Raw genomic sequence first — 57,671 nt, 5'->3', positions numbered from 1 at the left:
TGAGTTTTTTCAATTTACTTTCGTAAATATCCATGGCAATGACTTGACCTTTGTTTTCCATTAGGGATGCCAAGTGTAATGTTTTTCCGCCTGCACCAGCACAAACATCTACGACTTTCATGCCTGGTTTTACGTCTAAATAATCGGCAACTAATTGTGAAGAGGCATCTTGCACTTCAAACCAACCATTTTTAAAAGCTTCAGTAACAAAAACGTTGGCACGTTCTTTTAATTTTAATGCAGAAGGATGATTTGGTAAAACCTCAGTTTCAATATTTTCAGATTCTAACTTGAGCTGTAAATCTTTTTTAGTCGTTTTTAACGTATTGACCCTAAGAACAACATCAGCTTGCTCGTTTTGCTTGGCGATTTCTTTTGTCCATTCAGCTTCGCCTAATTCAGCCACACCTAATTCATCTATCCAATCTGGAATAGATTCGCGGAATTTTCTGATTTTAGATAACTCGTCAAAACGCCCTTTTATTTTTCGGGTTGGAGTCTCTGTAAAGTATTTCCAATCTGGTAATTTAATACCTTTTAGTGTTGCCCAAACCGCAAATAGTCTCCATAAATTATCTCTGTCGTATGGTGCTTTTACATCCGCAATTTCAGCATAAAGTCTTTGGTAACGTACTATGGTGTATACCGTTTCAGCAACAAAACCTCTGTCTCGGCTTCCCCAACGTTTATCGCGTTTTAATAATTGTTGTATGACTTTGTCTGCGTATTCACCTTCATTAAAGATAAGGTGTAAGCCGTCAATTACGGCAAAGCATAAATTTCTATGTAATCTCATTGTTTTAGTATTCAGTATGCAGTGTCAGTTTTTTAGTTGTGTACGTAAAAAACGAACGTGCAAAGGTAAGCATTTGTTTATTTGTTAGAATGAATAACTGTTATTTTGTTAAGCTTTTCTATTTTTAGGGAAAATTGAAGGGTATGAGATTATTTATCGTTTGCATTTTATTTATTGGGTTTTATTCTTGTAAAATAGAAGAACCAATAAAAGTTAGGAATATTTCTAAGGTTCAAATTGAATCTTTACTACAAGACTCATTATTGAATGTTAGGGCAATAGAAATTTCAAATAACAGGATATGGTTTGCTGGTTCGGATGGCTATACAGGTAATTGGAATTTGTTAGAACTAGACTCTCTAGTGAATGGCTCTAATGTTTTTAAACGATATGAAGAGCTAACTCATAATTATGATGGAAACATTTTTAGAAATATGAATAGCGACACAACTGGTTATGAATTAAGAGGTATTAAAAAAAATGATGATGCACTTTTTACTATCACAGCTGGAAGTCCTGCTATTTTAACTAAATATAATTCTAATAATAGAGAAATAGTCTACCAAGAAAATCATCCAAAAGCCTTCTACGATTCTATGGAATTCTGGAACGACCAAGAAGGCATTGCCATTGGAGACCCAACAGAAGACTGTATGAGTATCATCATTACAAGAGACGGAGGTGAAACATGGACAAAATTATCTTGCAACGATTTACCAAAAGCCAAAGAAGGCGAAGCGGCTTTTGCAGCGAGCGATACTAATATTGCTATAGTTGGAGATCATACTTGGGTGGCGACAGGAGGAAAAGCTAGTCGAGTAATGTACTCACCAGATAGAGGAAAGACTTGGGAAGTTTATGAAACACCAATTATTCAAGGTGTAGAAACCACTGGTATATATTCTATAGATTTTTACGACGACAATATTGGATTCGCGATTGGAGGTGATTATACCAAGCCTAACGATGCATTAAGCAATAAGATTAGAACCAGCGACGGTGGAAAAACGTGGCAAGTTGTCGCTAACGGAAAAGGACCAGGTTATAGAAGTTGTGTACAATATATTCCTAATAGTCGCGGAAAAGAATTAGTCGCTGTTGGATTTAAAGGTATTGATTACAGTAATAATTCAGGTGATACTTGGAAACATTTGAGTGATGAAGGCTTTTACACCATTCGGTTTTTAAATGATTCTGTGGCTTATGCAGCAGGAAAAGGTAGCATTAGTAAATTGACTTTTAGTGAATAAAAAAAGGAAACCGTTATGGCTTCCTTTTTTGATGTTTTGTTATCGATTGCGTTTGGATCCGCCGTGACGTTTTTTGTACTCTTCAAACAACTTTTGTTTAAAGGAACGCTCAGCCTGATATAGCTTAATGATTTTTTTAGCCGGAAGAACGTCTAGCAGTTCACTAAGCATTTTTGAATGTAATTCTACTTTTTGTTTTTCAATCTTTTCCATATTCAACAACAGTGATTTAGCTTCACTTTCTGATAATTCATCAGGATTTATGGATTTACGTCTAATTGTAGATTGTTCTTTTAACTTATCTTCTGCATCTTCATTAGCATTATAGATTGGCCAAAATTTTTGAGCTTCAGCTTCAGTTAAATTCATTTGTTCTGTAATATGAGCTATTTTTAAAGCTTTAATCTTGTCTTTATCTATCCGTTGTGCAAATGCATTTGCAGAAACAAATAAAGCTAGCAGTATTAATTGTAATGTTTTACTCATGGCAATTTTATTTACAATATTGAATTCGTATTTTTTCTTTGAAAAGGTCATAATTATTATTCTAGAATGAGATCTTCTGGGTCTATATGTTCTAAATATTGATTTAGGGTTTCATCTGATATATTAACGTCAATAAAGTCTGATTCTGAAATATCATTAGAATTAAACAATGTTGCAAAATCATCATTGCTATATTCGTTTTGATATAAAAACGTTTCAATACTTGAGGTTTCTATTGTGTCGAGAGTAATAGTATCCGTATTAAACACTAAACTAAATAATAGTACAATACTCGCTGCTATACCAGTGAGATAATATAGTGTGCGTTTTGGTTTTAATTGAATTACAGGTGGTTCTTGTTTATCTTGAAGTTGGTCTAAAACTTTACCTTCTATGGTATCAAAATAATTTTCAGGAACAGAATAACCTGACTTTTCTGAGGCTTCAATAGCTTCTTTTTCATTTAAGCGTTCAAAAAAATCAGCTTCAAACGACTCAAAATAATGTTTTGGCGTCTTAAAACCTGAGGTTGTAATGTTATGTAACTTATTTTTTTTCATGTTGTCTTTCCTACTATTTCGGAAATCTTTTAATCTGTTTTCTATCAATAAGACTTCAAATTGTCTACATGGTTTAATCTGAGGTTAAAAAGGCTTCAATTTTTTTAGCTGCAATATGATAAGAAGCTTTTAAAGCTCCTTCACTTGTGTCTAATATTTCAGCCATATCTTTATATTTTAAATCATCAAAATAGCGCATATTAAATACCAGTTGCTGTTTTTCTGGTAAGGTTACGATTGCTTTTTGTAATTTTAGTTGAATGTCATCACCTTCAAAATATACATCTGCACGCAAATTGTTAATTGCTCTTGTTTGATGCTCTTCATTGCTAATCTGTAAGCGCTTCGCATTTTTATTTATTAATGTGATTGCTTCGTTTGTAGCAATACGATATAACCAAGAAAATAATTGACTTTCGCCTTTAAATTTATCAATGCTACGATACACTTTTATGAATGTATTCTGAAGCGCATCATCTGCATCATCATGATTAATTACAATTTTACGAATATGCCAATACAAGCGTTCTTTATAGAGTTGTAATAATTCTCTATATGCGGCTTCTTTGGTTAAAGGGTTTTTTAAACGCGTTATAAACTCCGATTCGTTTATCAAGTCAATTTCTTTGTTAGTAAGACCCTGTAAAATACTAAAAGTTTAATTGGCTCTTTTTTTTATTAATTATGTGGTATTTAGTTGTTGTTGGTAATCAGTGTTTTACGACAAATAAAATCGACAAAGAGTAAAAATAAACGACAAAATACATATTTTTCTTGTCGGATACTATTATTTATTATATGTTTGTCACAGCTTAACCTATTTGGTAGTTATCAGTTCCCCAAACCTGATAATTAAAAAAAGAAAGGATGTCTTTAAATATACATCCTTTTTTTGTTTTTAAAACGTCGTAATTATTTGATTTTAAATAGATATCTAACCTTTACTCAAAACTCTGCATTTCAACGAGCTTTTTATAAACTCCATTTTTAGACATAAGTTCTAAATGGGTGCCTTGTTCTGCGATTTCTCCTTTTTGCATTACTACAATTTGGTCTGCATTTTGGATGGTAGATAATCGGTGAGCAATAACAACCGATGTTCTGTTCTTCATCATATTTTCAAGCGCATCTTGTACTAATCGTTCACTTTCAGTATCTAAAGCCGAAGTGGCTTCGTCTAAAATCATAATTGGTGGATTTTTAAGCACAGCTCTTGCGATACTTAAACGTTGTTGCTGACCACCAGATAATTTACCACCTGAATCTCCAATATTAGTATCAATACCATGAGGTAAGTCTTTAACAAACTCCCAAGCGTTGGCAATTTTTAAAGCTTCAATGATTTCGTCGTCAGTAGCATTTTCTTTTCCTAAGAGAAGGTTGTTTTTAATGCTATCATTAAATAGAATAGAATCTTGAGTTACTAATCCCATTAGGCTTCTAAGAGAGTATTTTGTAATGTCTTTTATGTTTTCACCATCAATAGAAATACTTCCTTCATTTACATCGTAAAACCTTGTCACGAGATTAGCAATTGTACTTTTCCCACTTCCAGATTGCCCAACTAAAGCTACGCTTTTTCCTTTTGGAACTTGAAGTGTGAAGTTTTTAAGGACTAAGTCATCGTCGTATTTAAAAGAAATATTGTCTAGTTTTATTTCTGAATTGAAATCTGTTTTTGAAATTGCATCTACGTTATCTTCAAGAGGTGATGGTGTTTCTAAAATTTCGAGAACACGATCTGCTGCTGCATTTCCAGCTTTTACTTTGTAACTAGCTTTACTGATGGCTTTGGCTGGAGTTAAAATTTGGTACGCTAAAGCCATATAGGTTATAAATGCACCTCCAGAAAGACTGTTCTCTATTAAAACCATACTGCCTCCGTACCATAAAAGCGCAGCAATAGTTGCGATACCTAAAAACTCACTTGCAGGTGACGCCAAATTTTGACGGTTCATTAATACATTAGAGAAATTGTAAAACCGATTTGTAGATTCTTGAAACTTGGTATTAAATCGTTTTTCGGAATTAAACCCTTTAATCACTTTCAAACCACTTAGAGTTTCTTCTAAAGTTGAAAGAAACACACCTTGCTCTGTTTGAACACGATTCGATTTTTTCTTTAGACTTTTTCCGATTCTAGAAATAATCAAACCAGCTATTGGAATAAATAGAAACACAAATATTGTAAGTTTCATTGAAATTGTAAACATTGTTACAATAGCAAAAACAATGGTTAAGGGTTCTTTTACAATGAGTTCTAGTATGGCTAATAAAGAGTTTTTCACCTCATTTACATCACCAGAAATTCGAGCAATAATATCTCCTTTTTTCTTTTCTGAATAATAAGAGATAGGTAAGGTCATTACTTTATCGTAAATTGAGTTCCTGAGATCTTTTAAAACGCCATTTCTTAAAAAAGTAATGAAAAAGAGCGCTAAATAATTAAAAATATTTTTAAGTAAAAATAAACTTATGATTAAGATAATCATATAAAGTAAGGTTTGTTGAGGACCATCACTTTCGTTTGTTGTTGTTACAAAATAATTTAAATAATCTTCGCCATAAGATTTTAAATCTCTTATACCATTATATACAGGTTTTGTGTTTAATTTTTCGGTTTCACCAAACAATACATTAATCATAGGCATTAATGATACCATTGCTAATGTACTAAATAAGGCATATAGAACATTAAAAAAAACGTTGAGGTAACCATATCGTTTATACGGAACAATAAACCGAGATAACTTCTTTATATAATCCATTAATTACAAATTCAAATCCTTGAGGATAGCATCAATTCTATCTCCCAATAACTGCTCCGTTTTTGCAAATTCTGACGTATTGTCAAGGTCAGCATTTACACTTATATAGAATTTTATTTTTGGTTCTGTACCGCTTGGTCGTAGTGCTATCTTACTACCATTTTCAGTATAATAAATTAAGACATTAGATTTTGGAATATCAATAGTGGTTTCCTCCTGGGTTTGTAGATTTTTAGAAATAGACAATTGATAATCTTCAATTAACACTACTTTTTCGCCGTTGATTTCTTTTAGTGGATTTTCTCTAGCATCAACCATCATTTGCTTAATTTCTTGTGCTCCTTCAATTCCTTTTTTTGTTAAAGCAACTAAATGCTCTTTAAAGAAACCGTGTTCAATATACATGTCGATTAATTCTTGGTATAAGGTTTTACCATTAGCTTTTGCCTGAGCGGCAATTTCACAAGCTAAAAGGGTAGACGTGACAGCATCTTTATCGCGTACAAAATCACCAACCATATAACCAAAACTTTCTTCACCACCTCCAATAAAATCCATTGTTGGGAAGTCTTTAATCATTTTCGCAATCCACTTAAACCCAGTAAGACCTATTTTGCATTCTACATCATAAGCATTTGCTAAAACAGACATCATTGGAGTAGAAACAATAGTAGAACCTACAAATTGATTACCATTAATTTTTCCTTCTTTTTTCCATTGTTTTAATAGAAAATTAGTCATTAATAACATGGCTTGGTTACCATTAAGAATTACTAATTCATTTTCTAAGTTTCTTACAACTACACCTAAACGATCACAGTCTGGGTCTGTACCAATAACAATATCACCATTGACTTTTTCGGCCAATTCCATGGCCATTTTTAATGCTGCAGGCTCCTCTGGATTTGGAGAAACAACCGTTGGAAAATCTCCATTAGGCACACGTTGCTCTTCAACAATATTAACATTTGTATAGCCAGCACGTTTCAAGGTTTCTGGTATCGCTGTAATGGATGTTCCGTGTAGAGAGGTAAACACAATGTTTAAATCTTGTCTCGCAGCTTCCGATGTATCAAAACTTCCATTTTTTACGGAAGCATCAATGAATACATCATCAACGTCTTTTCCTATATATTGAATTAAATCGGAGTTAGCTTCAAACTTAATTTCAGAATAATCTAAGCGATTAATTTCGGCTATTACAGCGGAATCTTGTGGTGGAACTAATTGACCTCCATCTTGCCAATACACTTTATATCCATTGTATTCTGGCGGATTATGAGATGCTGTTAAAACAATACCACAATGACAATTTAAATGCTTTAAGGCGAAAGATAATTCTGGTGTTGGTCTTAGTTCTTCAAATAAATAAACTTTAATGCCATTGGCAGAAAATACATCTGCTACTAGCTTTCCAAAGGTCTGGCTATTATGTCTGCAATCATATGCAATTGCAACTTTTATGTCTTCATTAGGAAAGGATTGTTTTAAATAGTTACTTAAGCCCTGTGTATTTTTTCCTAGCGTATATTTATTGATTCGGTTGGTGCCAAGTCCCATAATACCTCGCATTCCACCAGTTCCAAATTCTAGATCCTTATAAAAACTCTCTTCTAATTCTTTAGGGTTAGACGCAATCATGTGCTTTATTTCCTTTTGAGAATCTTCATCAAATGTTGGTGTCAACCACGAGTTTACGCGTTCTAAAATTTCAGGTTTAATATGTGTCATGGATAAAATGGATTTATTAACAAAAATAAACAATTCAATAGATTGAGTGTGTCTTGTGGTGCAATAAAATTAGCCTAATTAAGACAAGTTCAAGTTTTCTTTTATGAAATAGCGTTGTTGCTTACGATTAGTTCGCAGAACAAGTTCGCCTAAAAAGCCTGCGATAAATAATTGCGAACCAATAATCATAGTCGTTAAGGCAATGTAGAATTGCGGACGTTCTGTTATGAGTCGACCTGTAGGGTTTAGAAACAATTTATCGATACCTAAATAAGTCGCAAAACAGAATCCAATAAAAAACATAATAACACCAAGTGCACCAAATAAATGCATTGGTCTTTTTCCAAAGTGAGAAATAAACCAAATGGTAATCAAATCTAAAAATCCGTTTATAAAACGATTCATTCCAAATTTTGTGTGGCCATATTTACGTGCTTGGTGTTGTACAACTTTTTCACCAATAGAAGTAAAACCTGCATTTTTTGCCAATACAGGAATATAACGATGCATTTCACCGTAGACATCAATATGTTTCACAACAATGTTGCTGTACGCTTTTAAACCACAATTAAAATCATTTAAAATAACACCTGAAGTTCGTCTTGCTGCCCAATTAAATAATTTTGAAGGTAAATTTTTAGAAAAATAAGAATCGTAACGTTTCTTTTTCCAGCCAGAAACAAGATCATACTTATCAGCTTTTATCATTTTGAAGAGCTCTGGAATTTCTTCAGGATTATCTTGTAAATCCGCATCCATGGTGATAACAACATCACCTTCAGCTTTAGCAAAGCCAGCATGTAAAGCTTGTGATTTTCCAAAATTTTTAAGGAACTTAATGCCTTTTACATTTGGGTTAATTTCTGCTAGTTCAGTGATAATTTGCCATGACTTATCAGTACTACCATCATCTATAAAAAGAATTTCGTAAGAAAATTGATTAGGTAGCATCACAGAAACTATCCAATCGTGTAATTCTTTTAAAGATTCCTCTTCGTTAAGTAGTGGAATTACTACTGATATATCCATAGGGTTTAGGTCTAATTTCTACATTTCAAATGTAAAGAAATTATTTAAGCTTCGTGCGGATCTTTCTTTTTTGTAACAGCGGCAACAATAAGACCTATAACACTAAAACCTAAAAGTTGATAAGCAGTAGTTTTTATAGTATTTCCTATAGAGAAAAAACTCTCTTCTTTTTGAATTTGCGCCATAGCCTCATCTATAGATTGTTGTGGTGCACCAAACCTTTCCATCATCGCTAATTGATTGTCTATTATTTTTTCTTGCAATATTGTGGCAGCTTCGGCATCTACAATATTAAAAATAACGAAACCTATAACAGCAGGTATTGAGATACCTATAGCAATTGTTATAAAAAAAGCAGTAAAAGCATCTTTGAAACTAATAAAACCTCCTAAGAGTTTTTTTGCTTTTATTGAAGATACAATTCCAAAAATAATAACGAGTAGCATTTGGCCAATACCAAACCACCATTGCGTAAATAAATCAAGGTAGACAGCATAGCCGATTATAGTAAAAGATGACAGTATAAGTGCTAAATATAAGCCGTTATTAACAGCTGAAGACTTCAAAGATTTGTCCATAATATGGTTAGGTTTTTGGTTAATTAACTAGTTAGTAGTCAAAGTTACATAAATGTTACATATATTTACTAAATAAAATTTATCAAAAAGATTGTAGATTTATAAAAATTGGTTAAATTTGCACCTCGAAAAATCGAATATATTTAAAGCATTTAGTGATGAAAGCAGGAATACATCCAGAAAATTATAGAGTAGTAGCGTTTAAAGACATGTCTAACGAAGAGGTGTTTTTAACAAAATCTACAGCAGATACAAATGAAACTATCGATGTAGATGGTACTGAATATCCATTAGTGAAATTGGAGATTTCTAGAACATCTCACCCATTCTATACAGGTAAATCTAAATTAGTAGATACAGCTGGTCGTATTGATAAGTTTAAAAATAAATATGCTAAGTTTAAAAAATAAGCTTTGTATACAAGTATATAAATAGCCTTTCTGATATCAGAGAGGCTTTTTTATTTTAAGCATTTATGCTATTTTTGATATAACAATTAAGATGCATTTGAGAAGAGTAGCTTTCTAAGATACGCTTTAACTTTAAAACCGCACAATGAACTACATATTATTTGATGGTCCTTATCGCAAAAACCTGTTGCCATTTACCTTTACAAGGCCAGTAGCAGATTTAAGAGTAGGTATTTTAACCATACGCCAAAAATGGGAATCTTATATAGAGTATACCACAACAACGGTTACTGAAGATTATTTAGCAGACAAGTTTCCTATGGTAGAAATGGAGAACAACATTATGATTAATGCGTCTTTTCTACCAAATCTCGAAGTTGTAGCAGTTGTAAAAAACTTAAAGCATAATCAAGCGTTGTTTCAAGGTGAAGATGTCATCGCCTTTTTCGTTAAAGAAGGAGAAGAGGTTAACGACTTTTCAACCTTTGAAGCTATAGAGTTTGAAGGTGAGCTATTAAAAATTGAACACACTTGGGATATTTTTGCCTTAAATGGTGAAGCCATAATTGAAGATTTTAATCTAATTACTAAGGATCGACAGTCTCAACCTATTCCCGCAACCATAAACACGATTAATCCAGAAAATATTTTTATCGAAAAAGGGGCAACTTTAAATTTTGCAACACTTAATGCAAGTTCTGGACCAATTTATATAGGAAAAGATGCCGAGGTCATGGAAGGTTCTATCGTTAGAGGCCCTTTTGCCTTATGTCATAATGCGACTTTAAAAATGGCGAGTAAAATTTATGGACCTACAACCGTTGGACCACATAGTAAAGTTGGAGGTGAGGTTAATAACTCAGTGATTTTTGGATATTCAAATAAAGGTCATGATGGCTTTTTAGGAAATTCTGTTTTAGGGGAATGGTGTAATTTAGGTGCAGATACTAACACAAGTAATTTAAAAAACAATTATGCCGAAGTTAGACTTTGGGATTACCAAACCGAAGGCTTTGCGAGAACCGGATTACAATTCTGCGGATTAATGATGGGAGATCATAGTAAATGTGGCATCAATACAATGTTTAATACTGGTACTGTAATTGGAGTAAGTGCTAATATTTTTGGAAGTGGTTTTCCTAGAAATTTTGTGCCAAGTTTTTCTTGGGGAGGAAGTAAAGGCTTTGTAACATATAAAACTGTGAAGGCTTTTGAAGTTGCCGAAGTTGTAATGGGAAGACGTAAAGAAGAATTTACAGAAATTGACAAAGCGATTTTAAATCATGTTTTTGAAGAAACAAAACAGTATAGAAAAGATTAATACCACTACTATTTTTAATGTGTCTTACGTTTTGATGCGTTTTACTGTTTTTAGTTTTTAAGTTCTGATTTTTTAACAGATTTCAGTTCCAGTAAATTGGTTGCGTTAATTCCTAATCCGCTTACGTTTTTTCGAGTAAACCGAACAACTTCGTCATAAAACATAGGCACTATTGGAGCAGAAGCCATAATAAGAGAATCCATTTTTGTGTAAAGCTCTATCCGACGTTCGGAGTCTGTTTCTAAATAGGCAGCTTCATACATTTCATCAAATTCAGCACTCTTAAAATGGGTGTAATTAGGACCATTTGGAGCAAAGTTTTTACTGTAGTATAGTGATAAATAATTTTCTGCATCAGGATAATCGGCTATCCAACTGGCTCTAAAAAAATCTACTTGTCCATTGGCTTTGGCATCTTTTAAGCTTGATGGTGGGATAACATCTACATTAACTAACAAGCCTGTTTTTTGAAGTTCGCGTTGAATAAATTCACAAAAGCTTAAATAATTACTTGTTGTAGTTAAGGTGATTTCCGGATCATTAATTCCTGTTTCAGCTTTAAATTCAGAAACTAATTGTTTTGCTAATTCAGGATCGTAGGTAAAACCAATTGTATCATCATAACCAGGTAGACCTTTAGGAATAAATCCACCACTAGCAGGAATACCTATACCATTTCTCAAATACATCATCATTTTATCACGATCAAATCCTACATTAATTGCTTTTCTCAATTTTAAAGACTGAATGGTATTAACTTTAGTTTCCATGTAAAACGCTAAATATTCAGTATTAAGATATGGACCTCGAATCATACTCACATCGTCTATATAGTTAGTTTTTAACTGGCCAACTGTGGTTAAAATTTCATCTTTATAAGAGGCGTCTAATCCAGATACAAAATCGATATTCCCTTGGGCAAACTGAAGAAATTCACTTTGTTTGTCTGGTAAAAACGTAATAGCAACAGCTTCGAGGTAAGGTAATTGTTGGTTTGTTGCATCTGTTTCGAAATAATGGTTGTTTCGTCTAAAAACCAATTTTAAATTTTCTTCCCATCGTTTAAATTTAAAAGGACCTGTCCCAATAGGATGCGATCTAAAATCATTACCATAATGTTCAACAATTTCTTTCGGAACAACGGAACAATATTTCATGGTAAGTAACCCTAAAAATGCTGGAAATGGTTGCTTTAATTTAATTTGAAACGTTGAGTCATTTACGGCTGAAAATTTAGTCACCTTATTTAAAACCCAACTTCCTGGTGAGGCTATCGTTTCGTCTTTTAATCTATTGAAACTGTATTCAAAATCTGAAGCTGTAACCCTTCTTGTAGAATCTTGGTCAAACAATTCGTGTTTATGAAAAAACACATCGTTTCTAAGGGTAAAATTATAAGTTGTTGCGCTATCTGTAATTGTCCAATTTTTAGCAATAGCCGGCTTTACATTCAATTGATCATCCATCTGAACCAAGCCATTAAATAATTGGTGTGTTGCCCAAATATCCGCCAAATCCTTTGAGAATGCAGGATCTAGAGAACCTATATTTTTGTGTTCGTTATATCTAAAAACAAGATGATCTGGATGTTCGTTTTCATTTGAAGTACAAGAACATACCGTGAAAATGACGACTGTAATAAGTAATCTATTGAATAAGAATGGTGTGAGTTTTAGCATATAACTTATATGTTGTAAATTTGCCAACTTGGTAAAAGTACAAGAATGAATCCAACAAAAAAAGTCGCATTTTATACATTAGGTTGTAAACTTAATTTTTCTGAAACCTCTACAATTGCTAGAAGTTTTAAGGATGAAGGTTTTGATCGTGTAGATTTTAAAGAAACGGCTGATATATATGTGATTAACACCTGTTCGGTAACCGAGAATGCAGACAAGCGTTTTAAAACTATTGTTAAGCATGCTCAAAAAAGTAACCCAGATGCTTTTGTTGCTGCTATTGGTTGTTACGCGCAATTAAAACCAGAAGAATTAGCCGATGTGAACGGAGTAGATTTGGTTTTGGGTGCAACGGAGAAATTTAAAATTACAGATTACTTAAATGACCTAACTAAAAACGATTTTGGTGAAGTGCATTCGTGTGAAATAGAAGATGCCGATTTCTACGTAGGAAGTTATTCTATTGGTGATAGAACTAGAGCATTTTTAAAAGTTCAAGACGGTTGCGATTATAAATGTACGTATTGTACAATTCCGTTAGCAAGAGGTATTTCTCGTAGTGATACAATGGTGAATGTATTACAGAATGCCAAAGAAATTTCAGAAAAAGGGATTAAGGAGATTGTGTTAACTGGGGTAAATATTGGAGACTACGGAAAAGGGGAGTTCGGGAATAAAAAGCACGAACATACCTTTTTAGATTTGGTTAAAGAATTAGATAAGGTTGAAGGCATAGAACGCCTAAGAATTTCTTCAATTGAACCAAATTTATTGAAAAACGAAACGATAGATTTAGTGTCTAACTCTAGAGCTTTTGTTCCTCATTTTCATATACCATTACAAAGTGGAAGTAATGACGTCTTAAAAAAGATGAAGCGTCGCTACATGAAGGAACTGTATGTAGATAGAGTGTCTAAGATAAAAGAAGTGATGCCACATGCTTGTATTGGTGTGGATGTTATTGTTGGTTTTCCTGGTGAAACAGACGATGCTTTTCTTGAAACGTATAACTTTTTGAACGCATTAGATATTTCGTATTTACACGTGTTTCAATATTCAGAACGCGACAATACGGAAGCTGCAGAAATGCCAAATGTGGTCTCTAAAGCAAAACGTGCAAAGCGCAGTAAAATGTTAAGAGGCTTATCAGCTAAAAAACGACGTGCTTTTTATGAAAAACAATTAAACACAGAACGAACTGTATTGTTTGAAAGCGAAAACAAAGAAGGTTACATTCATGGCTTTACAGAAAATTATGTAAAAGTAAAAGCACCTTGGAATCCAGAATTAGTAAATACACTCGAAAACGTGAAATTAACTAAAATTGATGACGATGGTTTGGTTCGTTTTGAATTTCTAAAGGAATTAGCCTTAAAATAGCTTAATTTTTATATTTAATCACACGAATTTTTCTACAAATACCGTATTTCGTTTTATATTTGGTCTTATTAAATTCGTCCACATTGAATAAGATTTTAGCAGTTTGTTTTCTCATTTGTATAATTGGTATGACAACATCGTGTTCAGATGAAAGTGAACACGACATTGTTGGTGTATGGTTGTTAACTACAAGAACTGTTGATATCCCTTTTGATGTTAACCAAGATGGTGAATCTAACACAAATCTCACTAAGGAAATAGACTGTAATAAAGAGGAGACATTAACCTTTAAAAATAATGGTTCTGTTTTTTCTGGAAACGAGTTTTCTAACCCATTACAATACTACAAAGAAGACACTACCAGTGTGTACAGAATTAATTCAGATTGTAATACAGAGGGAATTATAAGTTTTGCGTCAGAATATAACATTACAGATGAGGATACTATTAAAATTTCAGATAGAGTTTATGTGTTGCAACAAAATACCTTAACAACGGTTTATAAAAATGCTGTAGATATTTATAATGAAGATTTTACAGAAGTACTAGAAACTAAAGATTTAACACTTGTTTATACCAAACAATAAACTTAAAAATTAGACATAAAAAAATCCGAAACATATTACGTTTCGGATTTTTTTATATTGTCTAACATCTAGAGTTATATACGAATACCTACAGGAAGCATACGCTTATATTTTCTGTTTCGTCTTACAAATTTTGCGATTTCAGGACTTGTTGGTACCACACTAATGTTTCGTTCTTTAATATTTGCAAAGACTAAATCAATAAAATCTTGTTCAAATTCATCAGACCTTATCGTGTCAGGAATAACCATTTTGGTTAAGAATATCTTTCGTTCTTGCAAAGAATACTCAATAATAGCCATGTCGTTTTCAACCTTTAATTCAAATTGACGCAGGAAGTCATTGTCAGTCAGTTCAGCAGTTTCTGTCATAATTTCTTTATATTAAATTCAGCGGTTGGCGGTGTAGATACTATATTTTATATAGTTTTGCTGTGCAAAGGTAAGTAAAATCAACGAAAGTTTTGCCTTGTCGAGGTTAAAAACCTAGAATTGTAGTTAATTAAGACGTTCAAAATAAAAGTTTTAAGACCAATGAGTGACCAATTGATACATGTTTATTTGATGCCAGGAATGGCTGCAAATCCATCCATATTTGAACATATAAAATTGCCAGAAGATCACTTTCAAATTCATTGGTTAGAGTGGCAGATACCTAATAAAACCGAAACATTAGAGCAATATGCTAAACGGATGTGTCAATGTATTACACACAATAATATAGTTTTGCTCGGTGTATCTTTTGGTGGTATTTTGGTTCAGGAAATGAGCAAGTTTTTAAGCCTCAAGAAATTAATAGTTGTTTCTAGTGTTAAATCGCATCACGAGCTGCCAAAACGATTAAAATTGTTGAAAATCACCAAAGCTTATAAGATTTTGCCAACGTCTCTATTAGGAAATATAGATTTATTAGCTAAATATGCTTTTGGTGAAACTATAAAAAAGCGAGTGGATCTCTATAAGAAGTACCTTTCTGTGAGTGATAAAACCTATTTAGATTGGTCTATAAAACAGGTAGTGTGTTGGGAGCAAGAGAATCCGCATCCTAATGCAATTTATATTCATGGTGATAATGATATGATTTTTACACATTCTTGTGGTGGAGACTGTATTGTAATTAAAGGCGGAACACATATTATGATTATTAATAAATATAAATGGTTTAACGAAAATTTACCAAAACTAATTTTGGATTGAGTTTGAATCCTGTTGTAAGATTGATTACATTTATAAAAAAGAAAACTAATAAAAAGTGCGTACTCTAAAGCATTGTTAATCTGAGCGATGATTGATAATAGTTAAGTCACGACATTCAAATAAATATAAAGACATGAAAATTATAAAAAATAGCTTAGCATTATTAGGTGTAGTCTGTATTTCAGGCTTGTTTATTTTCTCTATGCAAAAGTCACCTGATGAAACAGCAGTACAAGATAATTTAATAGGAACAGAAGATCCTATTGTAAATAATTATAATGTTTACGCATTAGAAATGCCTGAGAATTTAAACTTTGCAGGTGAAGCCGTTCCTATTGAAGATCCTGATATTTACGAGCGTATGGATAGAGAGTTATTGGTTAATACCTATTGGCAATCTAACGGTTTATTAATGTTTAAACGTGCTCAAAAATTTTTCCCAATTATAGAGCCAATTTTGAAGAAAAATGGAGTCCCAGATGATTTTAAATATTTGGCAGTCATTGAAAGTGGATTAATTCAAACTGCAAAATCACCAGCAGGTGCAAGTGGAATCTGGCAAATAATGCCTGCAACAGGTCGCGAAAATGGATTAGAAGTAAACTCTAATGTAGATGAACGTTACAATTTAGAATTGGCCACAGAAGTCGCGTGCGATTATTTAAAAAAGGCAAAAGAAAACTTAGGTACATGGACCAAAGCTGCTGCTGCTTATAATGCGGGAAATGCAGGGATTTCAAGACGATTAAAAGCACAAGATGTAACAGGTTATTACGATTTGTTATTAGGTGAAGAAACAGGAAGATATGTGCTTAGGATTGTAGCATTAAAAGAAATTTTATCTCATCCTGAGAAATATGGTTTTAATTTCAACAAAACACACTTGTATAAAGCCGTGCCAACTTTTAAAGTGGACGTAGATACTGCTGTGGTTGATTTTGCGAATTTTGCAAAGCAATTTGATATTAACTATAAAATATTAAAACTTCATAACCCATGGTTAAGAGAGCCACATTTAAATAACAGATCGAGAAAGTTATATAAAATAGAAATACCGGAAAAAGGCTATTATAGTACTAACACCACACCATAAACTCATTGGATTTTGTAAAAGACCATACTTGGCAAATTTTAATTGTTTTAAACTACGCAATTGCCTTATCTGCCGTAGTAACAATTCTGTTTAAAAAACTAAATCCAACCAAAGCCTTAAGTTATATTATTGGGCTGTTAGCATTACCTTTTGTGGGTATAATAGTCTATTATCTTTTTGGTCAAGAATACAGAAAAACAAAAATATTTTCTAGAAAACATGTTTTAAATCAATCTATTGTTAAGAAAATTCAAGATGCGTTAGAGCTCAATACCAAAGCGATTAACGAAGTAGATGATTTACTCGATCAAAAGTCGAAACTGATTCCGTTGTTATATAATAACGAAAAGTCAAAACTTACCATAAATAATGATGTAAGACTTATTAAAAATGGCGACGAAAAATTTAAACTCTTATTTAAAGATATACAGGAAGCTAAGAACCACTTACACCTTGAATATTTTGTAATAAAGGATGATAAAATTGGAACAGAACTTCTCAACTTATTATGTGAAAAAGCAAAGGAAGGTCTCGAAATTAGAATCGTTATTGATGATGTTGGAAGTTCTATATCATCTAAAATGAAGCGTAAGCTAAAGGATTGCGGAGTTGAAATGCATGCCTTTATGCCAGTCCGATTTTCTAATTCAACTGGAAAAATGAATTATCGAGACCATCGAAAAATTGTTGTGATTGATGGAAAGATAGGCTATGTTGGTGGTGTTAATGTTTCGGATCAGTATGTTAATGCAAACAACGATAGATATTGGCGAGATACACATATTAGAATAGTTGGAGAAGCTGTTAAGCCTTTACAAATATTGTTTTTTACAACATGGGACTTTGTAAGTGATTCCGAAATACAAATTTCTAAAACCTATTTCCCTGAGCATCATTGTAAAGCAACAGTACCGCTTCAAATTGCAGCAAGTGGACCAGATACAGATTGGTCTAATATAATGGAAGCAATTTTTGTAGCGATTACCAATGCTGAAGATTATGTCTATATTACAACGCCATATTTTATTCCTAATAGCGAAGTAATTACGGCACTTCAAGTTGTTGCAAGAAGTAATATTGAAGTTAAGCTAATTGTTCCTAAAAATTCAGATTCTTGGATTGCAGAATACGCAACTAACTCTTATTTACAAATGCTTTTAGAAGCTGGAGTTGAGGTGTATCAATATACCAAAGGATTTATTCATGCAAAAACGATGGTAGTTGATGGTGTGTTTAGCACAGTAGGAACAACCAATATGGATTACAGAAGCTTCAATATTAATTTTGAAGTCAACGCTTTAATTTATGATAAAAAAATTAGTAATGAACTTACTCAGTTCTTTACAGATGATTTAAAACACTGCGAAAAGTTAGAACTAGAATCTTGGAAAAAACGTTCTAAACGTACCAAACTTATTGAAGCTACTGCGCGCTTAATGGCACCTTTATTATAAAAAACTACCTTCTACTTCTGCGGTTTTGTCTTGCAGATGTTGGCTGACCGTATTGTTGCTTCGGAATTGAAGCTTTCTTCATTTGCTGCTTCATCATCTTAATCTGATCGGTAAGCATATCTCTTTTGTCTAATTTTTGTGCTTCGGCTAAAAGTTTTTGAGCTTCAGGTTTTCTGCGTTTAGAAAAAGCTATTCCAGCTAAGTTTAATTTTGCCATAGCTAAATCATGATCCATTGACAGACCTAAACTAATCGCTTTTTTGAAATACCCTTCAGCTTCATTCATATTGGTTTGAGAAACCATAATACCATTAAGGTAATTTAAATACCCTTGTTGTTTTTTTACTAAAGCTGCTTCAGGATTTTTAATTTTATCTAACCATTTTTTAGCACCAACAAAATCTTGCTTTCTCAGCTTTAAAAAGGCGAGTAAAATCAACTCATTTTTAAAATAAAGAAAAATGAAGATCGTAGATAGTAATAGGTACATGATGCCGTTACCAATGTAACCTTCAGTAAATTGATAGATACCAAAACCTATAATTAATGCGGCGATGACTAGTTTTAGATTTTTATTAAACATATATATGTGTTTTATGTGTATTTTTGCAGAGCGCAAAGATAATAAAATCTAAGAGTTAAAATTCTATACAAAATTTTTCTTTTGCTTCTTGCTAAAGTAAAAACTTGTTGTATATTTGCACGCAGTTTTGAGAGAGGTCTCAATTTTCAGAAAAGATTATTAGTTTATTAAAAATATAAGACAATGCCAAAAAGAACGTTTCAACCGTCAAAGAGAAAAAGAAAAAACAAGCACGGTTTCAGAGAAAGAATGGCTTCTGTTAACGGAAGAAAAGTTTTAGCACGTAGAAGAGCTAAAGGAAGAAAGAAATTGTCTGTATCTACAGAAGCAAGACATAAAAAATAATGATTAACAATTGTTAATATATTAGGGCGTTACTTAGGTGTAACGCCTTTTTTTGTATCCTATTCTTAACTATTTTTGCACAGCCAAATTAATAACGTTTATTTTATTTCAATATTAAACACTCAATAACATGCCTAAAAATAACAACATAAAATCAGTTTTACTAATCGGTTCAGGTCCTATCATTATTGGGCAAGCTTGTGAATTTGACTATTCAGGGTCCCAAGCATTGCGATCACTTAGAGAAGATGGAATCGAAACAATTCTTATAAATTCTAACCCAGCAACAATTATGACTGATCCTACAATGGCAGATCATGTGTATTTGTTGCCTTTAACAACAAAATCATTAATTCAGATTTTAAAAGAACACCCACAAATTGATGCTGTACTTCCAACAATGGGAGGACAAACAGCTTTAAATCTTTGTATTGAAGCGGATGAAAAAGGCATTTGGAAAGATTTTGGAGTAGAAATTATAGGTGTAGATATTGATGCGATTAATATTACTGAAGATAGAGAGCAATTTAGAGAACTTATGCTTAAAATTGGTGTTGGTATGGCACCTCAAGCAACGGCGACGTCTTATTTAAAAGGAAAGGAAATTGCACAAGAATTCGGTTTTCCTTTGGTTATTAGAGCCTCATATACTTTAGGTGGAGAAGGTGCTTCTTTTGTTTTTAAAGAAGAAGATTTTGATGAAATGCTAACACGCGGTTTGGAGGTATCTCCAATTCACGAAGTCATGATTGATAAAGCATTAATTGGCTGGAAAGAGTACGAATTAGAATTACTTAGAGATAAAAACGACAATGTGGTTATTATCTGTACCATTGAAAATATGGATCCTATGGGAATTCATACAGGTGATTCTATCACACTAGCACCTGCAATGACATTGTCTGATAAAACCTTTCAGAAAATGCGAGATATGGCCATTCACATGATGCGTAGTATCGGAGATTTTGCTGGTGGTTGTAATGTGCAGTTTGCTGTGAGTCCAGATGATGAAGAGGAAATTATAGCGATTGAAATTAATCCAAGAGTATCGCGTTCTTCGGCATTGGCTAGTAAAGCAACAGGATATCCTATTGCAAAAATAGCTGCCAAATTAGCGATCGGTTATAATTTAGATGAATTAGATAACCAGATTACAAAATCGACATCAGCATTATTTGAGCCAACATTAGATTACGTGGTGGTTAAGATTCCACGTTGGAATTTTGATAAATTCGAAGGTTCAGATCGTACCTTAGGCTTACAGATGAAAGCGGTAGGTGAAGTGATGTCTATTGGACGTTCATTTCAGGAAGCATTGCACAAAGCCACACAATCTTTAGAAATTAAACGAAATGGTTTAGGTGCAGATGGAAAAGGTTATAAAGATTACGATACTATTATAGAAAAATTAACGCATGCAAGTTGGGATCGTGTCTTTGTGATTTATGATGCCGTTGCTATGGGAATTCCGTTAAGTCGTATTCATGAAATCACAAAGATTGATATGTGGTTTTTAAAGCAATATGAAGAGTTATTTCAAATTGAAAGAGAAATTTCTACGTTCACGGTAGATACTATTGATCGCGAATTGTTACTCGAAGCGAAGCAAAAAGGGTATGGTGACCGTCAAATAGCACATATGTTAGGGTGTTTAGAAAGTGAGGTTCATAAAAAACGAATGGATCTTAATATCAACCGTGTGTTTAAATTGGTTGATACTTGTGCCGCTGAATTTAAGGCGCAAACACCGTATTATTATTCAACGTTTGAAAGTGAAGTAGAAACACCAGATGGAAAGACGTATGTTCAAAACGAAAGTATCGTTTCAGACAAAAAGAAAATTATTGTTTTAGGTTCTGGTCCAAATAGAATTGGTCAAGGTATTGAGTTCGATTATTGTTGTGTGCATGGTGTGTTAGCAGCTGCCGAATGTGGTTACGAAACCATTATGATTAACTGTAATCCTGAAACGGTTTCAACCGATTTTGATATTGCAGATAAACTTTATTTTGAACCGGTTTTCTGGGAACATATTTATGATATTATTCAACATGAAAAACCGGAAGGAGTTATTGTCCAATTAGGTGGGCAAACGGCTTTAAAATTGGCCGAAAAACTCGAGAAATGGGGAGTTAAGATTATGGGAACTAGCTTTAAATCTTTAGATTTAGCTGAAGATAGAGGTAGTTTTTCAAACATATTGAAAAAACATAATATTCCTTATCCACAGTTTGATGTTGCTGAATCTGCTGATGAAGCTTTAGCGATTGCGGATGTGTTAGATTTTCCAATATTAGTGAGACCTTCTTATGTTTTAGGAGGTCAAGGGATGAAAATTGTAATAAACAAACAAGAATTAGAGTCTCATGTTATTGATTTATTAAAATCTATTCCAGGCAATAAATTATTGTTAGACCATTATTTAGATGGTGCTATAGAAGCAGAAGCTGATGCAATTTGTGATGCAGATGGTAATGTTTATATCATTGGAATTATGGAGCATATTGAGCCTTGTGGTATTCACTCTGGCGATAGTAATGCATTATTGCCTGCTTTTAACCTTGGAGATTTAGTGATGCAGCAAATTATAGATCACACACATACTATTGCACGAGCATTAGATACGGTTGGTTTAATTAATATTCAATTTGCAATTAAAGATGATGTTGTTTATATTATAGAGGCCAATCCAAGGGCATCGCGTACAGTGCCTTTTATTGCAAAAGCTTATAAAGAACCTTATGTAAACTATGCGACAAAAGTAATGTTAGGTGAGAAAAAAGTGACTGACTTTGATTTTAATCCGCAATTAGAAGGCTATGCGATTAAACAACCGGTATTTTCATTTAATAAATTCCCTAATGTGAATAAACAACTAGGTCCAGAAATGAAGAGTACTGGTGAAAGTATCTTATTTATAGATAATTTAAAGGATGATCAGTTCTACGATTTATATGCACGAAGAAAAATGTATTTAAGTAAATAATTGGCATAGTTTTCGATGAAGTGTAAGTGTTATTCACTAATAATTACTAACTTAGCATTAATTAATGCCCTACTTATATGAAGATAAGACTACTTTTTATCCTATTTTTTATAACTGCATATTCGTATGCTCAGGTATCTACAAGCCAAATTGAAAATAATGGAACAAGCTTAAATTCAGTAGAAATTCAAAATAATGAATTCACTATTGCACCTAATCCTGCGAAGAATAAACTTAATATTAAGTTTCAAAATAGAGTAGAAGATTTAAAATTAGAAGTCTTTGATGTATTAGGAAAACGAATTTATAAAGGTGTTATTTCAAAGTTAGAATCATCAATTGATGTTTCTAATTGGAAAAGTGGAGTGTATTTAGTTAGGATTTCTGATGACACGGAAACGCAAACCAAACGGTTTATAAAACAATAAATTAATTATTACGTAAAAGAAAAGCTAGTTCAAAACACGAACTAGCTTTTTTTATTTAAAGTTAATTTTCACTTTGTAGTCTTTTAACTTGTCTAAATGTTGATCTACATTTTTGTAAAGACTTTCTAAATCTGCACTTCGTTTCGTGTCGCTTTCTTGTCTTATTATAGATTTAATAAAACGCTTTGCATCTAGTTCACTATTTAGAATTAAACCAGGAACAGGAACAGTTTTTCCATCTTCATCTACTGCAACCATTATAAAGTAAGACGAATTGCAATGTTTCTTTTTTCCAGTTCTTATGTTTTCAGATTCTACTCTGATACCAACAACCATAGACGATCTACCAACATAATTAATGGAAGCTTTCATGGTTACTAATTCGCCAACTTCAATTGGGTTTAAGAAGTTTACTTTATTAACAGAAGCAGTTACACAATAGCTGCGAGAGTGTTTTGAAGCGCAAGCAAAAGCGACATTATCCATAAGGCTTAAAATGTAGCCTCCATGAATTTTACCGCCAAAATTGGCATGAGACGGTTTCATTAATTCTGAAATCTGAATTCTAGAATCTTCAGTGGGTTTAAACATAATTTATAAGATTTAAGTATAGTAAACTAGTTAGTATTGCAATACCAAAACTAATTAATGTACCTATTAATATGTATTCGGTTAGTTTTCGTTCTTTTGAAGCTGTAAGATCACCAAATCTAAACACGGATTTAGCGGTGATTAAAAAACCTACGGCTTCCCAATGGTCCGTTATAATAAAGATAAATACTAAAAGGCGTTCTAAAACACCAATATAATTTCCGGCATCTTTTAAGGATTCATTGTCTTTTGTAAGTTTTGAAATATTCCATTTAGAAAAAATGACCTTCATTATAATAGATGTAGGCTTGGTTAAAAATGCCACACAGATTAATAAAGTAAGAAGGTTAGTGTCTAAAATTAGTGTCATATCAATCGCATCGGCATAAAGCATAGCGGTTAATCCAATGATTGAAATAAGGTGTAGCAATTGATCTATAAAAAAGAAAAGGCGTTTTGTTTTTTTTCGATGTAAAATGAGTTTTAAGGCATCTATAATAAGGTGTAACAACGCAATACCTAATATTAAAGGAGTATAAGATAAATCCCAAACCACTAAAAACATTAAAGCGACAAGAACAGCCACATGCACATAAAGCCAAATTGACTTCAGTTTCTTTTTCTCTTTATCTTTTACCCAGCTTTTAGGTTGTAAAAAGAAATCACCTATAAGATGCGCAAGAATTAGTTTTAAGATGATAACGGTCATACTAGTGTTGCTATTTTTTCTTGGTAAAGACTATCTAATTCGAGTATTTGGTCTAAATAAGCACGTTTCTGCCTAGTACTTATTGCATTTTGATTTATACCAATAATTTCACCTAATTCACTTTGTAAAGCATTAGGTTTTTCAATGGTTAACTTTACGATTTCTGCGGAATTAACCGTCCATCTATCCATAGCTATTAATGCGAGACTAAAATATAAATTAAGTTCTTTATCAATTTGCGAATTATTTGTCTTTATTCTTAAATTTTGTTTATCCTTTTTAAGGGTTTCTAAAGTTTCACCAGAATAAATAAAAGCAGCTCCAGTAGATTCACTTACGCTATCACCTTTGTATGATTTATCTCCTATACCAATAGCCAATCTTACATCTAAACCATGTATCGTTTTTATACACGCTTTTATATAAACCGCAGCAATAAAACCTGAAAATACATCTTTTAGCTCTATTTGAAAACTATCACCTCTATAAATATCCCAATATTGAGGATTTGTATTGAGGTAAGACAATGCTTCTTTTAAAGTAGATAGCCATAATTCTGTGTCTGTTTGGTGCCTAGACTTTATGATATCTCCTGTAATTACACTTGTTTTCATATATCACATAATTTAGCGATAATCAAATATATCGCTTTTTTACGTGATAATTAAATATGTCACATAAAATAATGATATTTTAACACTATGAACTTAAACAGAAAAGTACAGAAATTGAATAACGAATGCCAATATCTAGAGTGTTATGAGATAAGAATGAAGTTGAATTTTAATCTAAATCATCTTCATTCGCTCGTTTTATAATACTTTCTGGAAGTGATTTTTTAGCTTTAGCTCCCATTTTTTTAATCCTTTCTACACGAGAAATAAGATTACCTTTTCCATCAACCAACTTATTCATGGCAGACGAATAATCACTTTTGGCAGCATCAATCTTTTTACCCACACTAGTTAAGTCGGTAACTAAACCTTCAAACTTATCGTAAAGAGCTCCAGCTTGCTTTGCAATTTCTAAAGCATTTTGCTGCTGTTTCTCGTTATTCCACATGGTATCAATGGTACGTAAAGTTGCCAAAAGGGTAGAAGGAGTAACAATAACAATATTCTGTTCAAAAGCTTTATTGTACAATGAATTATCTTCGTTTATAGCAACCGCAAAAGCAGGTTCAATAGGAATAAACATTAATACAAAATCTGGCGATTCAATATCATATAAATCTTGATAACTCTTAGCAGAAAGTTGATCTACATGCTTTTTTATTGAATTAACATGTGCTTTTAAAAATATAGGCTGTTGGTCATCTTCGGCATTTACAAATTGCTCGTAAGCCGTTAATGACACTTTAGAATCGATAATCATTTTCTTAGAATCTGGAAGATGTAACACCACATCTGGTAGTACACGAGAACCATCTTCGCGTTGAAAACTCTGTTGTACAAAATATTCTCTGTCTTTTTCTAATCCCGATTTTTCTAACACACGTTCCAAAACCAATTCGCCCCAATTTCCTTGGGTTTTACTATCTCCTTTTAAAGCTCTGGTAAGATTTGTGGCTTCTTTTGCCATAATTTGATTTAAATCTTTTAAACCTAATAATTGCTCCTTTAAAGCCGAATGCATACTGATGCTTTCCTTTTGTGTGTCTTCAACTTTTTTCTCGAAGGTTTTTATTTTTTCTTCAAGAGGATTTAGAATGTTTTTAATGTTTTCTTTATTCTGAAGGGTGAATTTCTCAGATTTTTCATCTAATATTTTAGATGCCATTAACTCAAAGTCCTTACGCAATTGCTCTTGTTGTATGGCTAATTCTTCATCACGTTTAAGGTTGGCTTTTTCAAGATTTTCAAATTCAGAATTACGTCTAGACAATTCTGTATTTAAAAAATCTTTTTCGCGTCTAATCGCTTCACGTTCTGTTTCAATTTTAGAAATGGTATTCTTTAAGTCTGTTAATTGCTGATTAAAATAATGGTTCTGTTTTTGGTTTTCGGTTTCCGAATACGTTTTAAATTCATTGAATTGCTGTTGCAAATTAGCATTGCGTTCTTCAAGGGTACTTTTATCACTTTTACTTTTTAATTGCGAAAATTTAAGGCCTATAAAAGCACCAATACCTGTGGAAATAATAATAGTTATGAGTAAAATAAGTGTGTCGTTCATATTGAAAATGTAAATTTCTTAAAGATAATTTATAAAAAGGAAATTGAAGTTGAAAATGAAATCAAATCAAATCAAATAGTCGAAATAGCAACCTTATTTTGTTACGCGAAAGCTTCCCGTTTTATCATCAAATACAATTAAATCCTCTGGAAAAAGCGAATTGAAAACACCTTCTGAAATTAATTGACAGGGCAGATCACAAACCACGTTGTCCTTTTGCATTACAATCATGGTATCGCATAACTGAATTGCTAAATCAATTTCGTGCGATGAAAACAAAATGGTTTTGCCGGTTTCTTTGGTAAGCTTTTGAAGCAGTTTTAAGATATAGGCTTTGTGATACATATCGAGATGCGATGTTGGCTCATCTAAAACAATGACGTCTGTATCTTGAGCCAAGGCACGTGCAATCATTACTTTTTGTAGCTGTCCATCACTCAGTTCGTAGCATTTTTTATCCTTTAAGTCTAAAATATTTACAAGGACTAAGGCGTCGTTTATAATAGTTGTGTCGGCTTCTGTGAGGTTTCCAATCCAGTTGGTATAAGGATGACGACCTAAAGAGACCAATTCAAAAACAGATAAATTTTTTGAGGTTAAAGGCTCTGTTAATACAATGCTTAATTGTTTAGCGAGCGCTACAAATGACGTAGATTTAAGATCTTTATTGTTTAGTGAAATGGAACCAGATAATTCTGGCTGAACTTTAATAAGGGTTCGTAATAAGGTTGATTTTCCAATACCATTTGCACCAACTAAACCAATTAATTGCCCTTTTTGCAATTCAAAATTTATATTTGAAGCAACAACAGTTTCAGCTTTCTTAGATTTATAACCTATAGAAAGTTGATTGGCTTTGAGGATGGTATGTTGATTGTTTTCTTTCATTAATCTTTTTAACAGACCTGTCAGGTTTTTAAAACCTTACAGGTCTCCATAGTGTCTAAAACATCATTTTACGTTGTCTTACCAATAACCAAATCACCACTGGTGCGCCAACTAAAGCGGTTATGGCATTAATTGGTAAGGTATAATCGCTGTTTGGAACTTGCGCAATACTATCGCAAATTAACATTACAATAGCGCCAAATAAAAATACAGCTGGTAATAATATTTTATGGTTGGTTGTTTTAAAAATTTGTCGGGTTAAATGCGGAATCGCTAAACCGATAAACGCAATTGGTCCTGCAAAAGCAGTAATTGTTCCTGCGATTAAACTCGTGGCGACAATAATAATAAATCTACTTTGTTTTAGGTTTAAGCCTAAGCTTTTTGCATAATTATCACCAAGTAACAAACTGTTTAATCCTTTTATGGACGCAATGCTTAACAGTAGTCCAACGGCATAAATTCCGAAGAAAATTAATAACTCTTCCCAAGATAAGTTACTTAAACTACCAAAACCCCAAAAAATGTATTGTTGCAATTGTTCGGGTGAGCTAAAATAAGATAATACACTTACCACAGCTGCTGTAATACTACCAAACATGAGTCCAATGATAAGAATCGCCATGGTATCTCTAACCTTATGAGAAACCGCAATAACAGCAAGTAAAACAAGGAAACTCCCTAAACTTGCAGCAATCACAACACTCCATTTAGAAATTAATGCGGTTGCAAAAATGCCACCAAATAAGCCTGAACCTAAGATTACAATCGCTACACCTAAACTTGCGCCAGAACTAATCCCTAAAACAAAGGGACCTGCGAGTGGATTTCTAAACAAGGTTTGCATCAATAACCCTGAAATCCCCAACCCAGAACCTACCATAATTGCAGTGATCGCTTTTGGTAATCGTACTTTATTAATAATAATATTGTAAGTGTTGTTCTGAGTTGTACCGAATAAACTTTCAAAAACTTCAGAAAAGGGTATACTAATAGAACCTAAACTAATATTAAGCACAAAGCAGAATAGCAGAATTGCTATTAAGATAATAAATGAATATGTATGATTGGTTTTCATTATTCTTTAATTCAAAAGAACTTAGCATAACGATATAAGAAAAAACACTTAAAAGAGACCGATTCTTCGTTCCTCAGAATGACATTAATCTATTTTAATTTTTCAAAAAAGTAGGGTTCATAATCGCCTAACAATTCAGGATGTGCAATTTTTATTAAATCCTTTAAGACTAAGTCTGGTCTTGCGGTTCCTAATTCATAATATAAAACTCCGCCAGTTGCACCTGTCGTATTCACAAACGTATAGATGTTATTGTTCTTAAAGGCTTCAAAATTAGTATAAAGTGAATTTGCTTTTTCTAATTGCTCTAAGCTGCTATAATACGAAGGACTCAACCATAATTCAGTGTCTTGGGCTTTTTCTAAAACCACTTCAAAGCTTAAGGCTAAACTACCATTTCCCGTAGTGTCACTCCAAAGATAATTAAGGTTAGCATCTTTGAGAAATTGGGCTTCTGGGCTAGAACCATTAGGTAAATACCACACCTCTTCATGCATAGCACCACTAAAAACGGTTGGAACATGCTCTGAATTTTGTGCAATGGCTTTCGCAGCTAAATAATCGCTTTCAATTTGATTAAATATAGAATCGGCTTCTTTTTCTTTATTAAAAAGGACTCCGAACAGTTTAATCCATTCCGCTTTTGCTAATGCGGAAGATTCTACCCAATCGCCATTATATATCACAGGAATTCCGGCTTTTTTGATGACTTCAAAAGTTTTATTGACTCCATCGACACCAAAACCAACAACAACATCTGGATTGAGTTCGAGTAAAACCTCAGTATTTATGCCTTCATTTTTACCAAGAGCTCTTACTTTTCCCGCATCAATACGTTGTCTTGTTTTTTCTGAAGAGATATAATCTACACCAGGAAATCCTACTAAGGTTTTTTCAACCTCTAAAAGTTCTAATGCAGGAATGTGCGTGGTAGAAGTCACTACAGATTTTGTAATAGGAGTAATAATAACTCCATCATAATCAGCCTTATTATAAGTTGATCGTGCCGCTTGTTCTTTGGTAAGTAATAAATAGCGGTAAGTTTTTTCGGCTTTTGGCCACGCTTTAGTTATTTCAACTGTTTTATACTGATTGGTTTGTGTGATTTTAAAACCATCAGCATATTTTAATGCTAGAACATTTTCTTCTAAAGGAGGAAGTTCTTGAGGCTTATTTTTATCTTCTTTGCAACTATAAAATACGACTATAAAAAGTAATAAAATTCGAGTGATTTTCATATGTAACCTTTGTAACTGTTTATGATATGATGACTTGGTAACTTTGTTAAAAATATTAAAGTCATGAGAAACGATTCAAATTTAACACTATATATCGTTGCAGGAATAATCATTGTACATTTTTTAATTGGCTTCATTTATTTGATCTATAAAATGAATAAGAAAAAGTAGTAAGCTTTGAATAACTAAGGCTGTTTATTTTGAATTAAAAAAGCCGCTTTCACAATTTGTAAAAGCGGCTTTTTTAGTTTTATTGCTGAAAAATATTGGATTCTAATGGTCTATCATCTACCATATCGAACCTAAAAGGATTTTCAAAATTTTGATCACTAATTTGCTTTAACGGTTCTGGTTGTTGCGATGATATACCTGCACGACCTGAGGCTGTAATGTCTGCAATAGCCTCTGCTAATAAACGTTCTTCAGGATTACCAAGTTGATTTAGGTTTTCGTAAAATTCAGATATTTCAAATAATGGATCTGGACTTAAGCCATCATAAAATTCTGAAAATCCATCTGCATTTTGTGCTTCATAAATTAACGGTTGCATAGCGTACATATGATTAGGGTTTACATTTTCTCTAGAAAAATCTGAAGAATCATAGATCGTTCTCGAAGCTTGAGATTTACCTCGTGTCGTTGAACCAATTTGCACAACATCAATATAAGGTGTTAAACCATTTATTATAAGTTCACTCGCAGAAGCGCTACTTCCTGTTGTAATAATATAAATCTTATTTAAGTTTAAACTGTTTATAGATTGCTGGTAGGTGATGTCTCCATCACTATTTTGTTTGGTCATTTGTGTTACAAACGGATTTAGTAAAGCGTCAGGGTTGTTTTGTTCAAACTGAGCAAGTATGTCACTGTTCCATTTCTCCTTAAAGAAAACTTCACCAGTAAATTGACCAGTTATCATAGACGCTAGCCAAATGGCTGTATCAACGCTACCTCCACCATTATAACGTAAATCTAAAACCAAATCAGAAATACCAGCAGACTGAAATTCTGCAAATACATTATTTAATTCATCAAGATTATCGTTGCCAATTCTAAAGCCATTGTACATTAAATAACCTATTGAGCTTCCACCAACATTAAGAACATTATGAGTTAAAATAGGGTTTTCTGTATATTCTGATTTTGTAAGTGTAATCGACGTATTATTTGGTGTAATAACATCATCGGTTCTTGTTTCTGTTGTGTTATTATTATCGTAATCAGCCAAGCCTATGGTATAGGTTGTTGGGCTAAATAAATCACGAAAATTTGTTTCTGTTATTGTAATGCCATCAATAGTGTTAAAAATCATTCCTCTAGAAATCCCTTTCGCTTCGGCATCTGTATTAGGTAAAACATAGCGTACATAACCAATGATATCTTCTGCAGCATTTGGTAATTTCACTAAACCAAAAGCCATTCCATTATTAAGAGATGTGCCCTGTAACTGTTGTTCTAAATCTAAAAAATTAGGAACAATAACACTAAACTCATCCACATCATTTGGTAAATAAAGTAAAGATTCAAATAACGCTTCGGGTGAAGAATAGCTATTTAGATAATTAGAATAATCGTCGTTAGAGCTAAAACGATCGTTTGCTAAATCTGGAATATTATCTTTATATGCGTAGAAGACATTCAAGCCTTTCCAAACAAAGTTATTTATTTGCACGTTTGAAACAGCGATATCATCCATGTCTTCAAAGCAACTTGTCATTGTAAACACAGTAATACAAGTTAGCAGTAAAATCGTAAACTTTTTCATAGTTATTTTTCTTTATTGAGTAGCAATTTTTCTTTTATTATACTAAAACTCTAAATTTACTTACATTATTATAAATAAAAAAAAATGTTTGTAACAAAACGTAAAGTGTATCGTCGTAATAATGAAGGCGAGTAATATTGACTTCACCAACCAATCAAAACAATAATGAAGCAAGCAGATTTTGTAAGCTTAGTAATGCCATTTAAGGATAAGGTATTTCGTTTAGCGAAACGATTACTGGTTTCTCGTGAAGAAGCAGAAGATGCTACACAAGAAATACTTTTGAAATTATGGAAGAATAATAAAAAGATTGGTGACTATAAAAATGTTGAAGCATTTTCAATGACGATGACAAAGAATTTTTGCTTAGATCGCTTAAAATCGAAACAAGCCTCTAATTTAAAAATTGTTCATAGTAATTATACGGATAGCAATGCGTCATTGCAAAATCAAGTTGAAGCAAAAGACAGTGTGGATTGGGTGTCTAAAATAATGGAAGACCTACCAGAACAACAAAAAATAATAGTACAGCTAAGAGATATTGAAGACTATGATTACAGCGACATCGCTAAAATGCTAGACATGAATGAAACAGCGGTTAGAGTCAATTTATCTAGAGCACGAAAAACAATACGAGAAAAATTAACTAATACACATCAACATGGTATTAAATAATATAGAAGACTTAATAGAAAAGTATCATAATGCAGAAACATCTTTGCAAGAAGAAGCGCAATTAAAAGCGTATTTCGCTAGCGATAATGTGGCAGCACATTTAGAGCATTACAAACCTATGTTTCAGTACTTTTCGCAATCAAAACAAGAACAGTATACCAAAGACGTTCCATTAAACTCTAAGAAAACAAAATTGTATCAATGGATTTCTGTCGCAGCTGTTGCCGTTCTAATGCTTGGATTCTTGATTCCGAATTGGGATAGTGGACCAAAAACGCTAGCAGATTATTCGCAAGAAGAACAACAAATGTATTTGGAAGCAAAACAAGCTTTGGCAATGCTTTCAAATAATTTTAATGATGGAGCATCAAGTCTAAAGGTATTGGATTTGGCTTCAGATAATTTTAATGTTGGACTTGAAAAAGCCAGCTATATTAAAGAATTTAGTGAAACAACAAACAAATTATTAAAGAATTAAAAAACAAGAAATAATGAAAAAAATTGTGGTAATAATAGCGGTAATGCTAATGTCAGTAAATGGATTTAGTCAAAGTGTATTTGATAAATTTGAAGACCAAGAAGGAGTGTTTTCGGTTATTCTTAACGGAAAAATGTTTAAAATGTTAGCTACAATGGGAGTTGATATGGAGGATCCAGAAATGAAAGAATATGCTGAAATGGCTAATAACATTACAGGTTTTAAAGTATTTACAACAGGAGATGTAAAAATATCTAGTGATATGGGTGCTACAGTGGATAAATATTTAAAGTCATCAGATTTAGAAGAATTGATGCGTATAAAAGACGGAAATCAAACCGTAAAATTTTACGTGAAAGAAGGAAAGGATGAAAACCACGTAAAAGAATTATTAATGTTTATTACTGGTCTAAAAGAGTTGACTAAAGATCAAGATATTGAAATTAATGGTAAAAAACGTGAGTTCGAAACTGTAGTTATGACCTTAACTGGCGACATAGATTTAAGACAAGTTTCAAAAATTACAAACCAAATGGATATTCCTGGTGGTGAGCAGTTAGAGAAAGCTGGAAAAAAACAATAAACAGAAAAAACACATGATACAATCAATCAAAAAATCAATAGTAATGTTGCTTTTGGTTACAGCTTTTACAAGTTGTAATCAAGGGCCTACATTACAAACCTATTATGTAGATAACGAGTTAAAACCAGGCTTTTCAACGTTTGATGTACCAGCAAGTTTTATAGTTGTTGAAGATGTTGAATTAACTGATGAACAAGAAGAAGCTTATGAGTCTGTCGATAAGTTGAATGTATTAACTTTTATGAAAGAAGATACAGATGCTGAAGCATACAAAGTAGAATTAGAAAAAATAAACACCATTCTGAAAGACCCTAAATATGAGGATTTAATGCGTGGTGGCAATTCTGTGGACGGAAAGTTTGTAGTGAAATTTTTAGGAGATATAGAAAATATTGATGAACTCATCATCTTTGGTCATGCTAAAGACAAAGGCTTTATGATTGCTAGAGTATTAGGTGACGATATGAATGCTAATAAGTTAGTATCCTTAACGTCTATATTAGAAAAGGCCGATTTTGATGAAAATCAACTTAAAGATTTAACCGACTTTTTTAAATAAACTGACAACTACCAAGTACACTTTAAGATAGTTGAGAATAAATTTGAAATATATTTTCTTTAGATAAATCAGAAAATTTAAGCATAGCCATAGTTACGATTATATTTTATGTTGAAATATAAAGGAAATAGAAGCTAATTTAATCGGCTATGTTAAGGTGTATTTGGTATCTTTATTTAAATGTTAATGTGAACCGTCTTGAGGATTATCTTCAAGGCGATTTTCTTTTGCCTTATTTTTAATCGCAAACATAACTGCTAAACCGAATAAAACCCCAAAACTTAGAATCAAAATACCTTTTACAATAAGGTAATCTAACACATCAAACAAGCCAGCAATAAAGAAACAAAGTGTCAAAAGGGTGACACAGCATAAAACGATAGCATCTGTTGTTTTTGGTATAAGGTTTGCTAATTTCATAAAGGTTAAATACCTGTATAATTACTTGGTGTAATTGCTTTTAATTCTGTTTTAATAGCATCTGAAACCTCTAAGGTATCAATAAAATTTGAAATAGAGCTTTGTGTAATCGCTTCGTTAGTTCTCGTTAAACCTTTTAAAGCCTCGTAAGGGTTTGGATAACTTTCACGTCTCAGAATCGTCTGAATAGCTTCCGCTACAACAGCCCAATTATGTTCTAAGTCTTTAGCAAATTTAGGTTCGTTTAATAATAGTTTACCTAAGCCTTTAATGGTAGATTTAAAACCAATAAGTGTATGTCCAAATGGCACACCAACATTTCTTAAAACCGTACTATCTGTTAAATCGCGTTGCAATCTTGAAATTGGTAATTTGGCAGACAAATGTTCAAAAATAGCGTTTGCTATACCTAAGTTTCCTTCACTATTTTCAAAATCGATAGGATTTACTTTGTGTGGCATGGCAGAACTTCCAACTTCACCAGCTTTTATTTTTTGTTTAAAATAGTCCATTGAAACATAAGTCCAAATATCTCTATCTAAATCTATAATTATGGTATTAATACGTTTTAAACCATCAAATAATGCCGCAGCATGATCGTAATGTTCTATCTGTGTTGTTGGAAATGAATGGTGTAGGCCTAACTTTTCCTGGACAAATTGTGTTCCAAATGCTTTCCAATCAATTTGAGGGTAAGCGACTTTATGCGCGTTATAATTCCCTGTTGCACCACCAAATTTAGCAGCACTTGGCACATCGTTTAATAAATTGAATTGCTCTTTTAATCGTACTGCAAAAACATCTATTTCTTTACCTAAACGCGTTGGCGAGGCTGGCTGTCCGTGAGTTCTTGCTAACATTGGGATGTCTGCCCAATCTTTTGCTAAGCCTTCTATTTTTTCTAATAAGGCAGTATATTCAGGGACATACACATCATTCATAGCATCCTTAATACTCAACGGAATTGCTGTGTTGTTAATATCCTGAGAGGTTAAGCCAAAATGAATAAACTCCTTGTAAGCAGATAAACCTAACGCATCAAATTTGTCCTTTATAAAATACTCAACGGCTTTAACATCGTGATTGGTAACTTTTTCAATCTCTTTAATTGCCGAAGCATCAACAGCTGTGAAATTTTTATAAATAGCTCTTAAATCTTCAAAAACAGAACTAGAAACAGATTCTAGCTGAGGTAATGGTATTTCACAAAGTGCAATAAAGTATTCAATCTCTACTAAAACACGATATTTAATCAGTGCTTCTTCAGAAAAATAGTTGCCTAAAGCATCAACTTTAGATCGGTATCTACCATCGATTGGTGAAATTGCATTAAGAGGTGAAAGTGCCATTTATATTGGTTTTTTTGAAGCTTCAAATATAAGGAAGTTAGTTAAGAGTTATAGGTTTTGAGATGATAGTTTTTTAGTATTTTATCATTTTTTTATCTTCTTTAAAATATGCTTAGCTCTTGCTTTAAATCCTGAACTTTGCATCTCATAATCGCGTTCTAAGATAATAGCCAGTTCTGGATGAATCCAATCGTATTCAGTGCCTAAGAGGTATAAACTATTCATGCTATAGGCTTTAGGTGCAATTTTTTCGTCGTTAATCATCCAGTCAAAGCAAGCCTCAACAATTTTTTCTTTATGAATTTCGGATAGTGCGGTTTTAAGAGCATTGTCTGTTTTGGAATAATGAGCTTTAGTTAAATACTCACAAATCTTAGCTATAGGTCTAACCGCAGAATCTAAGTGGACATTAGATATATGAGCAGTAAATGTATTGAGATGTGGAATTATAGTATCGAGATTTTCGCCACACATAAACTCAAAAACCCAAGCGGCTCTGCACGAAATTTTATCATCCACATCAAATAGAATTTCTAATAGTGGAGGAATCAATTCCGGATTGTCAATGATGAGTTTGGCGTATTTCAATCGTTTGTCTCGTGAATGATTGACGTAATTTAATTCCTTATAGAGTTCTGCTTTGGTCACTAGAAAATGTTTAATTTAGTCCCGATTCTTAGGAATAAAATTAATCAAAAATTAAGATTATAAAAACTAAATTCTAAGTGAACCAATTGGTATTTAAGATTTAATTTTTAAAATTTTATAATTTTTACATGAAAAAGAAATTATTAGTTATTGGTTTCGTTTGGCCAGAGCCAAAAAGTTCTGCTGCAGGTAGTCGTATTCTTCAGATAATTGCTCAATTTCAAAACCAAGGTTATGTTGTGGTTTTTTCTTCTGCAGCTAAAACGTCTCAAAATACCTTCGATTTAAATAGTATAAATGTTGAAACGAAGCCCATTCATTTAAATGATTCTGGTTTTGATGATTTTGTAAAAGCACTAAATCCCAATGTGGTTTTATTCGATAGGTTTATGACCGAAGAACAATACGGTTGGCGAGTTTCAGAACAATGCCCAAATGCTTTTAGAATATTAGATACAGAAGATTTTCATGGCTTACGAAAGGCTAGGGAAGTGGCCTTAAAACAAAATGAGTCAGTTACTAAATCGCACCTTCAAAACGATACCACCAAACGTGAAATTGCAAGTATCTATCGCTGTGATTTGAGTTTGATGATTTCTGAAGCTGAGATAGAAATATTAACCAATCAATTTAAAATTGATAAAAGTTTACTGTATTACTTACCATTTTTATTAGAGCCTATTTCTGAAGACGAAAAAAATCAGGTGCCAACGTTTGAAGCCCGGCAACATTTTATAACTATTGGCAACTTTCTTCATGCGCCCAATTACGATGCTGTTTTATATCTAAAACAGACGATTTGGCCATTAATAAGAAAAAAAATACCTAAAGCGGAATTGCATATTTACGGTGCTTATGAATCGCAAAAAGTAACACAACTCAATAAACCAAAAGAAGGTTTTTTCATTAAAGGTTTTGCAGAAGATGTAAATGTTGTGATGGAACAAGCAAGAGTTTGCTTAGCATCCTTAAGATTTGGTGCAGGACTTAAAGGCAAACTCATCGATGCGATGCAAAATGGAACACCATGTGTCATGTCTACTATTGCAGCGGAAGGCATGTTTGGTGAATTGGAAAGCAACGGTTTAATAGGAGATAATCCTGAAGCGTTTGCTGACAAAGCTGTAGCGCTTTATACCAATTTGGATCTTTGGTCAGTAAAAAAGAACAATGGATTTAAGGTGTTAGACCAACGTTTTAATAAGGCTAATTTTGAAGGTAACTTTGCGACACATGTTAACTGGCTCTCTAATCATCTAGAAACGCATCGCCAAAATAATTTTATTGGGCAATTATTTAGGCATCAATCCATGCAGAGTACTAAGTATATGAGTAAATGGATTGAGGCTAAAAACAAATAAGCCTTAGTTTGTTGAAACTATATAGTGTTTAATTTTAAGTTTCTAAAATATTAAAAATCTTTTTAAAGTTTACAGGGAAGTCATCTTTTAGATACAATTCTTCTTTTGTAAAAGGATGCACAAAGTTTAAACTATAGGCGTGTAGGTATAAGCCTTTCCCATTTAAAATAAGCGATGCAATGCCGTAATCTTTGTCACCGAGAATTGGGTTTCCAATGCTAGCTAAATGTTTTCGTAGTTGATGTCGTCGTCCTGTAGAAGGTTCTAATTCCACTAAATTAAGATGTCCAAATCGAGTGGATGCAACAGTTTGGTGTACTTTGTAAATAGATTCGCTGGCTTTTCCATCTACATCTGTTATAATAAGACCTTCGGCTTTCATGCTACCAATGGTAACAGCATAATAGGTTTTTTTTATCGCTCTGTCTTCAAACAGTTTATTTAAAGCGCGAATACTACGTTTGGTTTTTCCTATTAATAAAATGCCAGTGGTAGGAAAATCTAAACGATGCACAGGTTGTGGTTGGGTGGCATCATCTAGAGGACTTGGTTTTAGATTTTGAATTAAAGCATTAGTAATGGTTTTAAAGTGGTTGCCACTGACTAAAATTCCTGCAGGTTTGTGAATTACAGCTAAATAATCATCTTCAAATAATACTTGGAGTTTAAAAATTAAACGTTTCTTAGGATTCACATGTTCGGGAACGGATAAGCTGATAAGCTCACCACCATTAATAAATGTAGCCGAAGTAGCAGCGTTACCATTGACTGTAATATAGCCTTTTTTTAATGCTTTTTTTAAAGCAGATTTGGTTGGGAAGCTATCAAAAATCCCGACACCATATTCCTGCAATCGAATAGGAGTTGTACGCTCAGGGACCTTATGGTTTTCTGTTAGTTTGATGATTTTGTTTGTGTCTTAAAATTGCCCGAAATTAAAGCGATTACTAATACTCCAATTCCAACGCCCAATGCAGCTCCTTTAACAAAATCGTTTATGAGCGAAAAATGTGCTACAAGTTGAGCTATAGAAATAATAAATATTCCCGAGCATAAAAGGGCTATTGTTTTTCTTTTTGTTAGTGATTTCATAGTTTTATGAGTTAGTTTAGGATGGCATAATTAGATACAAGACTAATATCTTGTTTACTTTTCTTAATTTATTGGTGAATTTAATAATAACTATTTTATTTAAAGTGTTTTCTTAAGCATCTTTCGGTATTTAAAACCATAAATTTCTTGAATTTTGTGATTCAATATATGGTCTGATGGAAATACTTTTAGTTCTAATTTTTCATTCTTAGTTTTTAACCATTTTATAAATTCAATATAGTGGTCTGAATGTGCAATCGCTAGAAAACTCAATGATTGTACTTGATTTTTAGTTTTGAATTTTATTCTATTTTTATCACTTGATTTATGAATGGATAAGAATTCAATTACTAATAAATCTGCATAAGGGACTTGTATCCTTTTCTTTAAAAATTTGTATTCGATTATAATTTCGTTCTCTAAGAATTTAATAGTAAAAGTTCGCTTTCTTTGATAGGAAATAATTACAACAACAATTCCGATAGTTATTAAAATAGAAATTAATTGTATCCAAATGATGTCAGTAGCGTATACTATACTACCTCCAATTGCTAAACACATTAATATCGCTAACACGGTATCAAGATTAGAATGACTTGAAGATGAATAGTATGTTTTCATATTTTTAAATTACCTATAATACTAGTGTTTATTAGTGAAACTGTATACGACTAAGTTAATTTAAAATCATAGTTCTAGCAAACCCTATGGTCATAAACTGAAAAAAAGCCATTAGTAACTAATGACTTTTTTAAGACTATGAACAGAACTATTAATCTAATAGCACTTCTAAGGCTAATTAAATTATAAATTATTCTTCAAAAATGCTGTTATTTCAGAGGGTTCAGCTCTGTTGCGATAGTCCGTGTCCAAAAATGCATATGCAATTTTTCCTTCTTCATTTATGATATAGGTTGCCGCTAAAGGAAGTGCGTTAGAGGTATCTCCATTATGGCTATTCATGTCAAATGATTTATTGTAAATACTGGCAACCGCATCTGTTAATGTGAATACAATACCATAATCGTTGGCAACTTCGTTACCGATGTCACTTAGAACTTCAAATTCTAAATCGTTTTTTTCGGTTGTACTGATCGATTGGTCAGGTAATTCTGGAGTTAAAGCTAATAAATTGGCATTATTCGCTTTAAAGTTTGGTAATTCTTGTTGTAACTGCTGTAAGGTTAAATTACAATACGGACACCAACCACCTCTATACCAAGTTAACACTACAGGGCCTTCTTTTAAATATGTTTCTAAAGCAACGGTTTCGCCTATGGCATTTTTTAAAACAAAGTTTGGCGCTTTGTCACCAACTTGCTTTGCCTGACTTAGAATATCGCTATTCTTTACATCTTCAAAACCTTCGTTGTAGATTCTTTTTTTAGTTTCGTCTGCGTTTTTTTCAAAATTAGCTTTCTTCTTGTCTAATTTTGATTTTAAGGAGGTGACTGTGTGATTTGTCATTGTATTTTCTTTTTTAAACTCTTCTTTTTTCAAGTTATTATTAAATGAAATATTAGTCCATGTAACATATATCCATGGAGCATCCGTGACTTCAGCGTCCCAATTGGATTTTTTATATTGACGTTTTGTCGGAATTAACATACCATCGATATCTTCGTATTCTAATTGCATTAGATTTGGGGTTTCCATAACGCCAAAATCAGCAACAGTAAACAAAAATTGATCGACCAAACCACTGTCTTTGTTAATATAGACCTGGTAAATGTCCGTTGGTTTATTGTCTTCTGAAGTGAAGGCTATTTTTACAATGTCGTAAGCTGTGTCTTCAATGGTTTTTTCGCCTAAGTAATCGTAAGTCACCCCAGGATCCAATAATTTTGGCAACATGGCAAACCAGTAAAAATTGGTAGGGCGGTTAAATGCGACACGTTTTAAAGCAGCCTCATCATCGGTGATTAGGTTGCCCTTATGTTTTAGCCAATATTCGTCACCATCGTAACCTTGTTCTATTAAACCTTCTAAGTTAGGAAGTGTTCTTTCGTGTTGCTTATATGCGCCATAGGATAATTCTCCATTAAATATATACTTCTCTGTACTGACGTCTTTTTTACCATCTGGAGTTTGATAGGTATAGGTATAAACCACGTCTTTTTTGTTTAAAAGTGTTTGGTAGTCTCCAGTTTTTTTAGTGAGTTCATACACTAATTCGTGACCTTTGTTTTTAAAAGTTATTGTTTCTGATTTTTTTTCTGAGTCTGATGTACCCGTTTTAGCTGCTGCATCCGACGTTTTGCCATTGTTACAAGATGCTAATGTAATACAGGTTATAAGTGTTAAGATTTTGATTTTCATATATTTAGTTTTACGTGGTTTTATACTAAAGCGCCATTGGCACCAATAATTTGACCAGAAATCCATTTAGAATCGTCACTTGCTAAAAATAATACGACCTTGGCGATATCTATTGGTTGAGCCAATCTGTTAAAGGCATTCATACTGCTTAGTTTTTCAATAAATTCTGGTGATTTTCCATGCATAAATAATTCGGTTTCTGTAGCGCCAGGAGCAAGGGCATTTACTGAGATTCCTCGTCCAATTTCTTTTGAAAATACACGTGTCATTTGCTCTACTGCTGCTTTCGATGCCGAGTATAAAGCATAGGTAGGAAACATTAATTTTACCGTGCTTGAAGAAATATTTATAATATTCCCGTTATCTGCCAATTTGTGAAACGCTTCTTGCAAGGTATTAAAGATCCCTTTAACGTTAACATCAAATTGTTTAGAAAAATCTTCTGCGCTGTTATCTTTTAGAGGTTTTGAAATCATAACGCCAGCATTATTTACTAAGACATCTACTTTTCCGTAGGCCTCAATAGCTTTATCGAATAATGCTGAAACCTCTACTTTTTGACTTACATCTGCTTTTATGGCCCTTGCTATTCCACCAGCTTCCGTAATAACCTTTACCGTATTCTTGGCGTCATCTTCACTATTGGAATGGTTAACAATAACTTTAGCGCCATTTTTAGCTAATTGAATGGCAATTTCTTTACCTATACCTCTTGAGGCACCTGTTACAATAATAACTTTGTTTTCTAGTGACATGATACTATTATTTTAAAGCTACTAAACGTTGGGCAATTAATTTTAAATTAGGTTCGTTAATTTCTGGAGTTGGTGCTAAAGGATACAGTTGCGCGCCTGGTCTTCCAACAAAAGCACCGCGCCATCCTGCCCAAATAGCACCAGCAATATCCCAGCCGTGTGCAGCAACAAGTAAACATTCATTGGGTTTTACGCCCATTTTTCTTGCAGCCCAATTATAGGCATCTGTATCGGGTTTAAATTTTCCTATGTCTTCAATGCTTAGGCGTTCATCAAAATAATCTAATAATCCTGCGTTTTTAAATTGTGTTTCTACACCTTTGTTAGAGGAATTAGTAAAGGATACTAATTTATAGCCTGCAGCTCTTAAATCGGTTAAGGCTTGCTTTACTTCAGGATGGGCAGGTAAGGAACGTATTGGACCTAAAATAGATGCTCTTGCGTCTTCCTCAGTAATTGTAATGCCGTGATTGGCTGCTACCATTTGTAAAGCTGCTGCACCAATGATGCCAAAATCATTATATTGTCTACCTACTGTAGTAACTAAGGAATATTGTAGCATGGTTGTAAACCATAATGGTAATAAATCACTTCTATCACCTAAAACTTTACCTACGCTATCTTTCATAGCAGTAAGGTCTAGTAAGGTTTCGTTAACGTCAAAAAATAATACTTTTGGTCTTGTTGTGGTCATAGTTTCTTTTTTTTCTTCTGGTTTAGTAGGTGCTGCAAATCCAAATTGTGGTATTGTGGCACCAGCGATACCAAACATTGCTGTTTTTTTTATAAAATTTCTTCTGTTGTTAGTGCTCATGTATAAGGTGTTATTTAAACATACTAGTAGGTATGTTTTTAAATTAAAAAAATATTAAGGTTTCAGTTGGTTGAGGTATAGGGTAAGTCCTAAAATATAATCATCGAGGATGCTGTCGTTATTATATAATTTCCTTAGTCCACGAATGCCTTCAAAAGAACTGATTAAATACACCGCAACAGCATTGCTAGAAATTGTTGTATTGATGACATTGTCTTTTTTGCCACGCTCAAGTAAATAAATTAAAGCCGCTTTCCACTCTTCGACGATGCGTTTTAAGGCCAATTGATACGCTTCTTCTTCATCGGCAATTTCATTAATGAAATTATTCATTGGGCAACCATGTTGTTTATCGTACTGAGAGAAAGACTTTAAACGTTCTGAAAACGTAACTTTTAATATGGCTAATGCATTGCCATCTTGGTATAAAGGGGTGACCATACCTTGGTAAACACGTTGTTGTATTTTAGAACTGATCACCTCTAATCCAAGTTCTTTTTTGTTTTTGTAATGATGGTAAAACGCTCCTTTAGTAAGGTTGGTCGTCTTCATTATTTTATCTACACTCGTGGTTTTAAACCCGTTTTTATAGAATAACTTAAACGACTCGTTAAGAATTAACTGTTTGGTAAATTCTGACTTTTGTCTTTGTTCCATACTCAAAGGTATGTGAAAAAAATACTAGTAGGTATGTTTCATGGATTATTTGTAAAAAGTTTAACACAAATTAAACCAGGCTTAAGATTGGGCGCTAAGTAATTTTAGTAAGCTTTTAGTGCCTTCTGTAGCAGATTTTTCAATGATATGTACTTTTTTACTGTTAATGTAGGCTGGTTTGGGGTCTATATAATAAATCGGAGTGGCATCTGGTGCGTAGTCCATTAAACCTGCCGCCGGATAGACTTGCATACTTGTACCGATAATGACTAAAATATCCGCTTTTTGACACACTTCTATCGCGTCGTCAATCATGGGAACCGCCTCGCCAAACCAAACAATATGTGGCCGTAATTGATGGCCCTCTGCGCACAAATCTCCTATGGAAAGATCTTCGGTAAAGTCTTTAATATCATTTTCATTTCCTACACTTCTTATTTTTCGTAATTCGCCATGTAAATGAACGACAGCTGTACTTCCTGCACGTTCATGTAAATCATCAACATTTTGAGTAATTATAGTGACGTTATAATCGTTTTCAAGTGCTGCTAAATCTTTATGTGCTTGGTTGGGTTCAACATCCTTCAATTGTTTTCGTCTTTCATTATAAAAGTTTAAAACCAATTCCGGATTACGTGCAAAACCTTCGGGTGAAGCGACTTCCATAACGTCGTGTCCTTCCCAAAGTCCATCTGCATCTCTAAATGTTTTTATGCCACTTTCGGCACTTATGCCAGCTCCTGTTAGTACAACAATGTGTTTTTTCATAAATTAAAAATAACCAAAATTAGATTAATGCGTGTAAAGTCCCTATGATTTTCAGGGTATGGTCAGTTCCATTTTTAGTATTTTTGACCTATGCAAGATTTAAAACTTTTAGAATACTTAGAAGGCTTTGTAACTCCAGGTCGTATAGAGCGCTTTAAAACGATATTACCAAACCGAACCAAGCATTTTACGGTTGCAACAGAAGATGTATATCAATTACATAATACAAGTGCTGTAATGCGCTCTTGTGATGTATTCGGAATACAAGAATTAAGTATTGTAGAAGAGGTGAATTCTAAAAGTATAGATAGAGAAATTGCAATGGGAGCGCAAAAATGGGTAGATCTTAATCGATATCACTCCATAGAAAATTGTATTTCTGATATTAAGGATAAAGGCTATCAAATTGTCGCAACAACACCACACAGAGATGATTGTGAGTTGATTGATTTTGACATTTCTAAAAAATCGTGTTTTTTCTTTGGAAGAGAATCTGAAGGGCTATCGCAACAAGTATTAGATGAAGCCGATTGTTTCCTTAAAATTCCGATGGTTGGCTTTACAGAAAGCTTGAATATTTCGGTGTCTGCGGCTATTATTCTTCAACATGTCACAGCGCAATTACGAAAGTCAGATATTAACTGGCAACTAACAGATGAAGAGATTATAGAAAAACGTATTGATTGGATTAAAAAAACACTAAAAGATTATGATGCCATTGTAGAACGTTATAATTTGAAGTCATAATTTTTGTAAATTTAACTCACTAAAATATAAATTATGGTAGGTTGGTTTGAAATTCCGGTTAACGATATGGATCGTGCAAAAAAGTTCTACGAAACAGTTTTTAAGGTTGCCATAAAAAATGTAGAATTTGATGGTTTAATAATGGGTTGGTTTCCTAACAATAACGGAGCTTATGGGTCAACTGGAACACTCATTAAACAAAACTCATATGTACCAAGTAAAGACGGAGTATTAATCTACTTTATATCTAAAGATGTACAAATAGAACTCGATAGAGTAGAAGCTGCAGGTGGAAAAATAGGCTTAGAAAAAACAAAAATTTCGGAAGAAAATGGTTTTATGGGAATGTTTATAGATACAGAAGGAAATAAAATTGCCTTACATTCTGATGCTTAGTGAATACGATTTATTCCTTTTTGTTATTCTTTCTTTCTTTACTGTTTTTGATGACTTTATATTCTTCGTAGCAAATACTTATGGCATCTAAAATTTGAAGGTCATTAGCTGTGTTAATGAAGTCTTTTGAATAATTACACTGGTTTACAATTTCGTCTAAGTCGTATCTTGTGACTTGTAATAACACCAATAACATTTCTCTATCAAAACGCTTAGATAAATGACTTCTAATTTCATCATCCTCCTTCATTTTCTTTAGCTTACGCATTTCGTTAGGCTTACGGCCAAACATATTGTATAAAAAATCTGCAGGATTAAAAATAGCACCAAGTACACGTGACGCCAAGTTAGGTTTTCCAGCTTCATAACCTTGACCAGGTAAGCCAGAAATACGATAACGATTATTAGAAGTAATAGGAACCTGATTCATATCGACTTCTAAATAACCTGTTAATTCTAGTTGTTTTACGGTAACTTCCTCTAAGGCTAAGGCTAATTCGGTCATTGCAATTTCAGTATTACCAAATTTTATCCAATCATTGGTAACTCTAACTTTAATAGACTTATATCCTAAATACGATAAATGTAAAGTGTCGTTAACTTTAGCTTTTATTTCAAACTCTCCATCATCGTTTGTTGCGGTTCCAACAACTTCATTGATATTTACAATGTTTGCTTCTGCTAAAGGTAAACTTGTTGTGGAGCTAACTAAAGTTCCTTTTACTTTTGAAGGTGTCTTGGTGGCAGTAGTATCTTGACTATAGCCATAAACCGTCGTTAAGCATAAAATTAAAATAAGTAGATGTCGCATGCAGGTGTGTTACGTGGTAAAGGTAATAAAGAAAACGGATTTAACATATTACACACTTAGATTTGACGTAATATTAACTTTTATAATAGGTAAAGGCTATGTTTAGAATAGTTCAAAAAAAAACCAAAACCTAAAGTATTACTTCAAGTTTTGGAATTTGTTATTGGTATTAAACGTTAAAACGTTTAGAAAAATTTAATATTATCGTCTAGAGCGTCTTGGTCTATCTGAACCCGAACTATTAGATTCTGAAGAACGTCTGTCGCCTTTAGAGTCGTTAAATTTTCTATCTCCTCTGTCGCTTCTATTATCGTCTGAGCGTCTGCTACGTCTATCACTTCGGTTTCCAGAACCTCCACCTTCAGAACGTCTTCCGCTAGAGCGTCTATCTCCTCTTGGCTTATCATCTCTTCTTCGGCCACCAGAGCGTCTGTCGTTGCCTCCACGACCTCTTCCGCCACTTCTTCCACCACGACTTCTGCCTTTGTCAGCACTTACTTCAACATTTACAAAACGACCATCATGTTTAAAATCAGTGAAGAATGCCAATACTTTTTCTTGTAAACCTTTTTCGGTATTAAAGAATGAAAAGCTGTCTTTTACATCGACTTTAAAAACGTCGTCACGTCCTAATTCTAATTGTTCTTTTAAGAAATCTTTCAATTTCATCCAGTCGTAACCATCTTTTTTCCCGACGTTAATAAAGTAACGAGAATCGTTAGATTGTTTGTTGTAACCGCGTCCACCATCTCTATCGCTTCCGCGAGACTCAACAACATTTAAATCTTTCGATTTTTGATAGTAATTAAAGAAACGATTAAATTCTACAGAAAAGAATTTTTTGATTAATTCGTCTTTCTCCGTATCTGCAAATAACGTGTTGATATTCTCTAGATGCTTATCAATTTCGCCATTAGTTTCAGTGGTGTGTATTTTATTGGCTAAGGACATTAATTGTACTTCAACAATACTTTCTGAAGATGGAATCTCCTTCTTCTCAAATTGTTTTTTAATGATACGTTCTATGCCTTTAATTTTTCTAACTTCACTTTTAGAAACAATAACCATTGAGATACCTGTTTTACCAGCACGTCCTGTTCTACCAGACCTGTGAGTGTAAACTTCAGGTTCATCAGGTAGTTGGTAATTGATAACGTGCGTAATATCATCGACATCAATACCACGAGCTGCAACATCTGTAGCCACCAACATTTGTATTTGTTGGTTTCTGAAAGATTTCATTACTAAATCACGTTGATTCTGACTTAAATCTCCATGTAATGCACCTGCTGAATAACCATCTTCAATTAAGTTTTCGGCTACTTTTTGAGTGTCTCTTTTTGTACGACAGAAAATCACAGAAAATATATCAGGATTTGCATCTGCCAAACGCTTAAGTGCTTGGTAACGATCTCTAGCGTTTACTAAATAATATTCGTGAGAAACGTTACTTGTACTTTCGTTTTTGTTACCTACTGTGATTTCGGTAGGATCGTACATAAATTTCTTTGCAATGTTGGCAACCTCTCTAGGCATTGTTGCAGAGAATAACCAGGTACTTTTATCATCTGGTGTGTGGGATAAAATATCTGTAATGTCTTCATAGAAGCCCATATTTAACATTTCATCGGCTTCGTCTAAAACGCTGTATTGTATTTTAGAAATATCAACCATATTACGGCTAATCATATCTTTCATACGACCAGGAGTAGCTACAATTATTTGTGAACCACGTTTTACTTGTCTTGCTTGGTCAGAAATACTTGCACCACCATAAATAGCAGTAACATTTAACCCTTTACAATACTTACCGTAAAGTTTAAGTTCGTTAGCGATCTGTAAACACAATTCGCGTGTTGGAGATAAGATAAGACCTTGTGTGGTTCTGCTATCGACATCAATTTTTTGTAGCATTGGAAACCCGAAGGCTGCAGTTTTACCTGTTCCTGTTTGTGCCAAAGCCACTAAATCTTTGTCTTCTTCTTCTAATAAAAGTGGAATTGCTTTTTGTTGAACTTCACTAGGTTTTTCAAAACCTAAATCCGTAATAGCTTTAAGAAGGTCTTCATTAAGACCTAATTCTTGGAATGTGCTCATTCTTGAGTTTTATGTATTCGATTATGTTCTGTTGGTGTTACAAGAGAAGCGAATCGACATACTAAACACTAAAACTTCTAGGTAACACATCCTCACGCTGAGGAATATATAAAATCCAACCTTGGATTTTTTGCAAGGTGCAAAGGTACGTTAATTAATTGGATAATCAATTTTGTTATTCTTATTAAGCTTAGTTGTTGTATTTTAAAGTAATAGAAGTGAAACAATACCTACAATTAGTGAGGTCATTGTAATAAGGATTGATTTTAGATTAAAGTCTATTTGATATTACTAATTCCAATTTTTCTTTTTTTAGAATCAGTTATTTCAAAAAATCAACCAACTGAGCAACCGCTTTCCCACGATGCCCAATTCTATTTTTTTCTTCTAGAGATATTTCTGCAAAGGTCTTATCGAATCCTTCAGCTTTAAAGAGAGGATCGTAACCAAAACCACCTTCACCATGTGCTTTATTTTTAATACTGCCTTTGCAAATCCCAGTAAATGTATGCAGCTCTCCGTTTAGGTGCAATGCAATAACCGTTTTAAACTGTGCACTTCGGTTGGGTTTGTTCTTAAGTTCGGTTAAGAGTTTATGGTTGTTGTCGTATGCATTGCGTTGAGGACCAGCATAACGTGCAGAAAATACGCCTGGTTCTCCATGTAATGCTTCAACTTCTAATCCTGTATCATCTGCAAAACAATCGTAACCATAATGTTTTTTTAGGTATTCTGCTTTTTGTATCGCATTCCCTTCAATAGTTGGTTGGGTTTCAGGAATGTCTTCAACACAGGCAATATCACTCAAACTTAAAAGTTTAATGTGCGTAGGTAACATAGACTGAACCTCTTTTAGTTTATTTAAATTATTAGTTGCGAAAACAAGTTGCATAATATGACCTTATTTAATGTAATTTTGTTTTTGTAAAAATAGGAATCTAATTTAGGATCAATTGTCAAAACAAAATAATTTTAACACGCACTTTTATGTTATGGTAAAATCTTTTTTGCTTTTAGTGTTTTGTTTTGCAAGTTTTAATTTAAATGCACAAGATTTAGAAGATTTAGATTCCTTATTAGTAGATAGAGATATTGAAAACTATTCGCTGCGTATTTTCTCCAATTTCAAAGTTAATAAGTTTAGTGTATCAGATGGTGATTCTAAAGCCAAGTTTGTGCCTAATAACAGATATGGTTTAGGTCTTGGTTTTGCAAACAAAAAGATAATACTAGATATCGCTGTTAATATTAAAAACCCTAATAAAGAGAAAACAAGTCGGTTTGATCTTCAAGGCTCTACGGTATTAAAAGATAAGAATTTTGTAAAAATTTATACGCAAGTTTATAGAGGTTTTAATGCTAAAAATGATTTTGACGAACCTACCGTTTTTAGAAATGATATTAGATCTGTAAGTGTTGGAATTAATTATTTATACACTTTAGATGATATTGAATTTTCATATTCGCTTTTAAAAGCCGGATTGCCCAATAAAAATTATGAAAATATATTTATAACTGGAGGTGCTGGTGTTTTTGGAAGTTTTGATTATTTCTCTGGAAAACCTAGTATATTATCAGAAACGACAAGACCGTTTTTTAATGAGCAAGGAGATGTTAGGAGATATAAAGGGTTGTCATTTGGTGTTTTAGCAGGAATTATATCTTACTTTAAACTGCCAGAGAATATAACAGCAACCGTTAATGTTATGCCAGGAATAGGCTTGATAGATAAAAAAATAACACTTCAAGATGGAAGTTTTGAGCCAGCAAATCCCATGCTTTACAAATTAGATTTCTTAATAGGCTTAAGCTATAATTTAAACCCATTTTATGTGAGTTTTACATATAGCAATGGGTTAAATAGCACTGATATAGATTTCGGTAATAATTACTTGTTAAATCTTACGAAAGCTAAACTGGCCATTGGTTATAAGTTTAACAAAAAACACTAAGTTCTACCTGTTAAGGTCGTTATGGTTTTTGATGAAATAATTTTAAATTTTATCAATAAATTATGATAATTATCAGTTCTGAAACTGACTAAATCTTGTATCTTAGTGAAAAGAATAATTCATTAAAACAAGATAGATTATGACGGTAAATTTTCAATATGTAAACATTGACGTAAGTGAAACACTTTCAGAATTAACAGAGGAAAAGTTAGAGAAATTAGCTAATAAATTTGAGTTTTTAATTTCAGCTCAAGTATATTTTAAGCATGATGAAAAAGATCATGATGCTGGTAAAATTTGTAATATAGAACTGAGCTTACCTGGACCACGTATTTTTGCAAAATCGAATGAAAAAAATTACGAAATGGCAATGAACGAGACCATTAATGATTTAACAAGACAACTTAAAAAACGAAAAGAAGTTTATAAAACACACTAATGCAATAAACGTTTAGACGTTTAATATCAGAGGGTTTATAGTTTTTAGCGATGATGATAAGGTTCATTTCTAAGAATTGTAAACCCTCTGTACAATTGTTCAATAAAGAATAAGCGCACCATTTGATGCGAAAATGTCATTTTTGACAAGCCTAACTTGCCATTTGCTCTATTATAAATAGCATCCGAAAACCCATAAGGACCACCAATAACAAAAATTAAGGTTTTAATCCCAGAATTCATGTGTTTTTGTAAATAGTTAGAAAACGCTATAGAATCTAACTGTTTCCCGTTTTCGTCTAAGAGAATTAAAACATCAGACGTTTGAGTTTTTGCCAAAATCAATTCGCCTTCCTTTTCTTTTTGCTGAGATTCCGATAAGTTCTTAACTTTTTTTAAATCGGGAATAATGTCAAATTCAAACTTAATATAATGACCAAGTCGTTTTGAGTAATCGGCAATTAAGGCCATTAAGTTTTTATCATCGGTTTTGCCTATGGCAATGAGTTTTATTTGCATTGTAGTGTCTGGTCGAGCGCAGTCGAGACCTCGTTAAATGACCTCTCGACTGCGCTCGAGGTGACAGAAACTGTCTAAATAATTTTCAAATTTAAGGATTTAATAGCATTCAAAAAGTTAGACGCATTATAATTTGATATTTACTTTTTGACATTTTTAATCTATCAATTCCTATTTTTACAACAAATATGTATTCAGATGATTTCAAAAGCACAATTCGATAAAGAAATAGAATTAATTATCTCTAATGCTATCAGAGAAGATGTTGGTGATGGTGACCATAGTTCATTAGCTTGTATTCCAGCTTCGGCTCAAGGAAAAGCAAAATTACTGGTCAAAGACAAAGGTGTTATTGCAGGTGTTGAATTTGCAAAGCAGGTTTTTGAGTACGTTGATAAAGATATGAAAGTGGAAACTTTAATAGACGATGGACAACATGTAAAACATGGCGACATTGTGTTTTTTGTTGAAGGTGCTTCACAATCCATTCTTAAAGCCGAACGTTTGGTGCTTAACGCTATGCAACGCATGAGTGCTATTGCGACAAAAACAAGAGAATTTGTAGATATTTTAGACGGTACAGGAACTAAAATTTTAGATACACGTAAAACAACGCCAGGCATTAGAGCTTTAGAAAAATGGGCTGTGAAAATTGGTGGTGGAGAAAATCATAGATTCGCCTTGTATGATATGATTATGCTAAAAGATAATCATATTGATTTTGCAGGTGGAGTTGCTAAAGCTATTAACCTGACTAAGCAATATTTGAAAGATACCAACAGAGATTTAAAAATTATTGTTGAGGCCAGAAATCTAGATGAAATTAGAGAGATATTAGATTGTGGTGGAGTTTATCGCGTCCTTATCGATAACTTTAATTATGAAGATACACGTAAGGCTGTAAAGCTAATAGGCGATCAATGTTTAACGGAGTCTTCTGGTGGAATAAATGAACATACGCTCAGAAAATATGCAGAATGTGGTGTCGATTATATTTCGTCTGGTGCATTAACACATTCAGTATATAATAAAGATTTAAGTTTAAAAGCTGTGTAATGCCTAATTGGTAACTTTAAATATTGAATTTAAACTTTAAGCCGAGTATGTCCAAACCCATAGAAGATAAATTAGATAAAATTCCGGTTTTAAATGTACTTATGCGTTTTTTTAAGCAGATAAAGTTACCAGGATTTGAAGGATTATCTGTGTACGATTTGCTAGAGCTGTATATTATGGGAATTGTAAATGGAGCGCTAACCACAAGAGCAAGTGCCATTGCATTTAGTTTTTTTACAGCTATTTTTCCGTTTTTGCTTTTTGTAATTATTGTTATACCACATATTCCTATCGATGGCTTTAGAGGTGATTTTTTAGATTTTTTAAATTCCATCTTACCACCACAAACGTCAGCTTTTTTCATAGATAGTATTTTTCAAGATATGAGTACCAATACAAGTGGAGGTCTTATTTCTTCTATCTTTTTATTATCTATTTTTTTAATGGCAAATGGGGTAAATGCTGTTTTTTCGGGTTTTGAAACGTCCTATCATAAACAGCTGTATCGCAATGTGTTTAAACAATATATGTATGCTATTGGTGTGGCATTAATTCTAGCATTTCTTTTATTGCTAACGGTTGCTGTATTTGGATACTTTCAGATCTATATACTTAAACCTTTGTACGAAGGCTTAAGTGGTCACGCTATCACAGAAGGCGATAAAGGTGTCGGCTGGATTATCTTTGCAAAGTATTTATTCTTTGTGATAATGGCTTATTTAGCAACAGCGACTTTATACTATTTTGGCACTAAAGAAGGAAAAGCATCTAAGTTCTTTTCAGTTGGTGCATTGCTTACAACTTTACTGATTATGTTAACCTCTTTTTTGTTCGGGATTTATATTGAAAACTTTTCGCAATACAATGAGCTTTACGGTTCTATTGGAGCTTTATTGATTCTGTTATTGTATTTATGGCTAAATTCTAACATATTACTCTTAGGTTACGAATTAAATGCATCACTTCAATTTTTAAGAAAGCATCCAACGGCTAAAAAGGAAATTACTTAAAGTGTTTTAAAAACTCATCCTTCCGTCGAATTGAAATAGGCACTTTTGCATCATTAGTCATTAAGACATAACTCTGTTTTCCTTTAAAGTATTTTTTTACATGGTCTATATTTATGAGATGTGATTTGTGGGTTTTAAAGAATGAATTATCAGCCAATAAATCTTCATAGAATTTTATAGGTTTTGAAACCATGGTTTTGCCATCTTTAGTGACGATGTGTGTATAACTTGTGTCTGCTTCTAAATGAATAATATCCTCAACCTTTACAGTTTCAAAGCCTGTTAATGATGGAATGGTAATCACTTTTTTCAGGTCTGGTTTTAGGTTTTTAAATAGATTTTGAAGATGGTGCTCTATATTATGAGTTGTCAAATCTGCTTTTAGTCGCGTCACAGCATTATTAAAATCATCAGAATCTATGGGTTTTAGTAAGTAGTCAAACGCACTAAATTTAAAGGCTTTAATAGCGAAATTATCGAACGCTGTTGTAAATATGACTTTAAAATTAACCTGATTAATTTCTTGTAGAAAATCGAACCCTGTTTTATCATCAATTTTTATATCTAAAAACACCAAATCGGGTTGTAATTGCGGCACAACTTTTAGTGCTTTTTCTACAGTGTCGATTACGGCAAGCACATTAAAAGTATTTGGATGTTGTTCAATATGACTCAGAATACGATCTGAACAATGCTTTTCATCATCTATAATTACAGTGTTTATCATAATGTTAAAAAGCAAGTTGTATTGGGAGTGAAACGTCTATTCTAGTGCCTTCTGTTTTATCTATAATTTCTACAGAACCATTCGTGTTTTTTAATTTATTTATAATTTCAATTCTACTTTTTGTAATGGCCATTCCCATTGACTTTTTGTTTTCAGATTCGTTGAGGTTTTGTCTGCCTACACCATTGTCATCTACACTACAAATGAGCATGTTATTTTCAGCTTTAAAAGAAATTTTGACAAAGCCAAGGTCGTCTTTATGCGACAAACCATGAATAATACTGTTTTCAATAAACGGTTGAAGAATCATTGGTGGCACTAAAATGTTGTCATCATCTAAATCAGCTGCAACATCAATAGTATAATCAAATTTGTTGTTAAAGCGTTTGCGTTCAATGTCCATATATGTTCTAAGAAGAGCGATATCTTCACTTAATAGTATTTCTTTCTTTTCTGAATTTTCTAAGGTTAAACGCATCAATTTGGCAAATTTACTCAAGTAATCACTTGCAGATTGCGTGTCATTTTTTAAAATATAATCACCAATAGAATTAAGAGAGTTAAAGATAAAATGCGGATTCATTTGCGAGCGTAAGGCTTTTAATTCAGTATCAGATACTTTTGCATTAAACTCTGCTTCCTTTGATTTTGAAACCGCTTCTTGTTTTCTTCTGTAGAGCACAAATCCTATAATTGAAGCTAAAACTAAGCCAGAACCACCAATGATAGAGGTGTTTTTAATCGACTTTTGGCGTTCAATTTCTACTTCAGAAATCGCTTTGTGTTTATCAGCTTCATATTGAATTTCTTTCCGAGATATTTCGATTTTTCTATCTGCATTAATAAGACTATCGCGTAATATAATGTGTTGTTTATACGTATCTAGCGCGTTTTTATAATCTTCTTTTTGTGCATAGACATTGGCTAAAGTACCCAAAGCACTGTTTTTTGTAGATAAGCTATTTAAGGCCTCATTTAATTTTAAGCTGTTGGTGGCATAGTATTCAGCTTTTTCTATATTCTTATTTAATAAATAAACTTCAGCAGCATTGGTGTATGCTGAAACGCGTAAGCTTTCAATGTTTTGCTGTTCTATGAGTTCTAAACTTTCAATTGTGGTTATTAAACCTTCTTCTAAAAAACCTGCTCTAGCTTCAATTAAACCAAGATTGGTTTTGATGTTAGCCATATACAGTTGACTTTTGTTTTGCTCTGCTCCAACAAGTGCTTTTTTATAATAGTAAATTGATGAGTCTAACTTTTTTTGATCTCCATACACATTACCAATATAAAATTCGGCTGCGAATTTACTCGTGTATTTAGGATTGTTTAATAGCGTTTTAAAACTCTTTAAAGCTTTGTCGTATTCTTGTTGCTCTAAATTAATGAGTCCGATGTTGGTGAGTACAGCAACTTCATACTTTTTAAATTTTTCATCCTTTTCAAAAATAGCATAACTCTTTTGGTAGTAGTTTAACCCTTCTAGCGGATCAGACATAAAGTAATGATGTATAATGCCCAAGTTGTTATACGAAATCCCAATCCCTTTTGGGTATTTAAGTTGTTTAGAAATATCTAGTGTTTTGTTAACATAACTCGTCCATGTGGTATCAGCAGGAGTTAAGAACATTTTTCTTGCGACATACTTAATTCTTAAATTAATATATGTGGTGTCTTGTTTTTTGTAGTTAAGGATTACATTTTCTAAAGAATCTAGCATTTTATTTTGTGAGAAACTAAATGTAGAAATAAGAAAAAAGATAATAATTAGTGCCCTTTTCATTGTGATATGTCGTTAATAGCCGGTTAAAAATAGTCATTTATGGTTAAAAATCAGCTACAAACACGACGTTAATATATTCAAACCCAACGATAATAAGTTGGCTATAGGTTTAGGTGAATAATATGATGTTCTTTAACTGTTAATAAGAATGTGTTAATCAAAATATCGAAAAGAAAATGAAAACTAAATGTAACATTTTAAAAATTGCTTTAATCGCGTTAATCATGGTAAGTTGCTCTAGTAGTGATGACAGTTCGGACACTAATTCTGTTTTTGGAACTATTCAGTTGTCTGGATCCGATACTTCAGAAGTTGGTACTAGCCTTGTGGTTGGAAATATAGATGAGGATGCTTTAGACACAACAGGCACTACAAGTTCTGTGGTGCTATCAGATGAAAATACAACGTTTAATAATGGAGAGCCAAGTATAGGAGATTTTTTAAATGCATTTGTAATAGTTGCCGCAGAGTTTACAGTTGGTGATAATGCAGATGTGCAAAAAGCTATTTCAATGACTATTCTTAAAAATGGTGAAGAGTTTAGCTACGTGTGTTCTACGCCTCCAACAACTTCAGCAGATAATACAGATTGTGGTTCAAGCTTTAGTGTAGATAAAACGGCAAAACAAGTGGTGTTTAGTAATACCACTGTTATCAATGTAGATTCAGGAGCCATTTTAACAATGAATGGTACTATTAATTATTAATTCATTTATCACGTTTATTACAAATTTAATTTCAAGTATAAACCTTAACAAATCCATCGATTATGAGACTACATTGTTCAGTGCTGCGTTATTTTTCCATAGGATTGTTTATTCTTTTTTTATTACCAATGCTAAGTTGGTCGCAAGAAAAGCGTATTAAAAAACCTAAACGAAATTCGAAAATTACCAGTGTAGATGATTTTGTAAAACACTCTTTTGAATTGTATCATAAGGTTTTTGTTTACGATAGTTTAGTTAAAGCAGGAGTGGATGTTCCTGTAGAGATTGAAGATGAATTGATGGAACGTGCAGAAAGAGATGCTGATAGTCTTTGGCAAGAAGTGCCAGATATCGCTGAAGATATCAGCGATGCACCTTTTATGCGACAAGCAAAAGCAACCTTTAATTTAAACAGAACCAAGAATGCGCTTAAGTTTTGTATGACTGCCGTGAAAGCTTATTTTGTTGGTACAGAAGAAGACGAAGAAGAAAATTAAAGAAAGACATTTTAAATTACATTATATGAAACTTAGCATGTTGTTTTTTATCGGTTGTTTTGGACTGTTTTCTGTAACTGCGCAATCTTACAAAAATGGTTTTAGAACAGATGTGTGTGCATGTTTGGAAGCAGAAAGTTTAAAACGACCGATAACTGAAAATACGTTAAAGGCATGTTTAAGAGAAACACTTCCTAAATATGCAGCTCAAATTGATGCGCAAATTGTGGAGCCAGATATCAATAAAAAATTTCATAAAGGTCAGTTAGCTCGAAAAGACCTTTTGGTAGCTACGCAATACGAATTAATTTATACTTGCGATGTGTATTTTAAGCATCTCGATTACCAAAGAACTAGTAAAAAACTAATCGCTAGGGAAAACGCCAGAGAAACCGATTTAGAAAAGTATAATCAAATGGTTGCCATGACACCCAATGCAATTGCTTACTTTATGCGTGGACAGTTGCAGTTTAATTTAGGTAATATTAAAGCAGCTGAAGCAGATGTGAATAAAAGTTTAGAGCTTAATCCGAATAAAGAAAATACAAAGTCAACGAGACACGAGCTGTTATTATTAGCTTGGATTTATGAAGAGCAAGAAAAATATAATGCTGCTGTAGCGCTTTACGATAAAATATATTTAGGTGATTTTGATGTTGAAGTTGCTAGATGGCGTGCCCTTGCAGATAAAAAAGCTGGTGGATCAGTATCAAACAGCCCAAAAGTTGAACAGGCAGTGGTTATAAAAGATAATAACAAGGCATCGCGAAGAAAGGCAATTAAAACTGAAAAAAACACAACAGTTAAGTCTGAAAGTAAATCTATTAAAGTTGAAAAAAAGAAAGATACTGCAGCACTACGTAAGTTGTTAAAAATAGGAGGGTAACTTGTTTTTAGATTGGTTACAGTAATGTATATATATCAAATTAATTAATAATTGAGTTCAAAGTTTTAAAAAACCATCTTCATTCGAGATGGTTTTTTAAATTAAACCTATTACATTTGAAGTACTAACTACAGAAAATTTAAATATGATTAAAAACGCAATAGCATTTTTTATTTTGTTCATGGTGTTTTTTAATCTCACAGCTCAGAGCATTGTTGGCAAGTGGAAAACCATAGATGATAACACAGGTGATGCAAAATCTATAGTTGAAGTTTATGAGGAAGATGGTAAGATATATGGTAAAATTATAGCTGTTTTTAATCCAGAGGTAGAATACAGAGTTTGTAGTAATTGTAAAGGTGATAAAAAAGACCAGCGCATCGTTGGATTAGTCTTTATAGAAGGGTTATCTAAAAATGGTGGTGTGTATGATGGAGGTACAATTTTAAATCCAGAAAACGGA

Annotated in this window: 62 protein-coding genes (2 of these 62 running past the window's edge); 26 read left to right on the top strand and 36 right to left on the bottom strand. The window is 32.9% G+C overall.

From position 1 onward, the window contains the following. A protein-coding gene (locus tag K1X16_RS01380) for an RsmB/NOP family class I SAM-dependent RNA methyltransferase (RefSeq protein WP_195870623.1) crosses the window boundary here: on the bottom strand, positions 1 to 796 show its 5' portion. It extends 416 nt beyond the left edge of the window; the window shows 796 of its 1,212 coding nt (coding positions 1–796); its start codon is at positions 794 to 796; its stop codon lies off the left edge, out of view. Between the two features lie 143 nt (positions 797 to 939). On the opposite strand from K1X16_RS01380, the gene K1X16_RS01375 reads away from it, so the two are divergent. Continuing rightward, a complete protein-coding gene (locus K1X16_RS01375) occupies positions 940 to 2,046 on the top strand; it encodes a WD40/YVTN/BNR-like repeat-containing protein (RefSeq protein ID WP_225034757.1) in 1,107 nt (368 codons plus the stop codon). Between the two features lie 39 nt (positions 2,047 to 2,085). Here K1X16_RS01375 and K1X16_RS01370 read toward each other — a convergent pair whose 3' ends face one another. The 7 genes from K1X16_RS01370 to K1X16_RS01340 form a co-directional block, all read right to left on the bottom strand. Further along, positions 2,086 to 2,532, bottom strand: coding sequence for a sensor of ECF-type sigma factor (locus K1X16_RS01370; protein WP_225034756.1), 447 nt, complete (start codon positions 2,530 to 2,532; stop codon positions 2,086 to 2,088). Positions 2,533 to 2,588: 56 nt separating this feature from the next. Then, the gene (locus K1X16_RS01365) at positions 2,589 to 3,092 is read right to left on the bottom strand and encodes a hypothetical protein (protein WP_225034755.1); all 504 of its coding nucleotides are present in this window, start codon (positions 3,090 to 3,092) and stop codon (positions 2,589 to 2,591) included. A gap of 73 nt (positions 3,093 to 3,165) precedes the next feature. Beyond that, positions 3,166 to 3,708, bottom strand: a complete 543-nt coding sequence (locus tag K1X16_RS01360) for an RNA polymerase sigma factor (RefSeq protein ID WP_195870619.1) — start codon at positions 3,706 to 3,708, stop codon at positions 3,166 to 3,168. Positions 3,709 to 4,033: 325 nt separating this feature from the next. After that, positions 4,034 to 5,860: an ABC transporter ATP-binding protein gene (locus tag K1X16_RS01355; protein ID WP_225034754.1), complete on the bottom strand. Its 1,827-nt coding sequence runs from the start codon at positions 5,858 to 5,860 to the stop codon at positions 4,034 to 4,036. A 3-nt stretch (positions 5,861 to 5,863) separates the two neighbouring features. Then, positions 5,864 to 7,591: a phospho-sugar mutase gene (locus K1X16_RS01350; RefSeq protein WP_225034753.1), complete on the bottom strand. Its 1,728-nt coding sequence runs from the start codon at positions 7,589 to 7,591 to the stop codon at positions 5,864 to 5,866. Positions 7,592 to 7,669: 78 nt separating this feature from the next. Further along, complete coding sequence (locus K1X16_RS01345) at positions 7,670 to 8,620, bottom strand: glycosyltransferase family 2 protein (protein ID WP_195870616.1); 951 nt, start codon at positions 8,618 to 8,620, stop codon at positions 7,670 to 7,672. Between the two features lie 44 nt (positions 8,621 to 8,664). Next, a complete protein-coding gene (locus K1X16_RS01340; protein WP_195870615.1) occupies positions 8,665 to 9,198 on the bottom strand; it encodes a DUF4199 domain-containing protein in 534 nt (177 codons plus the stop codon). A 158-nt stretch (positions 9,199 to 9,356) separates the two neighbouring features. On the opposite strand from K1X16_RS01340, the gene K1X16_RS01335 reads away from it, so the two are divergent. Together K1X16_RS01335 and K1X16_RS01330 are read left to right on the top strand one after the other, a co-directional pair. Next, a complete protein-coding gene (locus K1X16_RS01335; RefSeq protein ID WP_173280421.1) occupies positions 9,357 to 9,608 on the top strand; it encodes a type B 50S ribosomal protein L31 in 252 nt (83 codons plus the stop codon). Positions 9,609 to 9,753: 145 nt separating this feature from the next. Further along, the gene (locus K1X16_RS01330) at positions 9,754 to 10,929 is read left to right on the top strand and encodes a GlmU family protein (RefSeq protein ID WP_225034752.1); all 1,176 of its coding nucleotides are present in this window, start codon (positions 9,754 to 9,756) and stop codon (positions 10,927 to 10,929) included. 50 nt (positions 10,930 to 10,979) lie between these two features. On the opposite strand, the gene K1X16_RS01325 is transcribed toward K1X16_RS01330, so the two are convergent. Continuing rightward, complete coding sequence (locus K1X16_RS01325) at positions 10,980 to 12,608, bottom strand: ABC transporter substrate-binding protein (protein ID WP_225034751.1); 1,629 nt, start codon at positions 12,606 to 12,608, stop codon at positions 10,980 to 10,982. Positions 12,609 to 12,653: 45 nt separating this feature from the next. On the opposite strand from K1X16_RS01325, the gene mtaB reads away from it, so the two are divergent. Continuing rightward, entirely contained in the window at positions 12,654 to 13,988 is a 1,335-nt protein-coding gene (gene mtaB, locus K1X16_RS01320; protein WP_225034750.1) for a tRNA (N(6)-L-threonylcarbamoyladenosine(37)-C(2))-methylthiotransferase MtaB, read from the top strand. Positions 13,989 to 14,071: 83 nt separating this feature from the next. After that, positions 14,072 to 14,575 (top strand): hypothetical protein, encoded by a 504-nt coding sequence (locus K1X16_RS01315; protein WP_225034749.1) that lies wholly within the window; start codon positions 14,072 to 14,074, stop codon positions 14,573 to 14,575. 74 nt (positions 14,576 to 14,649) lie between these two features. Here the strand turns inward: K1X16_RS01315 and K1X16_RS01310 are convergent, their stop codons facing one another. Continuing rightward, positions 14,650 to 14,946 carry an N-acetyltransferase gene (locus tag K1X16_RS01310; protein ID WP_195870610.1) on the bottom strand — a complete coding sequence of 99 codons (297 nt, stop codon included), beginning with the start codon at positions 14,944 to 14,946 and terminating at the stop codon, positions 14,650 to 14,652. A 162-nt stretch (positions 14,947 to 15,108) separates the two neighbouring features. Here K1X16_RS01310 and K1X16_RS01305 point away from each other — a divergent pair, with 162 nt between their 5' ends. The 3 genes from K1X16_RS01305 to cls all read left to right on the top strand — a co-directional run bounded on the left by K1X16_RS01305 (position 15,109) and on the right by cls (position 18,318). Continuing rightward, on the top strand, positions 15,109 to 15,771 hold the full coding sequence (locus K1X16_RS01305) for an alpha/beta hydrolase (protein ID WP_195870609.1): 663 nt from the start codon (positions 15,109 to 15,111) through the stop codon (positions 15,769 to 15,771). A gap of 133 nt (positions 15,772 to 15,904) precedes the next feature. After that, the gene (locus K1X16_RS01300; protein WP_225034748.1) at positions 15,905 to 16,864 is read left to right on the top strand and encodes a lytic transglycosylase domain-containing protein; all 960 of its coding nucleotides are present in this window, start codon (positions 15,905 to 15,907) and stop codon (positions 16,862 to 16,864) included. A gap of 5 nt (positions 16,865 to 16,869) precedes the next feature. Further along, positions 16,870 to 18,318 carry a cardiolipin synthase gene (gene cls, locus K1X16_RS01295; RefSeq protein WP_225034747.1) on the top strand — a complete coding sequence of 483 codons (1,449 nt, stop codon included), beginning with the start codon at positions 16,870 to 16,872 and terminating at the stop codon, positions 18,316 to 18,318. Between the two features lie 4 nt (positions 18,319 to 18,322). On the opposite strand, the gene K1X16_RS01290 is transcribed toward cls, so the two are convergent. Continuing rightward, the gene (locus tag K1X16_RS01290) at positions 18,323 to 18,901 is read right to left on the bottom strand and encodes a DUF2892 domain-containing protein (RefSeq protein ID WP_195870606.1); all 579 of its coding nucleotides are present in this window, start codon (positions 18,899 to 18,901) and stop codon (positions 18,323 to 18,325) included. Positions 18,902 to 19,084: 183 nt separating this feature from the next. Between K1X16_RS01290 and rpmH the strand changes: the two genes are divergently transcribed. From rpmH to K1X16_RS01275, 3 genes are all read left to right on the top strand, one after another. Continuing rightward, positions 19,085 to 19,246 (top strand): 50S ribosomal protein L34, encoded by a 162-nt coding sequence (gene rpmH, locus K1X16_RS01285; RefSeq protein WP_195870605.1) that lies wholly within the window; start codon positions 19,085 to 19,087, stop codon positions 19,244 to 19,246. 130 nt (positions 19,247 to 19,376) lie between these two features. Next, complete coding sequence (carB, locus tag K1X16_RS01280) at positions 19,377 to 22,232, top strand: carbamoyl-phosphate synthase large subunit (RefSeq protein WP_195870604.1); 2,856 nt, start codon at positions 19,377 to 19,379, stop codon at positions 22,230 to 22,232. A 77-nt stretch (positions 22,233 to 22,309) separates the two neighbouring features. Beyond that, a complete protein-coding gene (locus K1X16_RS01275; protein ID WP_195870603.1) occupies positions 22,310 to 22,660 on the top strand; it encodes a T9SS type A sorting domain-containing protein in 351 nt (116 codons plus the stop codon). Between the two features lie 51 nt (positions 22,661 to 22,711). On the opposite strand, the gene K1X16_RS01270 is transcribed toward K1X16_RS01275, so the two are convergent. From K1X16_RS01270 to K1X16_RS01235, 8 genes are all read right to left on the bottom strand, one after another. Next, on the bottom strand, positions 22,712 to 23,251 hold the full coding sequence (locus K1X16_RS01270) for an acyl-CoA thioesterase (protein ID WP_225034746.1): 540 nt from the start codon (positions 23,249 to 23,251) through the stop codon (positions 22,712 to 22,714). Beyond that, a complete protein-coding gene (locus K1X16_RS01265; protein ID WP_225034745.1) occupies positions 23,244 to 23,960 on the bottom strand; it encodes a DUF3307 domain-containing protein in 717 nt (238 codons plus the stop codon). The genes K1X16_RS01270 and K1X16_RS01265 overlap by 8 nt, the downstream gene beginning before the upstream one ends. After that, positions 23,957 to 24,574: a transcriptional regulator gene (locus tag K1X16_RS01260; protein WP_225034744.1), complete on the bottom strand. Its 618-nt coding sequence runs from the start codon at positions 24,572 to 24,574 to the stop codon at positions 23,957 to 23,959. The genes K1X16_RS01265 and K1X16_RS01260 overlap by 4 nt, the downstream gene beginning before the upstream one ends. A 169-nt stretch (positions 24,575 to 24,743) precedes the next feature. Next, entirely contained in the window at positions 24,744 to 26,135 is a 1,392-nt protein-coding gene (gene rmuC / locus K1X16_RS01255) for a DNA recombination protein RmuC (RefSeq protein ID WP_225034743.1), read from the bottom strand. A gap of 93 nt (positions 26,136 to 26,228) precedes the next feature. Continuing rightward, on the bottom strand, positions 26,229 to 27,023 hold the full coding sequence (locus tag K1X16_RS01250; RefSeq protein WP_225034742.1) for an ABC transporter ATP-binding protein: 795 nt from the start codon (positions 27,021 to 27,023) through the stop codon (positions 26,229 to 26,231). A 55-nt stretch (positions 27,024 to 27,078) separates the two neighbouring features. After that, positions 27,079 to 28,101 carry a FecCD family ABC transporter permease gene (locus K1X16_RS01245; RefSeq protein WP_225034741.1) on the bottom strand — a complete coding sequence of 341 codons (1,023 nt, stop codon included), beginning with the start codon at positions 28,099 to 28,101 and terminating at the stop codon, positions 27,079 to 27,081. A gap of 89 nt (positions 28,102 to 28,190) precedes the next feature. Then, entirely contained in the window at positions 28,191 to 29,339 is a 1,149-nt protein-coding gene (locus tag K1X16_RS01240; RefSeq protein WP_225034740.1) for an ABC transporter substrate-binding protein, read from the bottom strand. Positions 29,340 to 29,589: 250 nt separating this feature from the next. Beyond that, on the bottom strand, positions 29,590 to 31,104 hold the full coding sequence (locus tag K1X16_RS01235) for a S41 family peptidase (protein WP_225034739.1): 1,515 nt from the start codon (positions 31,102 to 31,104) through the stop codon (positions 29,590 to 29,592). 165 nt (positions 31,105 to 31,269) lie between these two features. On the opposite strand from K1X16_RS01235, the gene K1X16_RS01230 reads away from it, so the two are divergent. Genes K1X16_RS01230 through K1X16_RS01215 form a run of 4 tightly spaced genes read left to right on the top strand, consistent with a single transcriptional unit; the run spans position 31,270 to position 33,399 of the window. Continuing rightward, a complete protein-coding gene (locus K1X16_RS01230) occupies positions 31,270 to 31,779 on the top strand; it encodes an RNA polymerase sigma factor (protein ID WP_225034738.1) in 510 nt (169 codons plus the stop codon). Further along, on the top strand, positions 31,766 to 32,257 hold the full coding sequence (locus K1X16_RS01225) for a hypothetical protein (protein WP_225034737.1): 492 nt from the start codon (positions 31,766 to 31,768) through the stop codon (positions 32,255 to 32,257). The genes K1X16_RS01230 and K1X16_RS01225 overlap by 14 nt, the downstream gene beginning before the upstream one ends. 13 nt (positions 32,258 to 32,270) lie before the next feature. Beyond that, positions 32,271 to 32,840, top strand: coding sequence for a DUF4252 domain-containing protein (locus K1X16_RS01220; protein ID WP_225034736.1), 570 nt, complete (start codon positions 32,271 to 32,273; stop codon positions 32,838 to 32,840). A 13-nt stretch (positions 32,841 to 32,853) separates the two neighbouring features. Continuing rightward, a complete protein-coding gene (locus tag K1X16_RS01215; protein ID WP_225034735.1) occupies positions 32,854 to 33,399 on the top strand; it encodes a DUF4252 domain-containing protein in 546 nt (181 codons plus the stop codon). Positions 33,400 to 33,582: 183 nt separating this feature from the next. On the opposite strand, the gene K1X16_RS01210 is transcribed toward K1X16_RS01215, so the two are convergent. From K1X16_RS01210 to K1X16_RS01200, 3 genes are all read right to left on the bottom strand, one after another. Further along, complete coding sequence (locus K1X16_RS01210) at positions 33,583 to 33,819, bottom strand: hypothetical protein (protein WP_195870590.1); 237 nt, start codon at positions 33,817 to 33,819, stop codon at positions 33,583 to 33,585. A 5-nt stretch (positions 33,820 to 33,824) separates the two neighbouring features. After that, positions 33,825 to 35,168 (bottom strand): adenylosuccinate lyase, encoded by a 1,344-nt coding sequence (gene purB, locus K1X16_RS01205; RefSeq protein WP_225034734.1) that lies wholly within the window; start codon positions 35,166 to 35,168, stop codon positions 33,825 to 33,827. Between the two features lie 84 nt (positions 35,169 to 35,252). Next, positions 35,253 to 35,816 (bottom strand): adenylosuccinate lyase, encoded by a 564-nt coding sequence (locus tag K1X16_RS01200; protein WP_225034733.1) that lies wholly within the window; start codon positions 35,814 to 35,816, stop codon positions 35,253 to 35,255. A gap of 128 nt (positions 35,817 to 35,944) precedes the next feature. Between K1X16_RS01200 and K1X16_RS01195 the strand changes: the two genes are divergently transcribed. Next, positions 35,945 to 37,177, top strand: a complete 1,233-nt coding sequence (locus K1X16_RS01195) for a glycosyltransferase (RefSeq protein WP_225034732.1) — start codon at positions 35,945 to 35,947, stop codon at positions 37,175 to 37,177. A gap of 34 nt (positions 37,178 to 37,211) precedes the next feature. Here the strand turns inward: K1X16_RS01195 and K1X16_RS01190 are convergent, their stop codons facing one another. The 8 genes from K1X16_RS01190 to K1X16_RS01155 form a co-directional block, all read right to left on the bottom strand. Next, positions 37,212 to 38,030, bottom strand: coding sequence for an RluA family pseudouridine synthase (locus K1X16_RS01190; protein WP_225034731.1), 819 nt, complete (start codon positions 38,028 to 38,030; stop codon positions 37,212 to 37,214). Positions 38,031 to 38,071: 41 nt separating this feature from the next. Next, a complete protein-coding gene (locus K1X16_RS01185; protein WP_195870586.1) occupies positions 38,072 to 38,269 on the bottom strand; it encodes a hypothetical protein in 198 nt (65 codons plus the stop codon). A gap of 99 nt (positions 38,270 to 38,368) precedes the next feature. Next, positions 38,369 to 38,890 carry a hypothetical protein gene (locus K1X16_RS01180; protein WP_225034730.1) on the bottom strand — a complete coding sequence of 174 codons (522 nt, stop codon included), beginning with the start codon at positions 38,888 to 38,890 and terminating at the stop codon, positions 38,369 to 38,371. Positions 38,891 to 39,073: 183 nt separating this feature from the next. Then, positions 39,074 to 40,588, bottom strand: a complete 1,515-nt coding sequence (locus K1X16_RS01175; RefSeq protein WP_225034729.1) for a peroxiredoxin-like family protein — start codon at positions 40,586 to 40,588, stop codon at positions 39,074 to 39,076. A gap of 20 nt (positions 40,589 to 40,608) precedes the next feature. Continuing rightward, on the bottom strand, positions 40,609 to 41,343 hold the full coding sequence (locus tag K1X16_RS01170) for an SDR family oxidoreductase (RefSeq protein WP_225034728.1): 735 nt from the start codon (positions 41,341 to 41,343) through the stop codon (positions 40,609 to 40,611). A 7-nt stretch (positions 41,344 to 41,350) separates the two neighbouring features. Beyond that, positions 41,351 to 42,157: a haloacid dehalogenase type II gene (locus tag K1X16_RS01165; protein ID WP_225034727.1), complete on the bottom strand. Its 807-nt coding sequence runs from the start codon at positions 42,155 to 42,157 to the stop codon at positions 41,351 to 41,353. Positions 42,158 to 42,211: 54 nt separating this feature from the next. After that, positions 42,212 to 42,814 carry a TetR/AcrR family transcriptional regulator gene (locus K1X16_RS01160; protein ID WP_225034726.1) on the bottom strand — a complete coding sequence of 201 codons (603 nt, stop codon included), beginning with the start codon at positions 42,812 to 42,814 and terminating at the stop codon, positions 42,212 to 42,214. Positions 42,815 to 42,895: 81 nt separating this feature from the next. After that, positions 42,896 to 43,582, bottom strand: a complete 687-nt coding sequence (locus K1X16_RS01155; RefSeq protein ID WP_225034725.1) for an SIR2 family NAD-dependent protein deacylase — start codon at positions 43,580 to 43,582, stop codon at positions 42,896 to 42,898. A 90-nt stretch (positions 43,583 to 43,672) separates the two neighbouring features. Here K1X16_RS01155 and K1X16_RS01150 point away from each other — a divergent pair, with 90 nt between their 5' ends. Beyond that, a complete protein-coding gene (locus tag K1X16_RS01150) occupies positions 43,673 to 44,329 on the top strand; it encodes a TrmH family RNA methyltransferase (protein WP_195870580.1) in 657 nt (218 codons plus the stop codon). 33 nt (positions 44,330 to 44,362) lie between these two features. Then, on the top strand, positions 44,363 to 44,725 hold the full coding sequence (locus K1X16_RS01145; RefSeq protein WP_225034724.1) for a VOC family protein: 363 nt from the start codon (positions 44,363 to 44,365) through the stop codon (positions 44,723 to 44,725). A 10-nt stretch (positions 44,726 to 44,735) separates the two neighbouring features. Here K1X16_RS01145 and K1X16_RS01140 read toward each other — a convergent pair whose 3' ends face one another. The 3 genes from K1X16_RS01140 to K1X16_RS01130 all read right to left on the bottom strand — a co-directional run bounded on the left by K1X16_RS01140 (position 44,736) and on the right by K1X16_RS01130 (position 48,525). After that, entirely contained in the window at positions 44,736 to 45,536 is an 801-nt protein-coding gene (locus K1X16_RS01140; RefSeq protein WP_225034723.1) for a carboxypeptidase-like regulatory domain-containing protein, read from the bottom strand. Between the two features lie 201 nt (positions 45,537 to 45,737). Further along, complete coding sequence (locus K1X16_RS01135; protein ID WP_195870577.1) at positions 45,738 to 47,633, bottom strand: DEAD/DEAH box helicase; 1,896 nt, start codon at positions 47,631 to 47,633, stop codon at positions 45,738 to 45,740. A gap of 322 nt (positions 47,634 to 47,955) precedes the next feature. Continuing rightward, entirely contained in the window at positions 47,956 to 48,525 is a 570-nt protein-coding gene (locus K1X16_RS01130; RefSeq protein WP_225034722.1) for a non-canonical purine NTP diphosphatase, read from the bottom strand. Between the two features lie 100 nt (positions 48,526 to 48,625). Between K1X16_RS01130 and K1X16_RS01125 the strand changes: the two genes are divergently transcribed. Together K1X16_RS01125 and hpf are read left to right on the top strand one after the other, a co-directional pair. Further along, positions 48,626 to 49,585 (top strand): DUF4421 family protein, encoded by a 960-nt coding sequence (locus tag K1X16_RS01125; protein WP_225034721.1) that lies wholly within the window; start codon positions 48,626 to 48,628, stop codon positions 49,583 to 49,585. Positions 49,586 to 49,724: 139 nt separating this feature from the next. Then, positions 49,725 to 50,024 (top strand): ribosome hibernation-promoting factor, HPF/YfiA family, encoded by a 300-nt coding sequence (gene hpf / locus K1X16_RS01120; RefSeq protein ID WP_195870574.1) that lies wholly within the window; start codon positions 49,725 to 49,727, stop codon positions 50,022 to 50,024. A 44-nt stretch (positions 50,025 to 50,068) separates the two neighbouring features. Here the strand turns inward: hpf and rlmH are convergent, their stop codons facing one another. Then, entirely contained in the window at positions 50,069 to 50,542 is a 474-nt protein-coding gene (gene rlmH / locus K1X16_RS01115; protein ID WP_225034720.1) for a 23S rRNA (pseudouridine(1915)-N(3))-methyltransferase RlmH, read from the bottom strand. Positions 50,543 to 50,740: 198 nt separating this feature from the next. On the opposite strand from rlmH, the gene nadC reads away from it, so the two are divergent. After that, positions 50,741 to 51,598, top strand: a complete 858-nt coding sequence (gene nadC / locus K1X16_RS01110) for a carboxylating nicotinate-nucleotide diphosphorylase (RefSeq protein WP_225034719.1) — start codon at positions 50,741 to 50,743, stop codon at positions 51,596 to 51,598. Positions 51,599 to 51,645: 47 nt separating this feature from the next. Further along, complete coding sequence (locus K1X16_RS01105; RefSeq protein ID WP_195870571.1) at positions 51,646 to 52,608, top strand: YihY/virulence factor BrkB family protein; 963 nt, start codon at positions 51,646 to 51,648, stop codon at positions 52,606 to 52,608. On the opposite strand, the gene K1X16_RS01100 is transcribed toward K1X16_RS01105, so the two are convergent. Further along, the gene (locus tag K1X16_RS01100; protein ID WP_195870570.1) at positions 52,601 to 53,335 is read right to left on the bottom strand and encodes a LytR/AlgR family response regulator transcription factor; all 735 of its coding nucleotides are present in this window, start codon (positions 53,333 to 53,335) and stop codon (positions 52,601 to 52,603) included. The genes K1X16_RS01105 and K1X16_RS01100 overlap by 8 nt on opposite strands. 4 nt (positions 53,336 to 53,339) lie before the next feature. Next, positions 53,340 to 55,055 carry a histidine kinase gene (locus tag K1X16_RS01095; protein ID WP_225034718.1) on the bottom strand — a complete coding sequence of 572 codons (1,716 nt, stop codon included), beginning with the start codon at positions 55,053 to 55,055 and terminating at the stop codon, positions 53,340 to 53,342. Positions 55,056 to 55,294: 239 nt separating this feature from the next. Here K1X16_RS01095 and K1X16_RS01090 point away from each other — a divergent pair, with 239 nt between their 5' ends. The 4 genes from K1X16_RS01090 to K1X16_RS01075 all read left to right on the top strand — a co-directional run. After that, complete coding sequence (locus K1X16_RS01090; RefSeq protein ID WP_195870568.1) at positions 55,295 to 55,825, top strand: hypothetical protein; 531 nt, start codon at positions 55,295 to 55,297, stop codon at positions 55,823 to 55,825. Between the two features lie 62 nt (positions 55,826 to 55,887). Beyond that, positions 55,888 to 56,322 (top strand): hypothetical protein, encoded by a 435-nt coding sequence (locus K1X16_RS01085; RefSeq protein WP_195870567.1) that lies wholly within the window; start codon positions 55,888 to 55,890, stop codon positions 56,320 to 56,322. A gap of 25 nt (positions 56,323 to 56,347) precedes the next feature. Continuing rightward, the gene (locus K1X16_RS01080; RefSeq protein ID WP_195870566.1) at positions 56,348 to 57,208 is read left to right on the top strand and encodes a tetratricopeptide repeat protein; all 861 of its coding nucleotides are present in this window, start codon (positions 56,348 to 56,350) and stop codon (positions 57,206 to 57,208) included. A gap of 145 nt (positions 57,209 to 57,353) precedes the next feature. After that, positions 57,354 to 57,671, top strand: partial view of a DUF2147 domain-containing protein gene (locus K1X16_RS01075; RefSeq protein ID WP_195870565.1) — the 5' portion only. 108 nt of this gene lie beyond the right edge of the window; 318 of the gene's 426 nt are visible here — the first part of the coding sequence; it begins with the start codon at positions 57,354 to 57,356; its stop codon lies off the right edge, out of view.

It is taken from the genome of Winogradskyella sp. SM1960, assembly GCF_020179375.1.
GTDB classification, from domain to species: Bacteria; Bacteroidota; Bacteroidia; order Flavobacteriales; family Flavobacteriaceae; genus Winogradskyella; species Winogradskyella marina.
This window is presented reverse-complemented; position numbering and strand designations above follow the sequence as displayed.

Coding starts and splice junctions, on each gene's coding strand:
- K1X16_RS01230 (WP_225034738.1), top strand. CDS start 31,270: ATGAAGCAAGCAGATTTTGTAAGCTTAGTAATGCCATTTAAGGATAAG.
- K1X16_RS01130 (WP_225034722.1), bottom strand. CDS start 48,525: ATGCAACTTGTTTTCGCAACTAATAATTTAAATAAACTAAAAGAGGTT.
- K1X16_RS01275 (WP_195870603.1), top strand. CDS start 22,310: ATGAAGATAAGACTACTTTTTATCCTATTTTTTATAACTGCATATTCG.
- K1X16_RS01180 (WP_225034730.1), bottom strand. CDS start 38,890: ATGAAAACATACTATTCATCTTCAAGTCATTCTAATCTTGATACCGTG.
- K1X16_RS01330 (WP_225034752.1), top strand. CDS start 9,754: ATGAACTACATATTATTTGATGGTCCTTATCGCAAAAACCTGTTGCCA.
- K1X16_RS01170 (WP_225034728.1), bottom strand. CDS start 41,343: ATGTCACTAGAAAACAAAGTTATTATTGTAACAGGTGCCTCAAGAGGT.
- nadC (WP_225034719.1), top strand. CDS start 50,741: ATGATTTCAAAAGCACAATTCGATAAAGAAATAGAATTAATTATCTCT.
- K1X16_RS01250 (WP_225034742.1), bottom strand. CDS start 27,023: ATGAAAGAAAACAATCAACATACCATCCTCAAAGCCAATCAACTTTCT.
- K1X16_RS01260 (WP_225034744.1), bottom strand. CDS start 24,574: ATGAAAACAAGTGTAATTACAGGAGATATCATAAAGTCTAGGCACCAA.
- K1X16_RS01270 (WP_225034746.1), bottom strand. CDS start 23,251: ATGTTTAAACCCACTGAAGATTCTAGAATTCAGATTTCAGAATTAATG.
- K1X16_RS01300 (WP_225034748.1), top strand. CDS start 15,905: ATGAAAATTATAAAAAATAGCTTAGCATTATTAGGTGTAGTCTGTATT.
- purB (WP_225034734.1), bottom strand. CDS start 35,168: ATGGCACTTTCACCTCTTAATGCAATTTCACCAATCGATGGTAGATAC.
- K1X16_RS01345 (WP_195870616.1), bottom strand. CDS start 8,620: ATGGATATATCAGTAGTAATTCCACTACTTAACGAAGAGGAATCTTTA.
- rmuC (WP_225034743.1), bottom strand. CDS start 26,135: ATGAACGACACACTTATTTTACTCATAACTATTATTATTTCCACAGGT.
- K1X16_RS01100 (WP_195870570.1), bottom strand. CDS start 53,335: ATGATAAACACTGTAATTATAGATGATGAAAAGCATTGTTCAGATCGT.
- K1X16_RS01355 (WP_225034754.1), bottom strand. CDS start 5,860: ATGGATTATATAAAGAAGTTATCTCGGTTTATTGTTCCGTATAAACGA.
- rlmH (WP_225034720.1), bottom strand. CDS start 50,542: ATGCAAATAAAACTCATTGCCATAGGCAAAACCGATGATAAAAACTTA.
- K1X16_RS01325 (WP_225034751.1), bottom strand. CDS start 12,608: ATGCTAAAACTCACACCATTCTTATTCAATAGATTACTTATTACAGTC.
- K1X16_RS01125 (WP_225034721.1), top strand. CDS start 48,626: ATGGTAAAATCTTTTTTGCTTTTAGTGTTTTGTTTTGCAAGTTTTAAT.
- K1X16_RS01175 (WP_225034729.1), bottom strand. CDS start 40,588: ATGAAAATCAAAATCTTAACACTTATAACCTGTATTACATTAGCATCT.
- K1X16_RS01165 (WP_225034727.1), bottom strand. CDS start 42,157: ATGAGCACTAACAACAGAAGAAATTTTATAAAAAAAACAGCAATGTTT.
- K1X16_RS01290 (WP_195870606.1), bottom strand. CDS start 18,901: ATGTTTAATAAAAATCTAAAACTAGTCATCGCCGCATTAATTATAGGT.
- K1X16_RS01140 (WP_225034723.1), bottom strand. CDS start 45,536: ATGCGACATCTACTTATTTTAATTTTATGCTTAACGACGGTTTATGGC.
- K1X16_RS01215 (WP_225034735.1), top strand. CDS start 32,854: ATGATACAATCAATCAAAAAATCAATAGTAATGTTGCTTTTGGTTACA.
- K1X16_RS01135 (WP_195870577.1), bottom strand. CDS start 47,633: ATGAGCACATTCCAAGAATTAGGTCTTAATGAAGACCTTCTTAAAGCT.
- K1X16_RS01235 (WP_225034739.1), bottom strand. CDS start 31,104: ATGAAAAAGTTTACGATTTTACTGCTAACTTGTATTACTGTGTTTACA.
- K1X16_RS01305 (WP_195870609.1), top strand. CDS start 15,109: ATGAGTGACCAATTGATACATGTTTATTTGATGCCAGGAATGGCTGCA.
- hpf (WP_195870574.1), top strand. CDS start 49,725: ATGACGGTAAATTTTCAATATGTAAACATTGACGTAAGTGAAACACTT.
- K1X16_RS01210 (WP_195870590.1), bottom strand. CDS start 33,819: ATGAAATTAGCAAACCTTATACCAAAAACAACAGATGCTATCGTTTTA.
- K1X16_RS01225 (WP_225034737.1), top strand. CDS start 31,766: ATGGTATTAAATAATATAGAAGACTTAATAGAAAAGTATCATAATGCA.
- K1X16_RS01375 (WP_225034757.1), top strand. CDS start 940: ATGAGATTATTTATCGTTTGCATTTTATTTATTGGGTTTTATTCTTGT.
- K1X16_RS01080 (WP_195870566.1), top strand. CDS start 56,348: ATGAAACTTAGCATGTTGTTTTTTATCGGTTGTTTTGGACTGTTTTCT.
- K1X16_RS01245 (WP_225034741.1), bottom strand. CDS start 28,101: ATGAAAACCAATCATACATATTCATTTATTATCTTAATAGCAATTCTG.
- rpmH (WP_195870605.1), top strand. CDS start 19,085: ATGCCAAAAAGAACGTTTCAACCGTCAAAGAGAAAAAGAAAAAACAAG.
- K1X16_RS01340 (WP_195870615.1), bottom strand. CDS start 9,198: ATGGACAAATCTTTGAAGTCTTCAGCTGTTAATAACGGCTTATATTTA.
- K1X16_RS01220 (WP_225034736.1), top strand. CDS start 32,271: ATGAAAAAAATTGTGGTAATAATAGCGGTAATGCTAATGTCAGTAAAT.
- K1X16_RS01240 (WP_225034740.1), bottom strand. CDS start 29,339: ATGAAAATCACTCGAATTTTATTACTTTTTATAGTCGTATTTTATAGT.
- K1X16_RS01095 (WP_225034718.1), bottom strand. CDS start 55,055: ATGCTAGATTCTTTAGAAAATGTAATCCTTAACTACAAAAAACAAGAC.
- K1X16_RS01090 (WP_195870568.1), top strand. CDS start 55,295: ATGAAAACTAAATGTAACATTTTAAAAATTGCTTTAATCGCGTTAATC.
- K1X16_RS01185 (WP_195870586.1), bottom strand. CDS start 38,269: ATGAAATCACTAACAAAAAGAAAAACAATAGCCCTTTTATGCTCGGGA.
- K1X16_RS01085 (WP_195870567.1), top strand. CDS start 55,888: ATGAGACTACATTGTTCAGTGCTGCGTTATTTTTCCATAGGATTGTTT.
- mtaB (WP_225034750.1), top strand. CDS start 12,654: ATGAATCCAACAAAAAAAGTCGCATTTTATACATTAGGTTGTAAACTT.
- K1X16_RS01145 (WP_225034724.1), top strand. CDS start 44,363: ATGGTAGGTTGGTTTGAAATTCCGGTTAACGATATGGATCGTGCAAAA.
- K1X16_RS01335 (WP_173280421.1), top strand. CDS start 9,357: ATGAAAGCAGGAATACATCCAGAAAATTATAGAGTAGTAGCGTTTAAA.
- K1X16_RS01265 (WP_225034745.1), bottom strand. CDS start 23,960: ATGACCGTTATCATCTTAAAACTAATTCTTGCGCATCTTATAGGTGAT.
- K1X16_RS01150 (WP_195870580.1), top strand. CDS start 43,673: ATGCAAGATTTAAAACTTTTAGAATACTTAGAAGGCTTTGTAACTCCA.
- K1X16_RS01155 (WP_225034725.1), bottom strand. CDS start 43,582: ATGAAAAAACACATTGTTGTACTAACAGGAGCTGGCATAAGTGCCGAA.
- K1X16_RS01350 (WP_225034753.1), bottom strand. CDS start 7,591: ATGACACATATTAAACCTGAAATTTTAGAACGCGTAAACTCGTGGTTG.
- K1X16_RS01370 (WP_225034756.1), bottom strand. CDS start 2,532: ATGAGTAAAACATTACAATTAATACTGCTAGCTTTATTTGTTTCTGCA.
- K1X16_RS01365 (WP_225034755.1), bottom strand. CDS start 3,092: ATGAAAAAAAATAAGTTACATAACATTACAACCTCAGGTTTTAAGACG.
- K1X16_RS01195 (WP_225034732.1), top strand. CDS start 35,945: ATGAAAAAGAAATTATTAGTTATTGGTTTCGTTTGGCCAGAGCCAAAA.
- K1X16_RS01160 (WP_225034726.1), bottom strand. CDS start 42,814: ATGGAACAAAGACAAAAGTCAGAATTTACCAAACAGTTAATTCTTAAC.
- K1X16_RS01105 (WP_195870571.1), top strand. CDS start 51,646: ATGTCCAAACCCATAGAAGATAAATTAGATAAAATTCCGGTTTTAAAT.
- carB (WP_195870604.1), top strand. CDS start 19,377: ATGCCTAAAAATAACAACATAAAATCAGTTTTACTAATCGGTTCAGGT.
- K1X16_RS01310 (WP_195870610.1), bottom strand. CDS start 14,946: ATGACAGAAACTGCTGAACTGACTGACAATGACTTCCTGCGTCAATTT.